The sequence below is a fragment of the Acidovorax sp. LjRoot117 genome (genome assembly GCF_964252695.1).
GTDB lineage: Bacteria > Pseudomonadota > Gammaproteobacteria > Burkholderiales > Burkholderiaceae_C > Acidovorax.
In genome coordinates, this window is sequence record NZ_CAXUPO020000001.1 from 729,454 (window position 1) to 785,981 (window position 56,528).

The window sequence follows — 56,528 nt, forward strand, 5'->3', positions numbered from 1 at the left end:
CCGTGCGCGTGATCGACGCCAGCTCGGCCCACCGCACCGATGCGGACTGGGTCTACGGCTTCCCTGAAATGAGCGCCGCACAGTCCGCCCGAATCGCCACGGCACACCGCGTGACCAACCCCGGCTGCTACCCCACGGGCGCCATCGGGCTGCTGCTGCCGCTGGTGCGGGCAGGCCTGGTGCCTGCGGACCATCCGCTGGCCATCCATGCCGTGTCGGGCTACTCCGGCGGCGGCCGCGCGCGGGTGGACGAGCACGAAGGCGCGGGCGCGTCGCAAGCCCCCGCGTTCCAGGTGTACGGCCTGGGGCTGGCCCACAAGCACACGCCCGAGATCGAGAAACACGCGGGCCTCACGCAGCGGCCTTTCTTCCTGCCCGCCTACGGCTCGTTCCGCCAGGGCATCGTGCTGACCATTCCGTTAATGCTGCGGCAACTGCCTGCAAGCGTGACTGCCGACCGGCTGCACGCCTGCCTGCAGCAGCACTACGACGGCGCGGCGCATGTGGAGGTGGTGTCGCTACAGGATGCGCAGGCAGCGCAGCACCTGGACCCCCAGGTGCTCAACGGCACCAACCAGTTGCGGCTCTCGGTGTTTGCCAACCCGCAGCACGGCCAGGTGCTGCTGAGCGCGGTGTTCGACAACCTGGGCAAGGGCGCGTCGGGCGCTGCCGTGCAGAACCTGGACCTGATGCTGCGGCACGCTGCCTAGCGGCCATCTGCGCCGGGCGCACCAGACCACAGGCCACGCTGCGGCGGTGGTGGCGCGCCCCGCACAGCGCCGCGTGCGCACAGATCCCAGGCGCTGGCAAGCTACGCCGCAGAGGCCCCGCACAGGTGCAAGGGCTTGGCCCCGCAGTGCGGCGGGCGTTCCTAGAATCGGCCGCTTCTTCAGCTTTGCAACGGACCCGCACCATGATCCAGTGGACCGCCACCACCACCAGCTACGCCCTGCTGGGCCTGGCCATCGTGGCCGAAGTGCTGGGCACCAGCGCGCTGAAGGCGTCCGACGGCTTCACACGGCTGGTGCCCAGCGCGGTCACCGCCGTGTGCTACGCAGTGTCCTTCTACTTGCTGTCGCTCACGCTCAAGACCCTGCCCATCGGCATTGCCTACGCCATCTGGTCGGCGGTGGGCATCGTGTTGATCTCGACCGTGGGCTGGCTCTACTACGGCCAGCGGCTGGACGCGCCCGCCATTGCCGGGCTGGGGCTCATCGTGGCCGGCGTGGTGGTGGTGAACCTGTTTTCCAAGACCACGGGGCATTGACGCTCGCTCGTTGCACCGCCCACGCCACTGCCCAGCCACCACTACAGCCCCGTTCCATGAACACAGCATCCACTCCACTCACCGGCACCAGCGGTACGGTCCTCGTGCAAGAGCAACAGATCACCCGCGCCGACCTGCTGGCGATGCTGGCGGACACCCCGGCGCAGCGCCTGCACTTCGAGCACTGCGACTTCGACGGCGCCGACCTCTCGGGCCTGGCATTGCAGGGCGCGCAGTTCACAGGCTGCAGCCTGGCCGAGACCTCGCTGGCACGCGCCCAACTGGGCGACACGCGGTGGCTCGGCTGCAGGGCCCGGCAGGCAAGCTTTCATCTCGCGCACCTGACCGACGCGCGTTTTCACCACTGCGACCTGAACAACACGCTCTGGACCAAGGCCACGCTGGCGTCGGCCTTGTTCGCCGAGGTCAAGCTGACCGGCGCGCAGTTCCATGAAGCGCAGACGCTGGGCCTGAGCTTTCACGACACGCTGCTGGTGGGCGCGGACCTGCGGGGTATTTCGTTTCGCAAGCAGACCATCGAACAACTGGACATGTCCGACGCCGACGTGTCGGGCTGCGACTTCCGCGATGCGGTGTTCGAAGGCGGCAGCCTGCGCGATGCCCACCTCAAGAACGCCCGCTTCGACGGCGCCGACCTGCGGTCGGTGGACCTGGGCGGGCTGCGGCTGGCCCAGCTGGCGCAATCCTTCAAGGGCGCGATCCTCTCCACTGACCAGGCGGCCGCGCTGGTCAGCGAGTTGGGCATCCGCGTGATGTAGTAGCCCAGCCGGCGCCGCGGGCCGCCGGCATGCGCACGCCGTGCTCAGCCGCGCGGCTTGTACGCCGTGACGTCGATCTCCACCTTGGCGTCGATCATGAGCCGCGACTCCACCGTGGAGCGCGCGGGCCGGTGCTCGCCAAAACACTCCATGTACACGCGGTTGAAGCTGCCGAAGTCGCGCGCGTCGGCCAGCCACACGCTGACCTTGGCCACGTCGGCCAGCGTGCAGTCGGCCAGCGCCAGCGCCTGCGTGAGGCGCAGGAACACCTGGCGCGTCTGCGCCTCGATGCCCCCGGTGATGACCTGGCCCTGGTCATCGGTGGGCACCTGGCCCGACACAAAAACGAAGTCCCCGGCGCGCGTGGCGGGGGACAGCGGACGGGCCTGCCGGTCGGAGGCAAGCGGGGACTGACCGAGGGTTTCTACTGGCATTGAAAGTGCTCCTTTGAGTAAATATATTACATACAAAACGCCTATCAAGCACATATCGAGCGGATTTCTGGCATCGAAAGTGCTTATCAATGTAATCCTATTACTTAGAGGTGCACGATGCAAACTTCTGGAACCAATGTGGTGCGACCCTGGCTGACGCTGCGCCACCAGGCCGCGCGGCGCGGGCTGCTGGGTGCGCTGGCAGTGGCCGCGCTGTGGGGAATGGGTACTGGCACCGGCTGGGCCCAGGCGGCCCCTGCACCGGCCAAGGGCGGCGCCGCGAACCTGGCCATGGTGGGCGAGCCCCAGGGCCTGGACCCGATGGTGAGCACCGCCGACCTGGTGGGCACCATCATGCAGCACGTGTACGAGCCGCTCTACACCTTCGACGCCAACTGGAGCATTGCGCCCATGCTCGCCGAGGGCATGCCCACCGTCTCCAAGGATGGCCTCACCTACACCATCGCGCTGCGCAAGGGCGTGAAGTTCCACAACGGCCGCGAGATGACCGCCGAGGACGTGGTGGCCTCGCTGCAGCGCTGGATGGAGCTCTCGCCGCGGGGCAAGGCCGTGGGCAAGGAAGTGGCATCACTGGCCGCCAAGGGCACGCACGGCGTGGAGCTCAAGCTCAAGAACCCCTATGCGCCGCTGCTGGCCCAGCTGGCGCTGCCCAGCGGCATGGCGGCCATCCTGGCCAAGGAAAGCATCGCGCCGCAGCTCAAGGAATTCATCGGTACCGGGCCCTACAAGTTCAAGGAACGCCGGCCGGACCAGTTCACCGTGCTGGTGCGCTTTGACGACTACGCCGCCCGCAAGGAAGCGCCCAGCGGCTACGCGGGCCGCCGCGAGGCGCTGCTCGATGAGCTGCGCTTCGTGCCCGTGCCCAGCGCCAACACGCGGGTCGAAGGCGCTTTGTCCGGCCAGTTCCACTATGCCGACCTGCTGCCGGTGGAAGCCATCGGCCGCGTGGAAAAAGGCGCGCCCGCCGTGGTGCCCATCGTGACCAAGAACTTCGGCTTTCCGTACATCGTGTTCAACACCAAAGAGGGCGTGCTGGCATCGCAGCCCCTGCGCCGCGCGGTGCAGACCGCGGTGGGCACGGGTGAGCTGATGGCCGCAGGCTTTGGCGATAACCGCTTTTTCATGGTGGAGCCCAACTTCTTCCCCAAGGGCACGCCCTACTACTCGGACGCAGGCGCCAAGCTGTACAACGAGCGCAACCCCCAGGCCGCCAAGGAGCAGGCCGCCAAGGCGGGCTACAACAACAGCCAGCCGGTGCGCATCATGGCCAGCCGGCAGTACGAGTTCCACTACAACATGGCGCTGGTGATGTCCGAGCAGCTCAAGAAGGCAGGCTTCAAGACCGACCTGCAGGTGGTGGACTGGGCCACCCTGGTGCAGCGCCGCAACGACGCCAAGCTGTGGGACGTGTACTTCACGCATTCGGGCCTGTTCCCAGAACCCATGCTGTCGCCACCCCAACTGGGCGACGGCGCACCGGGCTGGTGGGAGTCCGACGCCAAGAAATCCACCCTGGCCGCGTTCAACCAAGAGACCGATCCGGCCAAGCGGGGCGCGCTGTGGGGCAAGGTGCAGCAGGTGGTGTACGACGAGGTGCCGTTCATCGAGGTGGGCAAGTTCAACGGCCTGTCGGCGCGATCGGCCAAGCTGTCGGGCTACACGCCGGCGGTCTGGCCGTTCTTCTGGAACACATGGATGAAGTAACCCCCCCGAAGCGCCTGCGGCGCCTCCCCCGAGGGGGCGCCTCCGGTGGCCCGGCAAAGCCGGTTCCACGGTGGCACTGGCTTGGACCGGGGGTGTGGTGCGAGTGGGGACTTTTTAAGAGACAAGCAAGCATGCGATTTCTATTGAAGCGGCTGGGTGGGGCGGCGGTGGTACTGGCGCTGGTGGCGGTGCTGGTGTTCTGCCTCACGCGGCTGGCCTCGGGCGACCCGGTGGCGCTGCTGCTGGGCGACCAGGCCACCGCTGCCGACATTGCCCAGGCGCGCGCCCAGTACGGGCTGGACAAGCCACTGCCCACGCAGTTCGTGCTGTGGGTGGGCGAGCTGCTGCAGGGCAACCTGGGGCAGTCGCTCTTCCTGCAGCGGCCCGTGGCGCAGGCGCTGCTGGAGCGGGCCGAGCCCACGCTGTTCCTCGCGCTGTTCGCCGTGGGCATCGCGGCGCTGGTGGGCATTCCGTGTGGCATGGCGGCCGCCATCTGGCGCGGCAGCGCGGCCGACCAGGCCGTGAGCGGCGTGGCCATGCTGGGCGCGAGCGTGCCCAGCTTCTGGCTGGGCCTGATCCTCATCCAGCTGTTCGCGGTCAAGCTGGGGTGGTTTCCGGCATCGGGCTATGGCGACCCCAGCGCCACGCTGGGCGAGCGGCTGTCGCACCTGCTGCTGCCCGCGCTGGTGCTGGGCCTGCTCAACTCGGCGCTGATCATCCGCTTCACCCGCGCATCCATGCTCGACATCCTGGGCGAGGACTACGTGCGCACCGCACGCGCCAAGGGGCTGGACGAGGGCACCATCATGGTCAAGCACGTGCTGCGCAATGCGCTCGTGCCCATCGTCACCGTGCTGGGCCTGACCATGGCGCTGATGATCGGCGGCACCGTGGTGACCGAGACCGTCTTTAACCTGCCCGGCGTGGGCAACCTGGTGGTGCGGGCGGTGCTGCGGCGCGACTACCCGGTCATCCAGGGCACGCTGCTGGTCATCGCGGCCATCTACGTGTTCATCAACCTCGCCATCGACTTCATCTACACGCTGGTGGACCCGCGCATCCGGCTGGAGGCACCATGAACGGCCACGTCTCTTCGGCATCTTCGCCCTCCTCCCCTTCTTCCTGGCAGCGCTTCGCGGCCGTGCTGCGCCGGCTGTTCGCACGCAAGGTGGTGCTGGCCTCGGCCATCGCGCTGGCGCTGGTGGTGGGCATCGCCGCTGTGTATCCCGCCCTGTCGGACGCCGACCCCAATGCGCTGTCCATCAGCGAGCGGCTGCGCGCGCCGTCGGCCACGCACTGGGCGGGCACCGACGAGCTGGGGCGCGACGTGATGCTGCGCATCGTGCACGGCGCGCGGTACTCGCTGCTCATCGGCTTCGTGACGGCGGCCGGCGCTGTGCTGCTGGGTACGCTGCTGGGCATGTTCGCGGGGTTCTTCCGGCGGCTGGATGCGCCGCTGATGCGGGTGGTGGACGCCATGATGTCCTTCCCCGACATCCTGCTGGGCATCGCGCTGGTATCCATCCTGGGGGTATCGCTGTGGAACGTGATGCTCGCCCTCGTCATCGTCTACACACCGCGCGTGGCCCGCGTGGTGCGCGCCACCACGCTGGTGCTGCGCGAGCTGCTGTTCGTGGACGCAGCGCGCGCCCTGGGCGTACGCACCCCGAAGATCCTGCTCAAGCACATCCTGCCCAACCTGATGTCGCCCATCCTCGTGCAGGTGACCTTCATCTTCGCCTACGCCATCCTGGCCGAGGCCGGGCTGTCCTTCCTGGGCGTGGGCGTGCCACCCGACATCCCCACCTGGGGCACCATGATCGCCGGCAGCCTGGACTATGCGGACAAGGCGTTCTGGACCATCTTCGCGCCCGGCATCGCCATCGTGCTCACCGCGCTGTCGCTGCAGATGCTGGGCGACGGCGTGCGCGACCTGCTCGACCCCAAACTGAAGAAGACCGTATGAGTGCCGCACCTTTGACCGACCCCGCCGCGGCCCGCCTGGAAGTGCAGGGCCTCTCGACCTCGTTCGCCACCGACGGAGGCCGCATCCAGAGCGTGGCCGACGTGTCGTTCACCATCCACCCCGGCGAAACGCTGGCGCTGGTGGGAGAGTCCGGCTCGGGCAAGTCCGTCACCAGCCTGTCGCTGATGGGCCTGCATGCGCGCACCTCGCAGGCCGAGGTCAGCGGCCAGGCGTGGTTCGTGCAGCGCGACGGCCTCCGCGTGGACCTGCTGGCCCTGAAGGAGGCCGACAAGCGCGCCCTGCGCGGCAACGAGCTGGCCATGATCTTCCAGGAGCCCATGACCAGCCTGAACCCGGTGCTCACGGTGGGCGAGCAGATCGCCGAGTCCGCCCGCCTGCACCTGAAGATGGACCGCCGCACCGCGCATGCCCACGCCCGGCGCATGCTGGAGCTGGTGGAGATACCGGCCGCCGCCCAGCGCGTGAACGAGTACCCGCACCAGCTCTCGGGCGGCATGCGCCAGCGCGTGATGATCGCACTGGCCATGGCCTGCAACCCCACGCTGCTGATCGCCGACGAGCCCACCACGGCGCTCGACGTGACCATTCAGGCGCAGATCCTCGCGCTGATGGGCCGGCTGCAGAAGGAGACCGGCATGAGCATGCTGTTCGTCACGCACAACCTGGGCGTGGTGGCGCAGTACGCCGACGCCGTGGCGGTGATGTACGCCGGCCGCATCGTCGAATCGGCCCGCGTGCACGACCTGTTCGCGCGGCCCGAGCACCCCTACACGCGCGGCCTGCTGGCCTGCCTGCCCGGTGTGGCACGGCAGCAGGGCGGCGCAGCCGCCGCGCCCGGGCGCCGCAAGCTGGTGGTCATACCGGGCCAGATGTCGAGCCCGCTGGCCCCGCCCCCGGGCTGTGCCTTTGCACCACGCTGCGCCCGCAAGCTGGCCGCCTGCGACGCGCAGATGCCGCCGCTGGAAGACACCGGCGCGCGCCGCATGGTGCGCTGCATCCACCGCGAGGTGACCGCATGAGCGCCGTGCTGCAACAACCCATGGCATCCCCCACCGGCAGCCTTGCGGAGGCCCCGCTGCTGGAGATCCAGCACCTGCGCAAGTACTTCGGCAGCGGCGCCCACCCGGTGCGCGCGGTGGACGATGTGAGCTTCACCATCCGCCAGGGCGAGACCCTGGGCCTGGTGGGCGAATCGGGCTCGGGCAAGAGCACCATCGGCCGGCTGCTGACGCGCCTGGTGGACCCGACCGGCGGGCAGATGCTGTACCACGGCGCGGGCGCCGCGCAGGACCTGGCGGCGCTCTCGCAGGGGCAGTACCGCCCGCTGCGCTCCAAGATCCAGATCATTTTTCAGGACCCGTACGCCAGCCTCAACCCGCGCATGCGCATCCGCGAGGTGCTGGCCGAAGCGCTGGACACGCACGGCCTGGCCAAGGGCCGCGCACGCCTGCCCCGCATCCACGAGCTGCTGCAGCAGGTGGGCCTGCGGCCCGAGCATGCGGACCGCTTTCCGCACGAGTTTTCCGGCGGCCAGCGCCAGCGCATCGGCATCGCGCGCGCCCTGGCCGTGGAGCCAAAGTTCATCGTGGCGGACGAGCCCCTGTCGGCGCTGGACGTGTCCATCCAGGCCCAGGTGGTGAACCTGCTGGGCGAGCTCAAGGAGCAGTTGGGCCTGACCCTGCTGTTCATCTCGCACGACCTCGACGTGGTGGAATACCTGTGCGACCGCGTGGTGGTGCTGTACCTGGGCCGCGTGATGGAGATCGCCCCCACCGAGGCGCTGTACGCCCACCCCCAGCACCCCTATACGCGCGCGCTGCTGGCGGCCGCGCCCATCCCCGACCCGGCGCAGCGGCGTAGCATCCCGCTGCTGCAGGGCGACCTGCCCAGCCCCGCCCACCCACCCTCGGGCTGCGTGTTCCGCACCCGCTGTCCCCTGGCCGAAGAGCGCTGCGCCAGCACCGATATGCTGCTGCGCGAGGTGCAGCCGGGCCACCTGCATGCCTGCTGGAAAACAGCGCACCACCCCACTTCCCCATGACCGACGACTTCATCCTCGACCACCGCAGCAAGAGCTTTCCGCAAACCGCTGCGCCCTGCCGCGCGTCCGACCTGGCCGCCAGGGGCTGGAACCTGCTGGCGGACGACCTGGCCTACCCGCTGGCCGTCATACGGCGCTCTGCGCTGGCCCACAACCTGGCCTGGATGCAGGACTTCGCGGCGCGCAAGGGCGTGGCACTGGCACCGCATGGCAAGACCACCATGTCGCCCGAGCTGTTTCGCCACCAGCTCGCGGCCGGCGCCTGGGGCCTGACGTTCGCCACCATCTACCAGCTCTCGGTGGGTGTGGAGGCCGGCGCACGCCGCGCCATCATTGCCAACCAGGTGGTGTGCGATGCCGACCTGGACGGACTGCACACGCTGCTGCAGCGGCATCCGGACCTGCGCGTGTGGTTCCTGGTGGACTCGCTGGCGCAGCTGCGGCTGATCGAGGACTGGGCCGTGCGCCGCCAGGCCGCAGGACCAGCGGCCCGCCGCTTCGACACGCTGCTGGAGATCGGCATCCCCGGCCAGCGCACCGGCTGCCGGACGCTGGAAGAAGCGCTGGCGCTGGCCCAGGCCATCGCCCGCTCACCCGCCGCGCAACTGGGCGGCATCGAGTGCTACGAAGGCGGCGTGGCCCGGTGCGACAGCGAGCACGATGCGCGCGAAGTCACTGCCCTGGTACGCCGCGTGACCGAGGTGGCGCGCCAATGCGACGCCCACGGCCTGTTCGCCGACCCCACCGTGCTGCTGACGGCCGGCGGCTCCGCCGTGTTCGACCTGGTGGTGCCGCTGCTGCGCACGCAGGGCCTGTCGCGCCCGGTGGAGGGCGTGCTGCGCTCGGGCTGCTACATCACGCACGACCACGGCAACTACATGCGCTTCTTGCGCCACGTGGAGCAGCGCGAGGGCCTGGACGCATCGCTGCGCCCCGCGCTGGAGGTGTGGGCCATGGTGCAGTCCGTGCCCGAGCCGGGCCTGGCGCTGCTGACCTGCGGGCGGCGCGATGTGTCCTACGACCTGGAGATGCCGGTGCCCGTGCGCTGGGCGCCGCGGGGCCAGCGCACTGCGGGCGATGTGCCGCAGGGCTGGACCGTGAGCGCGCTGAACGACCAGCACGCCTACCTGCGCTTCGACCCCGCGGGCAGCCCGCCCGCCGTGGGCGACCGCGTGGCGCTGGGCATCTCCCACCCCTGCACCACTTTTGACAAATGGCGCTGGCTGCCCCTCGTCGAGGACGACTGGGCAGTGACCGGCGCCATCAGCACCCGTTTCTGAGCATGGCCATCACTCACACATCCCAAAGCTTGCTGCAGCAGTTGCGCGAGCGCCAGCCCGACCTGCCCGAGGCGCAGCGCAGCGTGGTGCGCGTGGTGCTGGAAGACCCCCGCGCCGCCGTAGTCGCCACGGTGGAGCAACTGGCCCAGCAGGCGGGCGTCTCCATGCCCACCATCGTGCGCACCTGCCGCAGCTTCGGGCACGACTCTGTGCGCGAGTTCATGGTGGCGCTGGCGCAGGACCTGGCCGTGTCCGGCTCGCACCTGCACCGCAGCGTGCTGGCCGACGACAGCGCGCACGACGTGGCCAGCAAGATCGTGCACGCGGCCGTGTCGTCCCTGACCGAGCTGGGCCGCAACCTCGATGCCCAGGTGCTCGACCAGGTGGCCGAGCGGCTCGCCGCGGCGCGCCGCATCGACTGCTATTCGGTGGGCGCTGCGTCGACCTTCATGGCCAGCGAGCTGCAAAGCCGGCTGTTCCGCCTGGGCTGTACGGCCAACGCGATCTTCGATGCGCACCAGCAGCTGGTCTCGGCCAGCACGCTCGGGCCCGACGGCGTGGCCTTCGTGATCTCGCACGTGGGCCGCATGCCCTACACGCTGGAGGCCGCGCGCTTCGCCCGCTCGCAGGGCGCCACCGTGGTGGCCCTGACCCAGCCGGGCACCCCGCTGGCCGAGGCGGCCGACTTGGTGCTGGCCGTGTCCGTGCCGCAGGATGCGGTGATGCGCGTGGGCACCGAGGCCTACCTGGCGCACCTGGTGGTCATCGAGATCCTGATGGTGCGCCTGGCCCAGAAGCTCGGCCCCGTGGCCGCGCGGGGGCTGCAGCAGTTCAAGCAACTGCTGCACAAGCACGGCTTCGACAGCGCGGAGTACGCGGGTGCGCTCGAGGGCGGCGCGCACAAGCTGCCGGCGCGGGAGGAGTGACATGGCGCCCGCAACGCTGCTCAAGAATGGCCTGATCGTGGACGGCACCGGCGCGGCCGGCTGGCAGGGTGACCTGCTGCTGCACGGCGACCGCATCCTGGCCATCGCGGCGCCGGGCCAGATCGCACCGGCCGACCTGGCCGCCGCCGGCACGCCCGGAGAAATCGACTGCACCGGCCTGGTGATAGCCCCCGGCTTCATCGATGTGCACACCCACGACGACGCGGCCGTGCTGGACGGCCCGGCCATGCTGCCCAAGCTGTCGCAGGGCATCACGACGGTGATCGTGGGCAACTGCGGCATCTCGCTCGCGCCCGTGGTGACCGAGGCGCCGTCCGCGCCCCTGTCGCTGCTGGGCCGCCTGCAGTTCCGGCATGCGAGCATGGCCAGCTACGCCGATGCCGTGAACGCGGCCCAGCCCGCGGTGAACGTGGCAGCGCTGATGGGCCACACGGCATTGCGCATGCGGCATCTGGCGGACTTGCGCCAGGCGGCCTCGCCGGACGAGCGCGCGGCCATGGCCACCGACATGCAGGAGGCCATGGACGCCGGTGCGCTGGGGCTGTCGTCCGGCATCTTCTACAGCGAGGCCTACGCGGCCGACCAGGACGAACTCGTGGCGGTGGCCAGCGTGGCCGCACGCAATGGCGGTGTCTACGCCACCCATGTGCGCGACGAACTGGCAGGCATCCTGCCGGCGCTGCAGGAGGCCGCGCTGACGGCCCGGCAGTCCGGCCTGCCCCTGGTGATATCGCACCACAAATGCGCGGGCCCGGCCAACTGGGGCCGCACCCGCGAGACACTGCCGCTGCTGGAGGAGCTGGCCCGAGGCCAGGAGATCGGCATGGACGTATACCCCTACACCGCCGGCTCCACGGTGCTGCGCGAGGACCTGGTGGACGGCATCATCGACATCCTCATCACCGGCAGCCAGCCGCACCCGGAGATGGGCGGGCGCTACCTGGCCGACATCGCGCGCGAGTGGGGCGTGTCGCAGCAGGAGGCGGCTGTGCGGCTCAAGCCCGGCGGGGCGTGCTACTTCCAGATGCGCGAGGACGATGTGGAGCGCGTCATCGCGCACCCGCTGTCCATGATCGGCTCCGACGGCCTGCCGCACGACGAGCGGCCGCACCCCAGGCTGTGGGGTGCCTTTCCGCGCGTGCTGGCCTGCTACTGGCGCGAGAAGGGCTTGCTGCAGCTGGAAGAAGCCGTGCACAAGATGACCGGCCTGTCGGCCCGGCGGTTCCGGCTGGGCGCGCGCGGCGTGCTGCAGGCGGGCCACACGGCCGACGTGGTGGTGTTCGACCCGGCACGCGTGAAGGACATCGCCACGTTCGAGCATCCCCAGCAGTTCAGCGAAGGCATCGAGAGCGTGTGGGTCAATGGCGTGTTGAGCTACACCGCGCGGCAGCGCGCCACGGGTGCGCGGGCAGGGCGGTTCGTGCGGCGGGGCAGCGCTGCAGAGCCAGCGCTGACTGACTGACTGCAAGGGGCGCGACGACGCCCCCAAACGCAGCCCAACACACACCCCAAGAGAAGGCCCCACAGGCCAACTGACCGCAAGGCGAGTGGTCCTAGTCCTACCGGAGCGCCCTGCACGGCTTGACTAGGATGAAATTGCCGGTGATCAGGCACCGGTAGATGAAGCGTCTTTGGGCCCGCTCACGCGGGCCCTTTTTTGCGCGCCACAACCCAAGCGGACCCGATGCGACTTCAGGCCGCGCCTGAGGCGCACCCTGCCGAACAATGTGCGCGCCCCTGTCCGCCAGACGACAGCACGGGCCGTTTGCCACACCGAAGCACTCTTGTCCTACAGGTCGTTCCAGGCCCCGATGCTACTTTCGGAGGCTTCATCTTAGGAGCCTCCATGAGCGACGACAAGAACAAGACGGCGCTGGACCGCCAATTCATCAACCTCAGCGAGCCGTATGAAGTCCGCAGCTGGACCCACAGCCTGGGAGTGACGGAGGTGCAATTGCGCGATGCGGTGGCCGCCGTGGGGCGCTCGGCCGACAAGGTCCGCGAGTACCTCGCATCGCACTGAACACTGGGCACGGCGCTTGGCGCCTCTGCCCTCGGATGGAACCAGCAGACGGCGGGCCATGACCATTCCACCATTCCTGACCGGATGCCCCGGGCGAGCCCGCCTGCCGGCGTCCGGTCGCCTGACGCTCGCATCATCCCGGTGAGCGCCCGGCGCTCTCCACGCCACCTCCCAGCACCCGGTACACCGTCGCGAGCGCATTCATCTGCGACAGCCGGTTGTCCTGCACCGCGAGGTCTGCCGCGCGGCGCCGCTCCTGCGCGTCCAGCCAGGTGCGCAGGCCGGTGGAACCCGCCCGGTAACGCACCTCGTACAGGCGCTCGGCCTCGCGCGCGGCGGCCAGTTGCAGGGCCAGCTGTTCGCCCTGGCGCAGCAGCTGGGTGCGGGCCAAGAGGGCGTTTTCCACGTCCGCAAACGCCGTGTACAGGGTCTGGCGGAAGTTGGTGACCGACTCTTCGTACTGCGCCGCTGCCAGTTGGCCCGAGAGCCTCATCTCCTGCGCGCGCAGGAAGGGCAGGCTCAGCCCTGCACCTAGGGTGGCCACGGGGTTGGAGAGCAGGCGCAGCAGCGAGGTGCTCGACGTGCCCAGATCGCCCGTGAGGCTGAGGGCCGGGTAGTAGCTGGCGCGCGTGGCGTCGCCGCTGGCGAGCACATTGCGCAAGCGGGCCTCGGCGGCGCGCAGGTCGGGGCGGCGGGCCAGCAGCTCGGCGGGGGCCCCGGCCGCCACGGCCGGCAAGGCGGTATCGGGCAGACGCTGGGGCTCGACCGGCAGGACCTCGGCCAGGGTGGCGGCACCGGGCGGCGCATTCATCAGCACGGCGATGGCGTTGCGGGTCTCCACACGCTGCTGCTCCAGCTGGGCCAGTGCAGCGCGCTGGCCGGCCACCGTCTGCTCGGCCTCGCGTAGCTCCACCGCCGAGACCGAACCCGCGTCGTACTGCGCGCGCACCAGCTCCTGCGTGCGCAGGGCATAGGCCAGGCTGTCGCCGCCGCTGGCCACGCGCTGGTTCAGTTGGGCCAGTTGCCAGTACAGCCCCGCAGCTGTGCCAGCCAGGGCCTGGGCGGCGGCCTCGCGGTCTTGGGCAGTGGCGCGGGCGGTCCACTCGGCCGCGTCCCGCGTGCTGGCCACGCGGCCCCACAGGTCCACCTCATAGCTGACCGAGAGCGATGCCCCGCTGCTGCGGGACGTGGCGTTGTCGCCCCCGTCCAGCCGGCGCGACGCACCGCTGGACAGGCGCCCCGCGACGGTGGGGCCCAGCCCCGCGGCGGTGATGCCCGCCTGCAGCTGCGCCTGGCGCACGCGCAGCGCGGCGGCAGCCAGGTCGTTGTTGCGCGCCAGTGCGAATTCGACCACCTGGCTCAGCGCCGGGTCGTCGAACTGGCGCCACCACCGGTCGGGCAGTTGCGTCGTGGCGAAGGGGGTGGCCTGCTGCTGCTCCCAAGCGGCAGGCACGTCGACACCAGGCGCCTGGTAGACCGTGCGCGTGCCGGCGCAGCCGGCCAGCAACAAAGCCACCGCCAGGGGAACCAGAGCGAAGGAGGATTTTTCGATGGTCGTCACGTGTAGCCGATCCTTCATGTTCATCATTTATTCAGTTACTCAATGCGCCACACGCTACCCACGACGCCCTAAACTGGCGCGCCCAAAGCCAGCGCCCCCGCGCAAGGGCCGCCAAGCCGCGCATGCGGCGCTTCGCTGGCGTGCACCGGGGGCGTCCCCCTCCCGACTCGCGCAGCGAGTCGAGACAGGGGGAAGGGCGAAGCGACTCAGGGGGAGCCTCACCTAATCCCGCGCCAGCGCATCAATGGGGTTGAGCCGCGCCGCGCTGCGCGCCGGCAGGAAGCCGAAGACCACGCCGATCAGCGTGGAGCAGGCAAACGCCCACACCATCGAGCTCACGGAAAACGCCAGCGGCACCACCGGCGCCACGCTGGTGATCAGCGCGCCCAGGCCCAGCGCGATGGCGATGCCCAGGGCGCCGCCCAGCAGACAGACCAGCACGGCCTCGATGAGGAACTGCTGCTGGATATCGCCCTGGCGCGCGCCCACGGCCATGCGCACGCCGATCTCGCGGGTGCGCTCGGTCACCGACACGAGCATGATGTTCATCACCCCGATGCCGCCCACCATGAGCGAGATGACGGCGATGGATGCGACCAGCAGGGTCAGCGTCTGCGTGGTGGTCTCGATGGTCTGGCGGATGCTGTCGGTGTTGAGCACGTAGAAGTCCTCGCGGCCATGGCGTGTCTTGAGCAGCTGGTTGATGCCCTGCTCCGCCGCGGCCATGGGCGCGGTGTCGGCCACGCGCACGGTGATGCTGCGCAGGTAGTTCTGCCCCACGATGCGGCCCATGGCCGTGGTGTAGGGCACCCAGACGTTGAGCGCCTCGCTGTTGCCGAAGGCGTTGTCGCTCTTGGCGGCCACGCCGATCACGCGCACCGGCACGCTGCCCAGCAGCACCACCTCGCCCACCGGGCTTGCCAGGTTGGGGAACAGCTTGGCGCGGGTGTTGTCGTCGATCACCGCGACCTGCTGGCGCCCTTGCACCGCACTCGCATCGAACACCGTGCCCTGCGCCAGCTTCACGGCCTTGACGCGGAAGTACTGCTCGCCCACGCCGTTGATGGTGCCGGTCAGCTCCACGTTGCGCCAGCGAAACCGCGCCGATGCATTGAGGTTGGGCGTGACGCTGTCCACATAGGGCTGGGCGGCCAGGGCGTCGGCATCGGCCGGTACCAGCGTGCGCACCGCGGCCGAGCGCACGTCGCCGAAGCCCGAGCCCGAGAACACCTCGATGGTGTTGGTGCCGATGGCACTGATGTCGGCCAGCACCTTCTTTTGCGTGCCCGCGCCCAGCGCCACCACCGACACTACCGATGCGATGCCGATCACGATGCCCAGCATGGTCAGGAAGGTGCGCAGCCGGTGCGCGTTCATGGCCAGGAGCGCCATGTGGAAGGCCTCGCGAAAGCGGTCGCCAAAGGCGGACAGGCGCGCGAAGAAGCCCGTGGGTGCACGGCTGGCAGGTCGGCTGGCGCCCGTGCCGGGCGCAGCAGCCCCCTCGCGCCGCGTGTCGCCCACGATGGCGCCGTCGCGGATCTCGATCACGCGCTGCGCGTGGGTGGCCACGCCCATGTCGTGCGTGACGATGATGATGGTGTGGCCTTCGGCATGCAGCTCTGCGAGGATCTTCATCACCTCGGCGCCGGAATGCGTGTCCAGCGCGCCGGTGGGCTCGTCGGCCAGGATCACGCGCCCGCCGTTCATCAGCGCGCGGGCAATCGATACGCGCTGCTGCTGTCCGCCCGAGAGCTTGCCCGGCGTGTGGTGCATGCGGTCGGCCAGGCCCAGGCGCGCCAGCAGCGCGGCCGAGCGCTCGTGCCGCTGCGCGCGCGTGCGCCCGGCGTATACCGCCGGCACCTCCACGTTGCCCTGGGCCGTGAGGTCCGACAGCAGGTGGTAGCGCTGGAAGATGAAGCCGAAGTGCTCGCGCCGCAGCTCGGCCAGTTCGTCGGGCGACAGCTGCCCGGTCTCGCGCCCGTCCACGCGGTAGCTGCCGCGCGTGGGCGTGTCCAGGCAGCCCAGGATGTTCATCAGCGTGGACTTGCCCGAGCCCGACTGCCCGACGATGGCCACCATCTCGCCCGCGTGGATCGTCAGGTGCACGTCCTTGAGCACGGCCAGCACCTGGTCGCCGGCCGGGAACTCGCGCGTCACGCCGCGGATGTCGAGCAGGGGCTGCACTGCCGTGCCTGTCGCCCCGCCCGGGTCGCTGGTATGGCCGTGCAGGGCCTGCGCCGCCCCGCTCACTGCCGTGGCGGGCCGCCGCGCATGCGGCCCGGGTTGGTGGCCGATGGCGCGGTGGCGCCGTCGCCCAGCACCACCTTCTCGCCGGCGGCCAGGCCCTCGGTGACCTGCGCGCTGACGTTGTTGTTCAACCCGATCTTCACCTGGCGAGGCGCGGCGTTGCCCTCGGCGTCGACCACGCGCACGGTGGTGGTGCCGTCGGCATGGCGCTCCCCCAGCGCGGCGGACGGGATGGTGACCACGCCCTTGGCCTCGGCTCGCACGATGTAGACCTGCGCCGTCATGGAGATGCGCAGCTTGCCATCGGGGTTGGGGGCATCGAACAGGCCGTTGTAGTAGATGGCGGTGGCCGCGGCATTGCTGCTGGTGGCCGCGCTGGACTGCGATGACTCGGTGGCGATGGAGTCCGGCGCGGGCTCCACCGCGCGCAGCGTGGCCTGGTAGCGCTGGTCGGGCTCGCCCAGGATGGTGAAGTACACCTTTTGCCCGGGTTTGACGCGGGTCACGTCGGCCTCGGAGATCTGGGCCTTCACCGTCATGGTGTCCACCTTGGCCAGCTTGATGATGGTGGGCGCGGCCTGGTTGGCGTTGACGGTCTGCCCCTCCTGCGTGACCACGGCGACCACCTGGCCGTCGATGGGCGCGACGATGCGGGTGTAGCCCAGGTTGACCTTGGCCGTGTCGGCCGCGATGGCGGCCTGCTGCATCTGCGCCTTGAGCGCGTCGATGTCGGCCAGCGTGGTGCGGTAGGTGGCCTCGGCCGCCTCCAGGTCGGCCTGCGGGCCGGCGTCGGCCGCACGCAGCTGCTGCTGGCGCTTGTAGGCCAGCTCCACCTGCGACAGCGAGGCCTGGCGCGCGCGCAGGTTGGCCTGCGCCGTGGCCAGCGCTGCCTCGGAGTTGCGCACCGTGTTCTGCTGCGTCAGCGAGTCGATCTCTGCGACCAGCTGCCCTGCCTTCACGTTGTCGCCCAGCGCCACCTTCAGCGACTTGATCTGCCCCGACACCTGCGCACCCACGCTCACCTGCTTGAAGGCCTGCAGCGTGCCGCTGGCCAGCACCGTGTCTTCCAGGTCACCCGTGGCGGCGGTGGCGGTGATGAAGTTGTTGGGCACTTTGGCCGGGAAGAACTGCCACTTGACGAAGGCGGCCACGGCCGCGATCAGCACCAGGGCAATGATGCCGATGCGCAGGGGTTTTGGGGGTGGAATGGCCATGGATAGTGGGTGGATGGAGGGCTGCGGTGCGCAGTGCGGTTAGAAGTGGTGGACAGGCAGAGGTCGGCGAAGCGCGGGCTGCGCGGACGTTCAGGGGGTGGTGGAGCGTTGAGCGTTGAGCGTTGAGCGTTGAGCGTTGAGCGTTGAGCGTTGAGCGTTGAGCGTTGGGCGTTGGGCGTTGGGCGTTGAGAGGATCTACTTGGCAGCGCGTCGTCCTCGTGCGGCAGGCTCTGGGCGGGTTACAGGGCCAGGCGCAGGGCCGCCGAACGGCTGGTGCACCACGGGGTCGCAAAACGGCAGGTTGCTCACGGCGCGGATGGCGCGGGACATCTGTGCCACCACCTCTGCGGTGGTGAAGGCCCGCGCATCGCGCACGGCGGCACGGCTGATGGCCTCGTCCACCGTCCGCACCGCGCCCATCACGGCGGCGGCGCACAGGCGCACTTCGAAATCATGGTGCGAGCGGCCCAGCCGGTCGCCGATCAGTGCCGCCACTTCCTCCTCGCCGTCGTGGTACGAGTGCAGCCAGACGGAGCGCAGGTCGGGCTCCTGCGGCAGCGCGGCGATCAGCCGCACCACCAGCACCATGTCGGCGATCTCTTGGGGCGAATGCCTGTCCAGCGCGAACTGGTCGGCCAGATGCACCTCGATCGGCTGGCTGTGGGGCCAGGAGCGCAGCTCGCGCGCAAAACGCTGCCAGGTCTGCGCGAACAGCGGCGAGACGCAGCTCTCCTTGTTGCGAAAGTACCGCCACAAGGTGCGCTCTGAAATGCCGGCGGCCGCCGCAATCTCGCTGCCGCTGGTGGCGCCGAATCCTTGGTCGGCAAACAGGCGGGCAGCGACGCGGGCTACGCCAAGGCGGGAAATTTCTGTGCGGTGAGCCAAAACAGGAGATGTCAGTTTGCGCCATCTTAATGGCATTAACTGACAGACCCTTCACCCCCAAAAGGTCATGCCGACCAACAAAAAGGGCTCCCACACGGGAGCCCAGTTTGCTGTCGCGTCGCAGCGGGTTTAAAACACTCCCCATGGCAGCAGCACCAGCGACATGCCGCCAATGCCACCACCATGGGAAGGCCCGCAACTGCTTCAATTACATCGCGCTGATTTCGCCCGAAGGGATCGTGCCGGTGCGCACGGCTTCAGCAGCCTGGGCACGCACGGCAGCGCGGTCGGCCGTGGACTTGTAGGTCACGACGCGCGAACCAGCAGGCTCGATGCTGCGGGTCTGGGCAACGGTGGAGGCTTCGGCCGCCACTTCAGCGCGGGTGCGGTTCGTTTCGAATTGGGTAGCGAATTGCGAAGCATCGGCTTCGTCAGCGTGGGCACCGAAGGCAGCGAAAGCGGACACAGCGGCGATGGAGAGGAAGCGTGCGGTCTTGTTCATGATGAAAGTCCTTGAAGTTAAAAAGCGTCTCAATAAAGCCGGTACAAAAACCATTCTTGAACCGGGTTCGGTGAGTCGCCTTGCGGGTTCGGCTCATCGATGGGTTCAACTGTACGCCGGTGGTGTCCAGAGAAAAACCGCCCAGTCGCGAACTGACTGTTCCAGTATTGAGAACAATCAACCCCAGCGGTGTGCCTGTCTGCCCAAGGACTGCTGGCCCACGCCAAGCCCGGGTGCACGACCGCACCGCCGCGTCCGACAGGGCTTGGCCCCTCCGGCCTGCGCGGTCCTCCTAACTGGGCAGGCTTGCGGCTGCACGTTTGAGCGCTGCGGCAAACGCGAGTGCGGCCGGCTTGGGCTGCGTGCCGCGCTCGGACACCAGGTACAGGTCCAGGTAGGTCACCGGCTCGCGCAGCATGGCCACCGCGAGGCCCTGGCGCAGGCACTCTTCCAGAGCGAAGGACGGTATGACGGCGTGGCCCCGACCGGCACGCACCATGCCAATGATGGTGCCCATCAGGTTCATGCGCGGGCGCTCATCGTGCACGCGCCCCAGCTGCGAGAGCTGTTTTTCGATCACCACCTGGATGGGGTTGTCCGACGGCAGGCTCACCAAAGGCATGCTTTTGAGACTGCTCCACGGCTGGCTGGCCGCCAGGCCTCCTTGGCCCGCCTCTGGCGGGCTGATGCGCATGAGCCGGAACTTGCACAGCGGCTGGCGCGACAGGCCCACCGCCGGCTTGACGAAGAAACCCAAGCCGATGTCTGCCTCGCCCTCCAGCACGTGCTGGCGCACCGTGCCCACCTCGACGTCGGCCAGATGCACCTGCACCTGGGGATGGGTCTGGGCGAAGCCGCGCACCACGTCGGGCAGCAGGCTGGCCGAGATCATGGGCGTTGCCGCCACCCGCAGGCGCGAGCGCACGGCGGACTCGCTGCCGTCGAGCACGGCACCCAGCGTGCGCAGCTCGCCAACGATGCTTTCGGCCACCGGCTGCAGCCGCCGGCCCGCGTCGGTCAGCGTGAGCGAACGCGTGGTGCGGTTGAACAGGCGGGCGCCGACCTGGTCCTCCAGCTCCTTGATCAGCATGCTCATGCCCGAGGGAGACAGGTGCACCTGCTCGGCCGCCTGGGCAAAGCTCTGCAGGCGCGTGACCTCCAGGAAGGCGTGGAGTTGCCGGCTGCTGACATTCATCAGCTTTGTTGACGAATTCATCAGAATTTTCCGTTTGATTCACATCAAGACTGTCGCTGTAATTGTGGTCCAACTACCCAAGAGACAAATACCATGACCATGGCAACCCCCTTGCAGCCGCCGTCCCTTCAACGCAGACGCCTTGTGCTCGGTGCCCTGGCCACGGCGGCGGCGCCACTGGTCCATGCGCAGGCTGGCAGCGACGCGTCGGTGCGCTTGGTCGTGCCTTTCACGCCCGGCACGGGGATCGACCTGATCGCGCGCCAGATCGCAGGCCCGCTGTCCGAGCGGCTCAAGCGGCCTTTCTTTGTCGACAACAAGGCCGGGGCGTCGGGGATCATCGGTACGCAGGAGGTGGTGCGCGCGCCAGCCGACGGCACGACCCTGCTCGTGAGTGTCAACACGCTGGTGATGAACATGGCGCTGTACCCCAAGCAGGGCTTCAACCCGCTGACCGACCTGCAGCCCGTGAGCCAGACGAGCTGGGGCCAGCTGCTGCTGGTGGCCAGCGAAGGGGCAAGAATCCAGTCGCTCAAGGAACTGGTCGATCGCGCCAAGGCCAAGCCGGGTGCGCTCAACTACGGCTCGCCCGGCGCGGGCACGCCGCACCACCTGGCGATGGAACTGCTCAAGAACCGCGCGAAGATCTCGCTCACGCACATCAGCTACCGGGGCACGGCCCCCGCCGTGACCGACCTGCTGGGCGGGCAGATCGACGCGATGTTCCTGCCCATCCATGTGGCCCTGCAGCATGTGAAGGCGGGCAAGCTCAAGGCGCTGGCCATCAGCTCCAGCACGCCCCACCCCCTGCTGCCGGAAGTCCCCTCGCTGAACAGCCTGAAGCTGGGCGACCTCAACGTGGACATGTGGTACGGCGTGTTCGCACCCGCGGGTACGCCGCGCGCCTTCGTTGAGCGGCTGAACACCGAGTTGCGCGACGTGCTGGCGCAGCCTGCGGTCGCCAGGTCGTTCGAGACACAGGGCATGACACCCGCCCACAGCACCCCCGATGCCTTCGCGAAGCTCGTGGCCGCAGACGCCAAGCGCTGGTCGGACCTGATCAAGGCCCAGGGCATCACCGCCGAATGATGAAAGCAGCAGATCCCATGAACGACATGAACGACATGAACAAGGATCAGGCCCTGCCGGCCCCCCAGGACGCCGAGGTCGTCATCGTCGGCGGTGGCCCGGTGGGCATGGGCCTGGCCATCGAGCTCGGCCAGCGCGGTGTACGCACCATCGTGGTGGAGCGCTATCCGCAGCCCCAGCCCATCCCCAAGGGCCAGAACCTGACCCAGCGGACGATGGAGCACTTCCACTTCTGGGGCGCTGAAAAGGAGTTGCGCGCCGCGCGCACCATCCCGGTGGAATACGGCATTGGCGGCCTGACCGCACACGGCACGCTGCTGGGCCCCCACACCTACGATTGGCTGCAGCGCGACCTGGTCAAGCCCTACTATTTCACCGGCAACGAACGGCTGCCGCAGTACGCGACCGAGGCCGTGTTGCGCGAGCGCGTGGCGCAGTTGCCATCGGTACGCACCATCTATGGCTGGGAAGCCAAGGCCGTGGCGCAGGATGCCGATGGCGTGTCGATCACCATCACGGAGCGTGGCGGCACGGGCGAGCGCACCGAGCGCGTGCTGCGCGCCGCCTACGTGGTCGGATCGGACGGCGCGCGTTCGGTCGTGCGCGAGCAGGCGGGCATCAGCCAGACCCGCACGGACCACGACCGCATGATGGTGCTGCTGGTCTTCCGGTCGCCGGGGCTGCACCAGCTGCTTGAACGCTATCCCGGCAAGTCCTACTACAACGTGCTGCAGCCCGAGCTGCAGGGCTACTGGAAGTTCTTCGGCCGCGTGGACCTGGGCAACACCTGGTTCTTCCACGCGCCCGTTCCGCCGGGCACGACCAGGGACAACTTCGATTTCGCGGGCTATCTGCACGAGGCGGTGGGCGCGCCGTTCGGTGTGGAGTTCGAGCACATCGGCTTTTGGGACCTGCGTTTCATGCTGGCCGACAGCTATCGCCAAGGCCGGGTCTTCGTCGCCGGCGACGCAGCGCACAGCCACCCGCCCTACGGCGGCTATGGTGTGAATTCGGGGCTGGAGGATGCGCGCAACCTGGGCTGGAAACTGGCGGCCCGGTTGCAGGGCTGGGGCGGCGAGCGCCTGCTCGACTCGTACGACGAGGAGCGGCGCCCTGTGTTTGCCTCGACCATGCGTGATTTCATCGCCCGGTCCATCGACACAGACCGCGAGTTCCTGAACACGCACGACCCGCAGCGCGACCGCGCCGCGTTCGAGGCTGCATGGCAGGCACGGGCGCAGGGCGCCGTGGGCGAGGTGCATGCGTTCGAACCCCACTACGAGGGCTCGGGTGTGGTCTGGGGCAGCGCGGGGCGCGTCAGCAGCGCCAAGGGATCGCACCGCTTTGACGCGAGAGCCGGCCACCACCTGGCGCCTGCGGTGCTGCCGTCCGGCAGCAACGTGTTCGAGGCGCTGGGCACCGGCTTTTCGCTGCTGGCCTTCGGGGCCCACGCCGACGCGGTGCAGGCCTTTCGCGCCGCCGCGGAGGACACGGCGCTGGCCCTGACCGTCGTGGAGGCCCACGGCGCAGGCGAGCATGAGCGCTACGGCGCGCAACTGGTGCTGGTGCGTCCGGACCAGTTTGTCGCCTGGAGCGGCAGCGACGCCAGCGTCTCGGCGGACAGGGCCCGCCAGATTCTGCAGACGGCCACTGGCCGACTCGCGCGGGTGGTCGCGGCCTGACGCCAAGTTGCGCTTCGGATAGGGGCGGGCTGGTGCCCCGCGGGCGCCGCAGGCCGCGCCCCCTGCCCGCCTTGCCGTGCCCTGGTCAGCAGGACGACGCGGCTCCGCGAAAGGAACCTAACCTTACTGTCCCCAGAACGCGTCCTCCTGGGCCTGGTCGCTGGAGAAGAGACGAACCTCCACGATCTTTCCACCGTCGATACGGATCAGGTCCACACCCGGCTGCCGGAGCGTGATGCCGTTGGCTTCACCCGCGAATTCGATGGTGATGGCTACCCAGTCGCCGTTGGCCATGTAGTGGTCGGCGCGCGTGATGGCGAAGGTTCCCTGGGAGACTTCCATCATCTTGCCCAGCATCGGACCGACGCTGGCCATGCCCCGGTGCGTGCCAGAGAACTGGTTGCGGCCGGGCTGGTGCCAGACCACTTCGGGCGAGATGAGGCTGCCGAGCGCGGCCTGGTCGCCGGTCTGCACGGCACGGATGTAGGTTTTGGCGATGTCGATGGGGTTCATGGAGCGATCCTGTGAATGGTTTCAGGGGTTCAGTGGCCGTGGTGTCTGGACATGGGCGATGTGTGGGGCACACACCTCCTGCGCGCCAACGGCATCCCCCTGAATCCAGCGCTCGTTCGTTGCACTCCAGCGCGAGGACGATGCGCCCGCCATCTGGCGGGTGCCGCCCTCGTGCCTAGAGTTTTCAAAGAACTTGCTGAAGGTGATTGTTGGACATCGGTCGTCTTTCATCACGGCATTTCAGCGACAATGAATGGTAGTTTTCAGACATTCGATCATTCCAATATCGCCATGGCGCGCCCGCACGACATCGAATGCCTGGAATACCAGCCGCAAGGCGCGTATGCGCTGGATGTGGAGGTCTTCACGATGGCCGAGCTCCGGCAACGGGGCAGCAGGGAGAAGGTGCGTACCACGCACCGCTACGGGTTCCACATGCTGGCGTGCGTCACGCAAGGGGTTTGCAAACAGGTGATCGATTTCAGACCGGTCGTCTGTGCACCAGGCTCCCTGCTGGTGGTACGCCAGGGACAGGCCCACAACTTCGGGCCCCACGAGAACTGGGATGGCTGGATCGTGCTGTTTCGCCCGGAGTTCGTGCTGCCCCCGTCCGTGCCGATGCGCCAGCCTGCATTCGCGGCCGATCTGGTGCGTCTGCCCGAACACATGCCGCTGGACAACGATGCGCTGGACACCGTCACCCGTGCGCTGGCCCAAATGCGCGAGGATTCGCAACTCCAGGGGCCCCTGGCAGAGGTCAAGACGCTGCTGCTTCACCAGCTCCATGCGCTGCTCACACGGCTAGGACTTCTGCACGGCCCTCGCTCCACGCAGGAAGCGCTGCCCTCACCAGCATTGCAGCGCTTTCAGCGCTTCCAGCAACTGGTGGAGGAGCGGTTCACGCGGTGGCACCAGGTCGCCCGCTACGCGCAACACCTTGGCTGCACCGAAAAAAGCCTGGCACGCGCCAGCGCGACCGGCAGCGGCATCACGGCCAAGGCGTTCATCGCAGCGCGGATCGCCCTGGAAGCCAAGCGCTTGCTGGTGCACACGAACCTGACGGTGGCGTCCATCGCCGACAGGCTGGGCTTCGATGAGCCCACCAATTTCGGAAAATTCTTCAGGCGCGAGGCCGGCTGCACCCCCGCGGAGTTCCGCAGGCAGCAGCTGGACGCGACCGTGCTGCCGGGCTGACGCTCCCTGGGGGACACGCTGCGAAGTTGTTACGTTACAAATCACGCAAAAGCACGGGCCGTCTTGAAACCGCCACAATTGCCCGTATCATTAGCACTCACCCCAGACGAGTGCTAACACCGCTCTCTGCCGGGAATTTTGTAGCGTCCGCTCCGCGGGCGTTTTGAGTCCCTCAGCCTTTTTTCACTGACAACAGGAGCATTGCAATGAACCTTCGCCCTCTGCACGATCGCGTGATCGTCAAGCGTATCGAAAGCGAAACCACGACCGCCTCCGGCATCGTGATCCCTGACAACGCCGCTGAAAAGCCCGATCAAGGTGAAGTGCTGGCCGTCGGCCCCGGCAAGAAGAACGACAAGGGCGAAGTGCTCGCCCTGAACGTGAAGGTCGGTGACCGCGTTCTGTTCGGCAAGTACTCGGGCCAGACCGTCAAGGTCAACGGCGACGAGCTGCTGGTCATGAAGGAAGACGATTTGTTTGCAGTGGTCGAGAAGTAATTCTCCCCGCTGATTCACTCATTTTTTCATAGCTGCTGGCGCTTTCCAGACAAGCGCCAGCAGCCAGTTTGAACCCAATCTAGGAGCTCCAAATGGCAGCAAAAGACGTAGTTTTCGGCGGCGAAGCCCGCGCACGCATGGTTGAAGGCGTGAACATCCTGGCCAACGCGGTCAAGGTGACCCTGGGCCCCAAGGGCCGCAATGTGGTGCTGGAGCGCTCGTTCGGCGCCCCTACCGTGACCAAGGACGGTGTGTCCGTGGCCAAGGAAATCGAACTCAAGGACAAGCTGCAGAACATGGGCGCCCAGCTCGTGAAGGAAGTGGCCTCCAAGACCAGCGACAACGCTGGTGACGGCACCACCACCGCCACCGTGCTGGCTCAAGCCATCGTGCGCGAAGGCTTCAAGTACGTGGCCGCTGGCATCAACCCGATGGACCTCAAGCGCGGTATCGACAAGGCCGTGACGGCCCTGGTCGCCGAGCTGAAGAAGGCTTCCAAGCCCACGACCACCTCCAAGGAAATCGCCCAGGTCGGTTCGATCTCTGCCAACTCCGACGAAACCATCGGCAAGCTGATCGCTGACGCCATGGACAAGGTCGGCAAGGAAGGCGTGATCACCGTGGAAGACGGCAAGTCCCTCGAGTCCGAACTGGACGTCGTGGAAGGCATGCAGTTCGACCGCGGCTACCTGTCGCCCTACTTCATCAACAACCCAGAAAAGCAATCCGCGATTCTGGACAACCCCTTCGTGCTGCTGTTCGACAAGAAGATCAGCAACATCCGCGACCTGCTGCCTACGCTGGAGCAAGTCGCCAAGGCCGGCCGTCCCCTGCTGATCATTGCCGAAGAAGTCGACGGCGAAGCCCTGGCTACGCTGGTGGTCAACACGATCCGCGGCATCCTGAAGGTCGTGGCTGTGAAGGCTCCAGGCTTCGGCGACCGCCGCAAGGCCATGCTGGAAGACATCGCCATCCTGACGGGCGGCAAGGTCATCGCTGAAGAAGTGGGCCTGACCCTCGAGAAGGTGACCCTGGCCGACCTGGGCCAGGCCAAGCGCATCGAAGTGGGCAAGGAAAACACCATCATCATCGACGGCGCCGGCGCTGCTGCTGACATCGAAGCCCGCGTCAAGCAAGTGCGCGTGCAGATCGAAGAAGCCACGTCCGACTACGACCGCGAAAAGCTGCAAGAGCGCGTGGCCAAGCTGGCTGGCGGTGTGGCCGTGATCAAGGTCGGCGCTGCCACCGAAGTCGAAATGAAGGAAAAGAAGGCCCGCGTGGAAGACGCACTGCACGCCACGCGCGCAGCTGTGGAAGAAGGCGTTGTGGCTGGTGGCGGCGTGGCCCTGCTGCGTGCCAAGCAAGCTGTCGGTGACTCGGTCAAGGGCGACAACGCCGACCAGGAAGCCGGTATCAAGCTGGTCCTGAAGGCCATCGAAGCGCCTCTGCGCGAAATCGTGAACAACGCCGGCGGCGAAGCCTCGGTGGTGGTGAACGCTGTGTTGGCCGGCAAGGGCAACTACGGTTTCAACGCCTCGAACGACACCTACGGCGACATGCTCGAGCTGGGCATCCTGGACCCCACGAAGGTCACCCGTACGGCCCTGCAGAACGCTGCCTCCGTGGCATCGCTGCTGCTGACGACCGAAGCCATGGTTGCTGAAGCACCCAAGGACGAGGCCGGCGCTGGCGGCGGCATGCCCGACATGGGCGGCATGGGTGGCATGGGCGGCATGGGCATGTAATTGCCCACCGGACCTGCGCGGGGTGGGCCACGATCCTGCCGCGCGCAAGCTTCCAACAAAAACCCCGCAGGCTGCGAAGCCTGCGGGGTTTTTTAATGGGCAGCACCTTCGCGATTGCGCTGCAGGCCGTGCTCGACGTTCACGCCGTTCGGGCGGAGGCCGACGGGTTCTGTCGAAACCTTGCGCGGCGCTTCGACAGGCTCAGCGTGAACGGTTCAGAGGAGTGCCAAAAGACGACGCGCCGACACCCTGATGCGTTGATGCGTTGATGCGTTGATGCATTGATGCGTCGGACAGTTGATACCCTGATACCCCAATGCGCAATGCCAGCGATCAGAACCGGTACGTCGCGCTCAGCACCACGTTGCGCCGGGTGGCCCACCAGCAGTCGCCGCGTGCCAGGCAGGTGCTCATGTACTTCTTGTCGGCCAGGTTGCTGATGTTGAGCGCGTAGCGCCAGTCCTGCGTGTCGTAGGCCAGCAGCGCATCCACCACGCCGGCGGACGGCACCTCGGGCCCGGTGCGGTCGCGGAACGACGACAGCCAACGGTACCCTGCCCCGACCGAGAAGCCGCGCACATTGCCCACGGCAAAGCGGTACACGCCCCACACGGCGGCCTGGTGGCGTGGCAGGCCTTCGAGCACAGGGTCGGCATCGGTGTAGTTGTAGTGGGCGGTCAGGTCGAACGCGGTGGCCACGCGGGCCTTGTATTCCAGCTCCAGGCCCTTGTTGCGGGTCTGGCCCGCCTGCAGCACGTTCTTGGGGTTGGTGGGGTCGGCCACCTGCTGGTTCTTTTCCTTGAGGTCGTACACCGCGGCGGTGAACTGGGTGGCGCTGCCCTCGGGCACGTACTTCACGCCCACCTCGATCTGCTCGCCTTCCAGCGGCTTGAAGCGCTGGCCGTAGGCGTTGGTGCCGCTCACCGGGCTGAACGACTCGGCGTAGCTGATGTAGGGCGTCCAGCCCCCGGCCAGTTGGTACATCACGCCCAGGCGCTTGGTGGTGTCGCTGGTGCGGTCATCGGCCGAGCCGGCCAGGCTGTTCACGGCGCGGTCGTGGCGCAGGCCGGCAATGAAGATCCAGTTGCCCCACTTCATCTGGTCCTGCAGGTACAGGCCGCCCTGGCGCTGCACGTTCTCGGGCTTGGCGGCCATCGCAGGGTTGATGCGGTTGCCGTACACCGGTGCGAACGCGTCGATGGGCGTGTTGTACGAGTCATCGGCTTCGGTCTTGTTCTCGGTCTGCCGGTTCCAGTCCACGCCCAGCAGCAACTGGTGGCGCACCGCGCCGGTGGTGAGGTTGCCTTGCAGGTGCGTATCCACCGCGGCCATGCGGGTGCGCGTGACGTTCTTGCCGTAGAGGCGGCCGACCAGGCGCTGGTTGACGGGGTCTGCGCCGAAGCCGCCAGGCTCGGTGAAAAAGTCGGCGTAGTGATATCCGCCCCGGTTCTCGTTGCGCGCCAGGCGCAGGTTCTGGCGCACGGTCCAGGCGTCGTTGAAGCGGTGCTCGAACAGGTAGCCGATGGATTCGCGGTCGGTGTCGTAGTAGTCACCCGGCTCGCCGATGAAGCGGTTGATGGGCAGCTTGCCATTGGGGTTGGGCAGGAGCGTGCCGGACCACGGCAGGAACTGCGCCGTGCTGCCGGTACGGTCTTGCTGCCAGTGGGCCTGCAGGACGAGCGACGTAGCGCCATTGGGGCGCCAGGTGAGCGATGGTGCGATCAGGCGCCGGTCGTTTTTCACGTAGTCGGTTTGGGTGTCCGCATCGCGCGCCACGGCCACCAGCCGGTACGACCATTCGCCGTCTTTGGTGAGCGGGCCCGTCAGGTCGGCCTGCAACTGCTTGCGGTTCCAGCTGCCGAACTGCACGCCCACTTCGCGCTGCGCCTCTTGCAGGGGGCGCTTGCTGACCATGTTGACCACGCCGGCCACCGTGCCCGCACCGAACAGCATGCCGGACGGGCCGCGCAGCACTTCCAGGCGCTCCAGCGCGTAGGGGTCGGACGCGATGGTGCTGGTGTAGTAGTTGTAACCCTGGCGCAGGCCGTCCAGGTAGGTGTCCGGCGAACTGCCGCGCACCCGCACGCTGTCGGCGCGGCTGTCCAGCCCGTAGGCATCGCTGCGCACCCCGGCGGCGTAGAGCAGTGCCTCCTGAAAGGTCGTGGCGCCCTGGTCCACCAACTGGTCGCGGGTGACCACGGTGACGGACTGCGGGGTTTCCGAAAGCGGCGTGTCGGTCTTGGTGGCAGTGGCTGCATTGCGTGCGCGGTAGCCCACCACGGGCGCGGTGGCGGACTCTTTCTCGGCGTTAGCGTCCACACGCACTTCGGACAGGGTCGCCGGGGCGCTTTGCGCCATCACCGCTGCAGGCACCCCACCGAAGGCCAGGGCGATGCCGATGCAGACCGCAGTCTGCCGATGTTGGAATGTCATGATTTTCAGGAATGTAAATAGGAATGATTTCTATTCTAAAAATCTACGCGACCAACCGGCAGCTTCTGTGGCGCGATGTCGTACAACGACAACACACGGCCTGGCCGTGATCATCCCATTTTGCTTCTCTTTTGATAGCTGCTAGCGCTGACCACACAAGCGGAAGAGCTCCTTTTTACCCGTGCTTCGGGTCTGCAGTACCTTGCACGCACTGCACGCCGACGGGAGCCCCGACCCCGGCCGCCCACCAAAAAGCCCGCTGACCCTGAGGGCAGCGGGCTGCGCGAGCGAGCCCTCAAGCCCGCCGCATGGTGAGATCAGCCTTCGCTCGGCTGCGCCCACCAGACCAGCAGCAGCAAGAAGCCGATGCCTGGCAGCAACAGCAGTTGCCACCAGCCGCTGCGGCCTATGTCGTGCAGGCGGCGCGTACCCACGGCGAGTGCGGGCAGGCAGCAGCAGCGCGATGGACACGATGCGCCCGCACCCCGGCTGGATTCAGCTTGCCTGTCGCAGGCTTTGCGTCTCACGCGCCAACTGCGTGATGCGCGCCCAGTCCCCGGCACGCACGGCATCGGTCGGCGTGAGCCACGAGCCGCCCACGCAGCGCACGTTGGGCAGCGCCAGATAGTGGGGCGCGGTAGCGTTGGTGATGCCGCCGGTGGGGCAAAAGCTCACCGCACCGAACGGGCTGACCCAGGACTTGAGCAGCGGAATGCCACCCACCGCCTCGGCCGGGAACAGCTTCAAAAACGAGAACCCATCGGCCAGCGCCGCCATGATCTCGCCCGAGGTGGCCACGCCCGGCAGCAACGGCAGGTTCAGGCCCTTGCAGGCGCTGCCCACGGCCGAGGTGTAGCCAGGGCTCACGGCAAAGCGCGCGCCCGCCTCGCTCGCGCGGCGCGCGTCGTCGGCGTTGAGCACCGTGCCCACGCCCACCACGGCTTCGGGCAGGTTGCGCGCGATGGTCTCGATGGCCGGCAGGCCGGCGGCGGTGCGCAGCGTCACCTCCAGGACCTTCACGCCACCGGCGAGCAGCGCTTCGGCCAGGGGCAGCGCGTCTTCCACGCGGTCGATCACGATGACGGGGATGACGGGGCCATGGCTGGCGATATCAAGCGGATTCATGAGTGTTTGCTCCTTGGTGTCTCAGGTGTCGGCTGCTGCAGGCGGCCTACAAAACTGGTGCGGTGCCATGTCAAGGTTTCTGTCGAACTGGTTTTGGCAGGGCCCGGGTGCGTCACCCCTGCGGGTGGACGAGCAACGGCATGGCAGGCGATACAGAGGGGCCTTCAATGACCTGCTACCGTTCTGGCTGAGCTTTGTCGAAGCCTCGCGCGGCGCTTCGACAAGCTCAGCGTGATCGGTTGTGTATTTTGGAAGGCCAATGGGGACACCTACAGCCATGTGCAGGCGCCCTGCTCCGCACCGCCCGCATGGCGGCGGAAGTTGGTGAAGAGTTCGCGGCCGAAGCCGACCTGCGAGGCCGCGTTGTACGGTGCCGGCACGCGTGCCGCCCAGGTGGCCTCATCGACCAGCACGTCGAGCGTGCCGGCCACGGCGTCCACCCGCACGATGTCGCCGTCCAGCACCTTGGCCAGCGGGCCGCCGGCCATCGCCTCGGGCGTCACGTGGATGGCGGCGGGCACCTTGCCCGATGCGCCGCTCATGCGGCCGTCCGTCACCAGCGCCACCTTGAAGCCCTGGTTCTGCAGCACGGCCAGCGGGGGCGTGAGCTTGTGCAGTTCGGGCATGCCGTTGGCCTGCGGGCCCTGAAAGCGGACCACGGCCACCATGTCCTGCTGTACCTCGCCCGCGCTGAAGGCGGCGAGCAATGCTTCCTGCGAGTCGAACACGCGCGCGGGCGCTTCGATGATGTGGCGGTCTTCCGGCACGGCCGAGACCTTGATCACCGCACGGCCCAGGCGCCCCTGCAGCAGGCGCAGGCCGCCCGTGGGCGAGAACGGCTCGCTCACCGGCCGCAGCACCGACACATCGCCGGACACCGCCGGTGCGGCCTGCCCGCCTTCGGCGATGCCGCCTGCGTTCACGCTGAGCACGTCGCCGTGCATGAGGCCGTTATCCAGCAGCTCGCGCAGGATCCAGGGCGGGCCGCCCGCGGCCTCGAACTGGTTCACATCGGCATCGCCATTGGGGTACACGCGGGCCAGCAGCGGCACCACGGACGACAGCTCGTCAAAGTCCGTCCAGTCGATCAGGATGCCGGCGCTGCGCGCAATCGCCACCCAGTGGATCAGGTGGTTGGTGGAGCCGCCGGTGGCCAGCAGCGCGGCCATGGCGTTGACGATGCAGCGTTCGTCCACCAGGCGCCCGATGGGCGTGAAGCGCTGGCCGCGCTTGCCGATGTCGAGCACCGTGCGCACCGCCTGGCGGGTGAAGGCCTCGCGCTCGCCCGTGCCGGGTGGCGCAAAGGCTGCGCCGGGCACATGCAGACCCATGGCTTCGAGCAGCATCTGGTTGCTGTTGGCCGTGCCGTAGAAGGTGCAGGTGCCGGGGCTGTGGTACGCGGCCGACTCGGCCTTGAGCAGCTCGTCACGCCCCACCAGACCCTGCGCGTACTGCTCGCGCACCTTGGCCTTCTCCTTGTTCGGCAGGCCCGAGCCCATGGGGCCGGCGGGCACGAACACGCAGGGCAGGTGCCCGTAGTGCAGCGCACCGATCAACAGGCCCGGCACGATCTTGTCGCACACGCCCAGCAGCAGCGCGGCGTCGAACACGTCGTGGGACAGCGCTACCGCCGTGGCCATGGCAATCGCGTCGCGGGAGAACAGCGACAGCTCCATGCCGGGCGTGCCCTGCGTCACGCCGTCGCACATCGCCGGCACGCCGCCGGCCACCTGGGCCGTGGCGCCGTGGCGGGCGGCCTCGTCGCGCAGCAGCGCGGGGTAACTTTGGTACGGCTGGTGGGCCGACAGCATGTCGTTGTAAGCCGTCACGATGCCGATGTTGGGCGCCTTTTCGACCGTGACCTTGAACTTCTCGGCGCCAGGCAGCGCCGCGTACGCGTGGGCCAGGTTGGCGCAGCCCATGCGGTCTTGCGGGGGCTTGCGCTGGATCATGGCGTCGACACCGGCCAGGTAGGCGGCCCGCGTGTCCACGCTGCGCTGGATGATGCGAGCCGTCACGCGCGCTACGACTGAATGCATGGGATGCTCCATCGGTGGGGAAAGGAGGGAAAAGGCCTGTGCACAGGCCCTGTTCTGGGCCCTAGAATGTAACTCGATAACCACCGCACTTCAACCCATGACCCTTGAGCGCCTGCCCCTTCCGCCGTCCGAACTGGGCGAATCCCCTTTCTGGCAACCCGAGGAAAAATCCCTTTACTGGTGTGACATTCAGGGACACACGGTGAATGCCTGGAACCCTGCGAACGGAGAGCACCGCCAGTGGAAGACCCCGAGCGAGCCCGCATGCTGCGCGCCCTCGGCAGGCGGAAACATCGTAATCGGGTTACGGGACGGCTTCTACCAACTCGACACCGCCAGCGGCGACCTCACCCTGCTAGCCCTGTTGCCGCCGGACCAGCACGACACCCGGCACCTGCGCCTGAACGACGGCCGCTGCGATGCGGCAGGCCGCTTCTGGGCAGGCTCGATGATCACCCCCCGCACCGCGCCCGATGCGGCCCTGTGGTGCCTGTCGGCGGCTGCAGATGGCACCGGCTACACCGTGCGGCACATGGCCGGCGACAACTTCACCGCCAACGGCCTGGCCTTCAGCCCCGACAACCGCGTGATGTACTGGTCCAACACGCCCGAGCACCGCATCGACCGCTTTGACTTCGACCTGGCCACCGGTGCGATCACCCACCGCCGGCCCTGGGTGCATTTCGACCGCAAGGTGGACGGCCAGCCCTACGGAGGCCGGCCGGACGGCGCGGCCGTGGATGTGGAGGGCAACTACTGGGTAGCGATGTACGAAGGCGCCTGCGTGCTGCAGCTGTCTCCCAAAGGGGATGTACTGCAGCGCATCGCTGTGCCAGTGCAGTGTCCGACCATGGTGTGTTTTGGCGGGGAGGATCTGAGCACGCTGTACATCACGTCGGCGCGGGCCGGGAGGCCTGCGGAAGAACAGGAGGCTGAGGTGCCGGCGGGGTCGCTGTTCAGCGTGGCAGTTGATACGACTGGACTCGCTGTTCAGAAATTTACTGCTTCGACTTTTTGACTGTTGCCCTGGCGGTCAGTTGATCCAACTCTTTGCTGTGAAATAGATCAATGCATTTCATGGTCTTGAACTCAGAGGGCACTGACCCGCCATATTGGAGCGCAACATACTTGGCAACCAGTGCCCTGATCTGCTCATACACCACCAAATCTTGGTGGCCAAACTCCAGGTAGGCGCCAGCCGTTGACGCGGCGTCCTGCGCAGTGCGTTCATCTTGCGCCACCTGCGCCAGACAAATGCTGAGGGCCCAGTTCTTCAACAGTGTTTTCTGGGAATATTGACTCGTCTGCGCCAAAGGCCGTGCAGATGCCGGCGGCGTTATCCATGCTATCAGCGCAAGCGCAAGAAAAAGTGCTTTCATGACAAGATCCAGAGCAATCCAATATCAGGCACAAACGGACCATTGTCAGGGTCTGCCATCAAATGGCAACTATCAGAACATTTGACCCCATCCCACAGCGTGATATGCCCCACAGCATTGGCCCAGCCCTGCCCTTTGACGACGATGATGCCCTTCAGCCCGTGAAAGTCGGTCGTCTTGGGCGCCCGCACAGACTTGTCAGGTCTGCCAAAAGTCTTTTCCAAATAGGCCATCATCTCTGACACACGGTACAGATACTGCTGACCATCTGCACCGCTGACTGACTTGTATGACTGCCCCTTGGGGATGGGAAAGCCAGTCATATTCAGAACATAACTCATTCTGATGGCACAAGCATTTTGAAAGCCACCGAGCTTTGGATCAAGCTCAGTGTTTTGTAAACCATACCGCCAATCTTGCGCCCGACCTCCTTGACGGGAACACGAACCGTCATGAAAGCGCGCCATGCATGATTAAAACCCGGTCTTCTAGGGCGTGTCATTGCACTTAATCTTTAAGAATGCGCACTCTAGCAAACCACTGGCACAGGAGAAGAGAAAAAATCTTCAGATTTTCAAACTCAGCACTTTCGTCCAACTTCGGCCACAGAATTAATCGAAACCTTCATAATCAGAAGTGTTGAAAAATTAACTTTCACACTCCGGCACGGTTAACCGATCGCCAACAACACGTCATAAACCGCTCCCATGTTGTGATAGTCCACCTTCCCCGCGTTGCTCTTCTCGCGCGTGTGGTTGCGGTTGGCGCCGTCGAGGATGCGGAACCACGCGCCGTGCTCGTGGTCCACGAAGTGCTCCCAGCAGTAGTTCCAGATGCGGTCGTACCAGTCCCAGTACTGCGGCTCGCCGGTGCGCACGGCCAGCACCGCAGCGGCGGCCATGCTTTCGGCCTGAACCCAGTGGTACTTGCCGTCGTCGCAGATGCTGCCGTCCGGCGCCATGCCGTAGACGATGCCGCCATGCACGGCATCCCAGCCCTTGGCCAGGGCGTCGTCGAACAGGAATCGTGCGCAGGGCAGGTGCCAGTCGGCGGGCGCCAGGGCGTCCAGTTGCAGCAGCAGCTTGGCCCATTCGGTCTGGTGGCCGACCTGGTAGCCCCAGGGGCGGAAGATGTTGGTGCGGTCGTGGCGGTTGTACTCCCAGTCCACCGACCAGTCCGCCTGGTAGTGCTCCCACACCCAGCCTTCGGCGGCGGGGGCCGATGCGCGGTCCGACAAGGCCGCTTGCCGCTGGCAGATGCCTTGGGCAAGCTGCTCGGCGCGCTCGATATAGCGTTGCTCGCCCGTGGCGCGAAAGGCCGAGATCATCGCCTCGCAGGCGTGCATGTTGGCGTTCTGGCCGCGGTAACCGGTCAGCGCCCAGTCGGGCGAAGACTCGTCGGCATAGAGGCCTTGCGAGGGCTGCCAGAAGTGGCGCTCGGCCGTGTCGAAGGCCTCGGCCAGCCAGGCGCGCGCCTCGGGCACACCCGCCTCGAACGCGCGCGCGTACGCCAGCATCACGAAGGCCATGCCGTAGCAGTGCCGCGTGGCATCAAGCACGGTGGCGCGGCCATCGTGCCAGTCGATCAGCCATGCGTAGCCGCCCGTGGCAGGGTCCAGAAAAGCGTCGCGCACGAACTGCAGCGCGTGCCGCATGCCGGCCTGGTAGCGCGCCTCGCCCGTGGTGCGGTACAGCATGGCGTGCGTGACCACGAAGCGTGTGGCGCTGACGAGGTGGCGGGTGCGCGTGTCGTACACCGTGCCGTCGTCCAGGAAGAAGTGGTACAGGCCGCCGCTCGGGTCGGTCGCCACCGGGTCGTAGAACGCCATGGTGTCGCGCAGATGCTGGCGCAGAAAGGTGGGCGATCGGAAGTCCGGCAGGGGGGCAGTCATGGTGAAAATCTCCTGGACCGTTCGGGCTGAGCTCGTCGAAGCCTTGGCCCATCGCTTCGACACAGCGCGGCGTGAACGGATGTTTGTTTTGAGGGGTGGGGTTGCGTACTGGATGAAGCGCTGCGCGGGGCTTCGACAGGCTCAGCCTGAACGGGATGGGAATGGTCGGCAAATGGGCGGCCGTGGGAGGCAATGGGCGGCGATGGAACGAAGGCAGGGCGCGTGCGCCCTGCCCTGCCCTGCACTTCGGATCACATGCCGCTGCGCAGGCGGCCCAGCAACCCGGCGGTCGAGCCATCCAGCCCCGTGGTGTCGCCACTGGCCAGGCGCGCCTCCAGGTCCTTGGCCAGCACCTTGCCCAGCTCAACACCCCACTGGTCGAAGCTGTTGATGCCCCACAGGCTGCCGCTCACGAACACGCGGTGCTCCTGCAGCGCGATCAGCGCGCCCAGTGAAGCGGGGGTGAGCGCATCCAGCAGCAAGAAGGTGCTGGGGCGGTTGCCCGGAAAGTGCCGGTGGCCGTCCTCGCCCTCTTTGCCCACCATCAGCGCCTGGGCCTGCGCCAGGGCGTTGGCCAGCAGCTTTTCGTGGTGGCCCTTCAGGGGGTGCGTGGCCTGGCGCACGGCGATCAACTCCAGGGGCAACACGTCCGTGCCCTGGTGCAGCATCTGAAAGAACGCATGCTGGCCGTTGGTGCCCGGCTCGCCCCACAGCACGGGCGATGTGGCATAGGGCAGCGGCGTGCCATCGAGCGCCACGCGCTTGCCGTTGCTCTCCATCTCCAGTTGCTGCAGATAGGCGGGCACGCGGCGCAGCGCCGCATGGTAGGGCGCGATGCAGCGGCTGGTGAAGCCGTGGAAGTTGCGGTACCAGACGTCGAGCAGCCCCAGGCGCACCGGCAGGTTCTGCGCCAGCGGTGCGGTGCGAAAGTGTTCGTCCATGGCGTGCGCACCCGCCAGCAGGTCGCGAAAGCCTGCCGAGCCAATAGCTATGGCAATCGGCAAGCCGATGGCCGACCACAGCGAGTAGCGCCCGCCCACCCAGTCCCAGAAGCCGAACGTGGTGGTGATGCCCAGCGCCCGGGCGGCATCGACATTGGTGGTGAGCGCCGCGAAATGGCGCCCCACATCCTGCCCGCCCTGCGCCGCGAACCACGCCAGCGCCGAGCGGGCGTTGGTCATGGTCTCGGCGGTGGTGAAGGTCTTGGAGGCGATGAGGAACAGCGTGTTCTGCGGACGCAGCGACTGCAGCACGGTGTGCAGCTCGTGGCCGTCCACATTGGAGACGAAGTGCAGCCGCTTGCCCTGGGCGCGGAACTCTTCGAGCGCCAGCACCGCCATGTGCGGCCCCAGGTCCGAGCCGCCGATGCCGATGTTCACGATGTCTGTAATGGTGCTGTCGGCCCGCACCGTATCGGCATACGCCAGCATGGCATCGAGCGTGGCATGCACGTCCGCCAGATGGCCGGCGATGCTGCTGTCGTCCCCGGGCAGTGCCAGGCCCGCAGGGCGGCGCAGCAGCGTGTGCAGCACGGCGCGGCCTTCGGTGCTGTTGATGGGCTGGCCGCTGAACATCGCGTCGCGGTGCTGCGTGAGGCCGGTGGCCCGGGCCATGTCCAGCAACAGGGCTTCGGTGGCGCTGTCCCACAGGTTCTTGGACAGGTCGGCGAACACATGCGGGGCCTGCTGGCTGAAGCGGCCGAACCGCTGCGCATCGTCGGCGAAAGCCTGCCGAAGGTCCAGCTGGTGCCCGTGGGTGGAATAGGCAGCCTGCAACTGAGGCCACTGCGGTGTCTGGTCGCAACGGAGGGACATGGTGGAATTCACGAGAGGTAAAAGAACACGCGGCGAGATAGTAACTTGATTACCTAATTTGTTCGATACCTTTTGGCAGTCGAACTGTCATAAATCGTTCTACGGCCTTTGCACCTACACATTTCGATGTAACGTGATTACAATTTCGAGCCTGCACATGGCCCTCAGCAGGACTGCGTGCACACCACCCACACCACTGATACGGAGACCCCATGAGTTTTGACCTCGTCCTGTTTGGAGGCACCGGCGATCTGGCCTGGCGCAAGCTCATGCCCGCGCTCTTTCAGGCGTTTCGCCACGGGACCTTGCCCGAGGGGGGCCGCATCATTGCGGTGGCGCGCGACGAGCTGAGCGACGAACAATACCGCAGCCTGATCCAGTCCCGCTTTGACAGCGTGGACCTGGCCAAGCGCCCCACCCCGGACGAGTTCGAGCGCTTCGGCGCGCTGCTGCACTACCTGCGCATGGACCTGTCGCAAACGCAGGACTACGCCCGCCTGGCCGGCGTGCTGCAGGAACGCGGCGCCGACACGGTGGTGATGTACGTGGCCACGGCCCCCAGCCTGTTCACCAACGTGTGCGAGCAGATCGCCGCCGTCGGCCTGAACGGCCCCAGCACCCGCGTGGTGCTGGAAAAGCCGCTGGGCCACGACCTGAAATCGAACCGAGCCATCAACGACACGCTGCGCCGCGTGCTTAAGGAAGAGCAGGTCTTTCGCATCGACCACTACCTGGGCAAGCCGTCGGTGCAGAACCTGTTTGCGATGCGCTTTGGCAACGCGCTGTTCGAGCCCCTGTGGCGCCGCGAGCACATCGCCAACATCCAGATCACCATCGCCGAAGAGCTGGGCGTGGAAACGCGCGGCGCCTTCTACGACCAGACCGGCGCATTGCGCGACATGGTGCAGAACCACGCGCTGCAGCTGCTGTGCGCCATCGGCATGGAGCCGCCCATCAACTCCAGCGCCAACGCGATCCGCGACGAGAAGCTCAAGGTGCTGCAGTCGCTCAAGCCCTGGAGCATGGAAACCATCGGCCAGCACGTGATCCGCGGCCAGTACGCCGCAGGCAAGACACACGGGCACAACGTGCCGGGCTACCTGCAGGAAAAGGGCGTGGCCGGCAGCAGCACCACCGAGACCTTCGTCGCGCTGCGCACCGAGATCTCCAACTGGCGCTGGGCGGGCGTGCCGTTCTACATCCGCACCGGCAAGCGGCTGGCGGGGCGCGACGCGCACATCGTCGTCAACTTCCGCCCCGTGCCACACCCCATCTTCAAGATGCCCACCGGCGCGGTGAACCGCCTGGTGATCAACCTGCAGCCCAAGGACGGCCTGGAGCTGCACCTGCTGGCCCAGGGTGCCCCCCAGAACCAGACCGAGCCCGCGCTGTCGCAGGTGGCGCTGAACCTGGACTTCGACCAGCGCTTCGGCACCGAGCGCGTGGGCGCCTACGAGCGCCTGCTGCTCGATGTGATCGCCGGTCGCCTGAACCTCTTCGTGCGCAGCGACGAGCAGGAAGAAGCCTGGCGCTGGGTGGAGCCCATCCTGCAGCACTGGAGGAACGACCCCGCGGGCCCGCGCCCGTACGCGCCAGGCAGTTGGGGCCCCAGCGCTGCCAGCGCGATGATCGCGCGCGATGGGCATTGCTGGAGTGAGGAAATGTGATAACGGTGGGGGCGCCAAAAACCCGGATATTTCATTTTGTCCATTTCTTTATAAAATGGACAAAATTGGAGCGCCACCATGCAGCAAATTTCTGCCACCGACGCCAAGCAGTCTTTCGGCCATCTCCTTGAGGCCGCCGAACGTGGCCCTGTGGCCATCGAAAAGCATGGCAAGGTCAAGGCCATCATGGCTGCGCCGGAATACTTCTCTTCAGTTGACAAACGGCAAGCAGCGGTGTCCGAACGCAAGATGGCACGGCTGGCCCAGACCCTGCGCGAGAACGAGCGCCTGATCAGGCACCAACAGCTGGCCGTCGACCTGGCAACACTGCCCCCCGCGCAGGGCCGGCAACTGGTGAAAAAAGCAATGGCCGTCGTGGAGCAATGGCGCACGCACCAGCTTTGCAGCAGCGACTACATCGACCGGTGGCAGGCCCTGTTGGAGCTGCCCTTGCCAAAGTTGGCCCAGGCCATGGTGTCTGACGCCGATAGCTGGGGGCCCGCGCTGCGCCAGAACTCACCCTGGCCGGGGCTCGCGCCATGAACCTCGACCAGGTGGTCGTGGCCCTGCAGTGCGCCCGAGAGCTCAGCGGACATTCCGACTACGTCGTCATCGGAAGCCTGTCCGTACTCGGGGTGGAAGATGGGGTTCGCATTCCTGAAGCAATGTCGATGTCCATCGACATCGACTGCTACACCAAGGCAGACCCTGGCCGCATCTTCGACCTGGGGCCCATGCTGGGCGAGGAGTCGCCTTTTCGCATGGAGCACGGCTACTACCTGGACCCGGTCTCGCCCACCTTGCCGAGCCTGCCCGACGGTTGGGAGGCACGAATGCTCTGCGTGCACCGTGATGGGCTGCGCATCTGGTTCCTGGACCCCAACGACGCAGCCGTGTCCAAGTACGCCCGCAGCGAGCCCAGGGACCTCCGGTGGGCCCGCGCCGGGATTGCCTGTGGTTTGGTTTCGTTGCCCGTCGTCAGAAGCCGGCTGCGAAGCACCACGTTCCTGGACGAAGAGGAAGAGCGCGTGGTTCGCAAGCAAGTGGAAGAAGACTCGGAATGGTTCGAGAAGACCACTGCTGCAGCGCGGGCCGAGTTGGCTGCGACCTCATCGAAACCGAAGTGACCTGACCATTGATCGCTCGCCGAGCGCAGCGGGCGTGGAGAGGCTCAATCTCCGCGTCCAGCCGGCCCCACCAGTTCGATCGGCAACCCATCCGGGTCCGCAATGAATGTGAAGGGTACGCCCGTGAACGGGTCGGTGCGCACCGGCTCCGCGGCCACACCGTGCAAGGCCAGCACCTTAAGGCTGGCATCGAGGTCCGCTACCCGAAGCGCCAGATGGCGCAAACCGCAGGCCTCCGGGTACGAAGCGCGCGCTGGCGGGTGGTGAAAGGAGAACAGCTCGATCTGCGTGCCATCGGGCAGCTGCAGGTCGAGCTTGTGCGACTGGCGCTCGGCGCGGAACACCTCGTTCACCACCTGCAGGCCGAGCACCTCGGTGTAGAAGCGGCGCGAGCGGGCGTAGTCGCTCGCGATGATCGCCACGTGGTGGATGCCGCCCAGTTGCAGTGCAGGCAGCGCAGCCTGCGAGGGTGGCGCAGGCGGATCACTGCCGCCCACCGTCACCCTTCGGAGCCCGCGATATCGAGTGCGCGCGATGCGCCGTACAGCGCGGGCGTGGCGCTGGGGTCGATGATCCAGCAGGGGATGTCTGCAAGATACGACTTGAAGCGCCCCTTGGCCTCGAAGCGTGCGCGGAACGAGGATTGGTCGAACCACTCGCCCAGGCGCGGCACCATGCCGCCGCCCAGGTACACGCCGCCGCGGGCGCCCAGCGTCAGGGCCAGGTTGCCGGCCACGCTGCCCAGGAAGCCGCAGAACAAGTCCAGCGCCTCCAGCGCCAGGGCATCCTGGGACTGCAGCGCCAGTTCCGTCACCTGCGCGGCGGAGCTCACCTCTTTGCCGCCGCGCTGCGCGAGGCGGCGCACCGCGTGGTACAGGTCCACCAGACCCGCGCCGCACACGGCGCGCTCGGCGGACACGTGGCCGTAGCGCTCCTGCAGGATGGCCAGCACGTCGAATTCGCGCTGCGTCTGCGCGGCCAGCGTGACGTGCCCGCCCTCGCCCGACAGCGGTACGCCCGCGCTGGAGCCTGGCGGGAAGACCAGACCCGACACTCCGAGCCCCGTGCCGGGCCCCACGAGCGCAATGGCACTGCCGGGCACCGCCTGGCCGCCGCCCACCTGGCGCAGCAGGTCGGGCGTGAGCAGCGGCAGCGCCAGCGCCAACGCCGTGAAGTCGTTGATGACCACCAGCCGCTCGAAGCCGAACGCGTCGCGCACCGCGCGCTGCGAGAAGCTCCAGCTGTGGTTGGTCATGCGGATGGCGTCGCCCGTCACCGGGTTGGCAATGCCGAAGGCGGCCTCGCGCGGCGTGGGCACGCCCACTTCCTTCAGGTATGCCGACAGCGCGGCATCGACGGTGGGGAACTGCGCGCAGGGCAGCACGCGGGTGTCGTTGAGCGGGCCGGTGGGCGAGTCCTGCCAGGCCAGGCGGATGTTGGTGCCGCCGATGTCGGCGAGAAGGCGCTGCGGGTGCGTGGAGTGCATGGGCTTGAAGAAAAATGTTCTGCAGCTATGAAAAATATAGCTGCTTGCGCTTGATGGACGAGCGGTACAGGCAGTTTTTACCTGAAATACAAAGCCCCGCAAAGACCTAAGTCTCCGTCCGAAACATCCTGGACGTTTTGATGCGCGCAGCGAGCGCGGTCGTGGACCGGTGCCGCCCGGGCATCGGGTGCGCCCCCTGCCCTCGTCGGAAGCGGTCGCGAGAGCGAGGCTACAGCAGCGCCGCCAATCCCAGGGCGCTGTCGCTACACCTCAGCCCAGCCGCTCTTCGGTCTTCGCGTCGAACCAGTGCGCGTTGGCCGGCGCCACGGTCAGGCCCACATGGTCGCCGGGCTGCACGCGCGTTTGCGCATCGGTGCGCAGCGTGACGTTGCCAGCGGCGGTATCGACCATCACATAGGTGTCCGGCCCGGTGGGCTCGACCACGCTCACCTGGCCACGCCAGGGCGCGTCGTCCTGCATCTGCAGGTGCTCGGGCCGCACGCCCAGCAGCATCTCGGGCACGGACCGGGGCGGTGCCAGGCTCAGCGACGCGCCCTCGATGCCGAACTGCCCGGCCGGCTGCACGCCGCCGCGCAGCAGGTTCATGGTGGGCGAGCCGATGAAGGTCGCCACGTACGTGTTGGCCGGGCGGTTGTAGATCTCGTCGGGGGTGCCCAGCTGCTGCACCACGCCGCCCTTCATCACCGCGATGCGCGAGCCCAGGGTCATGGCCTCGACCTGGTCGTGCGTCACGTACACGCTGGTGATGCCGCTGGCCTGGTGCAGGCGCTTGATCTCGGCGCGCATCTCCACGCGCAGCTTGGCGTCCAGGTTGGACAGCGGCTCGTCGAACAAGAAGAGCTGCGGCTGGCGCGCCAGCGCCCGGCCCATGGCCACGCGCTGGCGCTGGCCGCCCGACAGCTGGCTGGGCCGGCGGTCGAGCAGGTGGGTGATCTGCAGCATGGCGGCGACTTCGTCGATGCGCTTTTGCCGCTCGGGCTTGGGCATCTTGCGCATCTCCAGCGCAAAGCCGATGTTGTCCGCCACGGACAGCGTGGGGTAGAGCGCGTAGCTCTGGAACACCATGGCGATGTCGCGGTCGCGCGGGGGCATGCCCACCACGTTCTTGTCGGCGATGCGGATCTCGCCCTCGGTGGGCTCATCCAGGCCCGCAATGATGTTGAGCAGCGTGGATTTGCCGCAGCCCGAGGGGCCGACCAGGATCAAAAATTCGCCCGGTGCCACGTGGATGTCCACCTTGCGCAGCACCTCCACGCTCTTGTCGCCCTTGCCAAAGCGTTTGTTGATGCCTGCGATGTCGAGTGATGACGCCATTTTCTTGATTACCCTTAACCCTTGACTGCGCCGGCCGTCAGGCCGCGCACGAAGAACTTGCCTGCGAGAACGTAGATCACCATGGTGGGCAGGCCCGCGATGATGGCGGCGGCCATGTCCACGTTGTAGGCCTTCACGCTGGAGCTGGTGTTGGCCAGGTTGTTCAGGCCCACGGTCACCGGCTTGGAGTCGGTGCCCGAGAACACCACGCCGAACAGGAAGTCGTTCCAGATGTTGGTGAACTGCCAGATCAGCGTGACCATCACGATGGGCGTGGACAGCGGCAGCACGATGCGCCAGAAGATCTGGAAGAAGCTGGCGCCATCCATGCGCGCCGCATTCACCAGCTCTTTCGGGATGGCCGCGTAGTAGTTGCGAAAGAACAGCGTGGTGCCCGCCAGGCCCGCCAGGCAGTGCACCATCACCAGGCCGGTGATGGAGCTGGACAGCCCCAGCCAGCCGAGCACCTGGCTCATCGGCAGCAGCACCACCTGGAAGGGCATGAACACGCCGAACAGCAGCAGGCCGAACAGCGTGTCGCTGCCGCGAAACTTCCACAGGCTGAGCACATAACCGTTGAGCGCGCCCCACACGGTCGATATCAGCACCGCCGGCACGGCCATGGCCACCGAGTTCATGAAGAACGGGCGCAGTCCGTTGCAGTCCACACCGGTGCAGGCGCTGGACCACGCCGTGCCCCAGGCCGACCAGTTCAGCGCGGCGGGCAGGGCCAGCAGCGACGTGCTGCGGATCTCCTCCGCATCCTTGAACGAGGTGACGAGCATCGCGTACAGCGGCAGCAGGAAAAAGGCGGTGGCCAGGGCCAGCACCGCGTAGACCAGAAAGCGGCCCACGGACGGGAGCAAAGAGGGCTTAGCGGTCATGGGGCTTGGTCCGCAGTTCGCTGTAGAGATAGGGGATGACCAGGGCCGCCACGGTGGCCAGCATCATGGTCGCGCTGGCTGCGCCCAGGCCGATCTGGCCGCGCGAGAACGACATGGTGTACATGAAGGTCGCAGGCACGTCGGTGGCAAATCCCGGCCCGCCGGCCGTGAGCGCCATCACCAGGTCGAAGCTCTTGATCGCCAGGTGCGACAGCACCATGAGCGTGGAGAAGAACACGGGCCGCAGCGCGGGTAGCACGATGCGCCAGTAGATGCGCGGCAGCGATGCGCCATCGACCTGCGCGGCCTTGATGATGCTGTCGTCGATGCCGCGCAGCCCCGCCAGGAACAGCGCCATCGCAAAGCCCGCGCTCTGCCAGATGCCGGCGATCACCACGCAGTAGATGGCCATGTCGGTGTCGACCAGCCAGCCGAATTCGAAGTTGGGAAAGCCCCAGTCGCGCACCATCTTTTCGATGCCCAGGCCGGGGTTCAGCAGCCACTTCCACGCCGTGCCCGTGACGACGAACGACAGCGCCATGGGGTACAGGTAGATGGTGCGCAGCGCGCCTTCGGCACGGATCTTCTGGTCCAGCAGCACGGCCAGCACCACACCGATGGCGAGCGACCCGCCGACGTAGCCCACGCCGAAGATGCCCAGGTTTTTGAGGGCCACCCACCAGCGGTCCATCTCCCACAGGCGCTCGTACTGCGCCAGGCCCGCCCACTCGTAGTTGGGCAGCATGCGGGACACGGTCAGGCTCAATACGCCGTTCCACACCATCAGGCCGTAGATGAAAGCGAAGCCCAGCACAAAAGCCGGTGTCACGACCAGCTTGGGCAACCAGGTCTCCAACGAATTCTTGGTCATCGCCGGGCCACCCCCGAATGAAAAGCCACGGCCTTGCGATCAGCGGCCCGCGCAGGGGCAAAGGCCAGGACAAGGGCGAAGCGTGGGAGCCATCTTGGACGGCTGCGAAAAATGTGTGGCATGTGCCTGCAATATGAAAAAAGGGGGGGCACGCACAGAGTGCCCCCCAACCGAACAAAGTAACCTCTGACTAACTCGCTAACTCACTTACTCACTTCACCATTCCATGCCCGGGCCGCCGGGCGGCGCTGCCAAGGCGCAAGCCTTGGCAGCACGCCCTGCCGCCCGGTGTGGAATTGCTTACCACCAGACCTCGTACTGCACGCCCACCAGCGTGCGCGAGGTCTTGCCGTTGGCGCCGAACGTGGCGGCATTCGCCACGGCCGCTGCCTGGTTCCAGTTGGCCTTGGTCACATACAGGCGCAGTTCAGGGCGTGACCAGAAGTCTTCCGACAGCGCCAGGGCGCCGGCCAGCGTGACCTTGGACAGGCGCTGGTCAGGGCCCGTGTTGCCCTTGCGGGTCGTGGTCGACAGCTCGGCCAGCATCTTGAAGTTCTGCGTGAAGGCGTACGAACCCCGGCCGCCCAGCGAGAAGTCCTTGGTCTCGACGCCGGTCAGGTCGGCCTTGTTGGTCTGGTAGCCAATGAGGGCCTGGCCGCCGAAGGGGCCGCTTTGCCAGTTGATGGAGTCGGCGATCCGCGTGGAGCGGCGGCCGGCGCGGGTGCCGTCGATGGACTCGAACTCGCCATCGATGCGGGCATGGCCGCGGGACGTCTGCAGGTACAGCGTGTTGCTGATGCTGGGCAGCAGGAATTCCTTTTGCGTGTGCATCAGCGACACGCCCGAGCCCGAGCCGCCGCCGACCTGGTTCTTGCCGCCCACGGCCGTGAGCAGCACGCGCAGCTTGCCGCCAGGGTTGGTGTTGATCTCGGACAGGTCGGCGTTGATGCGGTGCGCCTTCACGTCGTTGGGCAGGTTGCCGTCGAACTTGTCGCCCGAGAACACGCCCACGCCCAGCTTCATGCCGCCGATCGGCACGTCGGTCACGCCCGCGCCGACGTTGTCACCGTAGTTGAGCAGGAAGTAGTCGACGATGTGCACGTCCTGGATACGCAGGCGGCGCTGGCCGGCCCAGAACTTGGCTTCGGGCGAGAACGAGAAGCCGCTCATTTCCACGAAGGCCTGCTCGGTGCTGATGTCGCCGCTGCCCCACTTGGCGGGCATGTAGTTGATCTTCCACTTGATGCCGTTGGTCTCGAAGCCCTTGGCGAAGTTGACTTCGATGCCGTTGTCGCCTTCGTTGCCCAGGCGGTATTTCTGCAGCTCGCCGCCGAGCGTCAGGTTGCCCTTGACGCCGTCGGAGTGGTTGAACACCGGGCCGCCCCGCGAGTAACCGTTGAATTCGAAGCCGGCAACATCCATTGCCATGGCACTACTCATCGCGCATGCGGCGGCCAAAGCCACCGCCGTCAGGCGGTTTCTTTTCATCATGATGGGATCCCTCTGGGGTTTGGTTTACTTCGGACTTACTTGGTCTTCGCGGCGGCCGCGATCTTCTTCACCGCATCGGCAACGCTCACCTTGTCGTCGTTCCAGAACTGGCTGACGACGTCCTTGATGGCACCTTCGGTCGCGGGCGCGATCGCCATGCCGTGCGCCACGCTGGGCAGCAGGCTGCCGCTCTTGGCGGTGTCGATGAAGTCCTTGGCCGAGGCCTTGGCGCAGTCGTCGAACTTGTCCATCTTCTGGCCGGCGCGCACCGGGATGGAACCCTTGTTCAGGTTGAACACTTCCTGGAACTCGGGGCTCATGATGGAGCTGGCCAGGTCGCTCTGCGCCTTCTGGGCGGCGGCGTCCTTGAGCTTGAACAGGATGAAGGAGTCCACGTTGAAGGTGTAGGCCGTGGTGGTGCCCGGTGCGGCGGCGCACAGGAAGTCCTTGCCCGGCACCTTGTTGGCCGCCAGGAACTCGCCCTTGGCCCAGTCACCCATCAGCTGGAAGCCCGCCTTGCCCTGGATCAGCATGGCCGTGGCCAGGTTCCAGTCGCGGCCGGGGGCGCCGGCGTCGGTGTACGACTTGATGCGGCGGAAGGTCTCGAGCGACTTCTTCATCGTGTCGCTGTTGATGGCCTTGTCGTCGAGCTTGACCAGGGCGTCCTGGTAGAACTTGGCGCCACCCACACCCAGCACCACCGATTCGAAGGTGGTGAAGTCCTGCCAGTTCTGGCCGCCGTGGGCCACGGGCACGAGGCCTGCGGCCTTGAGCTTGTCGGCGGCGGCGAAGAACTCGTCCCAGGTCTTGGGCATGGCGGCCACGCCGGCCTTCTTCAGGGCTTCGGAGCTGCCCCACATCCAGTTGACGCGGTGCACGTTGACCGGGGCGGCCACGTAGGCGCCCTTGTACTTCATGACGTCGGCGACCACCTTGGGCAGCAGCTCGTCCCACTTCTCGGCCTTGGCCAGTGCATCCATGTTGGCCAGCACGCCTTCGGACGCCCATTCCTGGATCGCCGGACCCTTGGTCTGCGCGGCAGACGGTGGGTTGCCCGAGATCACGCGGCTCTTGAGCACGGTCATGGCGCTGTCGCCACCGCCACCGGCCACGGCAAAGTCGCGCCACGTGTGGCCCTTGGCCTGCATGATCTTCTTGAGTTCGGCGACCGACTTGGCCTCGCCACCCGAAGTCCAGTAATGCAGAACCTCGACCTCCCCCGCGCTGGCGGACATCGCTGCCGCCAGGCCCACCGCCACTGCGGCGATCTTCGTCATCTTCCACATACCCTTGTCTCCTCGATGTTTGAATCCGTTTACGCGCCACATACCGGTGACGTTCAGCGCAGTCGGTACTTTAATTACAATAATTAATGAACATATCAGGGCTTTCCCGGGTTGTTGGTTACATGCCAGTCTCCTAGCCCGGTTATCGAATTACAACGTCGGCTGGGCTCAGCCATGGGCTGGGTGCAGGCTCTGCATCCACCGCAGGCGGGATGCTTTGCTATGCTCACAGACCATGCCCACCCTACTGATCGTTGAAGACGATGCCCTGCTGCTCGACGCCCTCACCGGGCAGCTCAAACAGCTTGAATACGATGTCTGCACGGCGTGCAGTGTGGCGCAGGCCACCGCGCTTTTGCAGACCCAGGCGGTGGACGGGATCATCCTGGACCTGGGCCTGCCCGGCGCCGACGGCATGGAGCTGCTGACCTGGGTCCGCGGCCACATCGCCGGCCTGCCGGTGCTGATTCTCACCGCCCGCGACGGCATCGACGACCGGGTGGCGGGCCTTAACGCAGGGGCCGACGACTACATCACCAAGCCCTTCAACATGCAGGAGCTGCAGGCCCGCCTGCAGGCCATGCTGCGCCGCGCGCGGCAGCCCGCGTTCACGCAGCCCAGCAGCGCCTCGGGCGGGCCCAGCACCACCATCGGCGCGCTGCTGCTGGACCATGCCAGCCAGGCGGCCACGCTCGACGGCACGCCGCTGGAACTCACGCAGCGCGAGTGGGAACTGCTGGAACTGCTGGTCAACCGCTGCGGCGAAGTCGTCACGCGCGACGACGTGCTGGCCGCCTGGCGCGCAGGCCCGCCGGAGCCCGGCCAGTCGGCACCGCCACTGGCCTCCAACGCGCTGGAGGTGTATGTGCACCGCCTGCGCAAGAAGCTCGACGACACCAGCCTGACCATCCGCAACATCCGCGGCCTGGGCTACATGCTCGAAAAGCCATGACCCCTTCCTTGGGCGGCTGCACCGCCCCCTGCCGAACGGCGGAGCGCTGACATGCGGCCCGTCCACGGCGTTTCGCTGCAGCGCAAGCTGCTGCTGTGGCTGCTGCTGCCGCAGCTGGTGCTGTGGCTGTCGGGCGGCTTTCTGGCCTGGCGCGTGGCGCTGCAAAACGGCGAGAAGGGCATCGACCAGACGCTGACGCAGTCGGTGCGGGCGCTGGCGCGGCAGATCAAGCCCATCGGCGACGGGCTGCTGGTGGACTTCCCGAAGGCGGCGCAGGACATCCTGGAGCAGGACCCGGCCGACCGCATCACCTACATGGTCTCGTCCCCGCCCGGGCGCTTTCTGCTGGGCAACGCGCAGCTGCCCTCGCCGCCGCCCGTGGACGTGCGCGTGGGCGAACCGTACCTGTACCAAGCCCGCGTGGACGACAAGCCCGTGCGCGTGGCCCTGCTCGATGTGGACTACGGCACGCCCCAGACCCGCCAGACCCTGCGCGTGCAGGTGGCGCAGAGCCTGACGGTGCGCGAGCGCATCGCGCAGGAGCTGCTCGAACAAATGCTGCTGCCCATGGGCCTGATGGGCCTGGCGCTGAGCGCCGTGGTCTACGCCGGCGTGCTGCGCGGGCTGCAGCCGTTAAAGCGCCTGGAGGCGCAGATCGAGAAAGCGGGCGCGCGCAAGCACAACACGGCCGACCCGCTGCCGCCCATCGAGCTCACGTCCGCGCCGCAAGAAGTGCACTCCCTGGCCAGCACCATCAACGGCCTGCTGGAGACCGTGGCGCGCGGGCAGCGCAAGGAAAAGCGCTTCTTGAACGACGCCGCGCACCAGCTGCGCACGCCCCTGGCCGGCCTGATCGGCCAGACCGAGCTGGCCCTGCACGAAAGCCACGAGCCCGCCGTGCAGGAGCGGCTGCAGAAGGTGCTGGCCGCCGCCCAGCGCAGCGCCCACCTGGTGCACCAGCTGCTGCAGCTGGCGCGCTCCGAATCGAACGTGGAGATGCAGGCGGTGGACATCGCCGCGCTGGCCCGCGAGGTGGCGCGTGAATGGGCCGCGCGCGCGCTGGCGCAGGGCATGGACCTGGGCTACGAGGGCGACGACTACCTGACCGTACAGGGCCACCCGCTGCTGCTGCGCGAGGCGCTGAACAACCTGATCGACAACGCGCTGCACTACGCCGGCGCGGGCGCCACGGTCACCGTGCGCGTGAATGCAACGCCGGACCGCTGGGCCACGCTGCTGGTGGAAGACGACGGCCCGGGCGTACCGGCGGGCAACCTGCCGGACCTGTTCGCGCGCTTTTGGCGCGGCTCGGACAAGCCCGGCGGCTGCGGCCTGGGGCTGTCCATCGTGGAAGAAATTGCGCTGCGCCACGGCGGCCAGGCCGTGGCCGAGAACGTGGCGCCGCACGGGTTGCGCGTGGGGCTGCGGCTGCGGGCGGGCTGAGCGTTGGCGCGTCGGCGCCTTCGCACGTCAATGGGTGCCCGCGTCGGGGCGCGGCGGATCAGCGGTGCGCAGTCTTCACACGCCACCTGAATTCGCTCAAATCCACATAAAAAAAGCTGCTACCGCTTGATAGACAAGCGCTAGCAGCTATGTTTTTTATAGCAAGCTGCTTGAGCAGCCTCTCACGCAGCCTGAATGAGCTTGTCCAGCTTGACCGCGTCCGCCGCGAACGCGCGGATGCCTTCCGCCAGCTTTTCGGTGGCCATGGCGTCTTCGTTCAACGCAAAGCGAAAGCCCGCTTCGTCGTAGCTCACGGCAGCCAGGTCCAGGGTCTTGGCGGCCTGGGCGTCCAGCGCGGGCTGCAGCGGCGCGTCGCTGGCGGCCAGTTGGGCCAGCAGCTCGGGGGCGATGGTCAGCAGGTCGCAGCCGGCCAGCGCCGTGATCTGGCCCACGTTGCGAAAGCTCGCGCCCATGACCTCGGTGGCAATGCCAAAGCGCTTGTAGTGGTTGTAGATCTGCGTGACGGACTGCACGCCCGGGTCGTTGGCACCGGCGCGTGCGGCTTCGTCCCACTGGGCGCCGGCCTGCTTCTTGTACCAGTCGTAGATGCGGCCGACGAAGGGCGAGATCAACTGCACCTTGGCCTCGCCGCAGGCCACGGCCTGCGCGAACGAGAACAGCAGCGTGAGGTTGGTGTAGATGCCCTTGCGCTCCAGCTGCTCGGCGGCCTTGATGCCTTCCCACGTGGCGGCGATCTTGATGAGCACGCGGTCGATGTGGATGCCTTCGGCCTGGTACAGCTCGATGATGCGCTCGGCACGGGCGACGGTGGCGCTGGTGTCGAAGCTCAGGCGGGCATCCACTTCGGTGGACACGCGCCCGGGGATGCTCGCGAGGATCTCGCGGCCAAAGCGCACCAGCAGGCGGTCGATGATCTCGTCCATGGCGCGGCCGCGGAACTGGGCCACGGTGTCCTGCAGCAGCGGCGCGTACTCGGGCTTTTGCACGGCCTTGAGGATCAGCGACGGGTTGGTGGTGGCATCCTGGGGCTGGAACTGCGCCAGTTGCTTGAAGTCGCCGGTGTCGGCAACCACGGTGGTGAACTGTTTGAGGGCGTCGAGTTGGTTCATGGCGTCATTATTGAACATCAGCGTCCGCTCAGTCGGTACTACCAACCACCGATACCCCGTGCACGCCCAGGCCGAGACGCACGTCCTCGCCCGGCGTGAGCACGTCGCTCAGGTCCGACGACACGACGAAGATGGGCCCCAGCTCTGTGGCAAAGGTGTATTCGTGCACCGCGCCCAGGTACGCGGCCTTCTCCAGCCGCGCGGGCATCAGCCCCTCGCCCTGGCGCTCGATGCGCCATGCCTCGGGCCGCACCGCGACCTTGACCGCGCCCTGCTGCTGGCAGGCCCGCGGGCGGATCGTGAGCGGCCCCACGGTCACCGTGCCGTCGGCGCGGGCCGTGGCGGGGAACAGCATGGCCTCGCCCATGAAGCCGGCGACGAATTCGCTGCCGGGGGTTTCGTACAGCGCGCGGGGCGATCCCTGCTGGGCGAGCAGGCCCTGGTTCATCACGATGATCTGGTCGCTGACCGCCATGGCCTCGCTCTGGTCGTGCGTGACGTAGGCCACGGTGAGCGACAGGCGCTGCTGCAGCGCGCGGATCTCCTCGCGCATCTCGCGGCGCAGGCGGGCGTCGAGGTTGGACAGCGGCTCGTCGAACAGCAGCACCTCGGGCTCCAGCACCAGCGCGCGGGCCAGCGCCACGCGCTGCTGCTGCCCGCCAGACAGCTCGCTGGGCAGGCGATCGTCATAGCCCACCAGGCCCACGCCGCGCAGTGCCTCGACCGCCTTGACGCGCGCCACCTCGTCACGCTGGCCGGACATGCGCAGGCCGTACATCACGTTCTCTGCCACGTTCATGTGCGGGAACAGCGCATAGCTCTGGAACATCATGCTCACGTTGCGCTGCGCCGGGCCGAGTGTGGTCACGTTCTTGCCGCCGATGAAGATCTCGCCGGAGGTGGGCGACTCCAGCCCCGCGATCATGCGCAAGGTGGTCGTCTTTCCGCAGCCCGACGGGCCCAGGATGGTGGCCAGCGTGCCGCGCGGCACCTCGAAGCTGATGCCCTTGACGGCCAGGCCCGACGAGGCGTCGCGGCCATAGCGCTTGGTGATGTTGCGGAACACGATGCCCGCATCTTCGATGTTGTTCATGGTTGTATTTTCAATGGACGATGACGCGAATTGACGGGCGTGGCGCATGCGCGGGACGCCGAGCAAGGGCCGCCCCGCAGCGAGGGCGTCGTCCCCCTCGAGGGGGAAGGCGCCGAAGGCGACTCAGGGGGTGCTTCCTCGTCGGCCCAGCTTGCGCTCACCCACCAGCAGCTGGATCAGGCCGATGGAGGCCGACATCAGCACGATGAGCACCGTGCAGTACGCCAGCGCCACGCCGTAGTCGCCGTTGCCCACGCGGCCGATGATGTAGGTGGTGGCCAGCTCGTTCTCGGCGGTGACGAGGAAGATCACCGCGCTCACCGTGGTGATGGCCCGCACGAAGCTGTAGACCAGCGCGGCCACCAGCGCCGGCTTGAGCAGCGGCAGCACCACGTGGCGCAGCGTCTGCACGCTGCCGGCCCGCAGCATGACCGAGGCCTCGTCCAGCGACCGGTCGAGCTGCTTGAACGCCGCCGTGCCTGCGCGCACCCCCACCGGCAGATTGCGGAACATGAAGCACAGCACGATGATGAGCGCGGTGCCCGTTAGCTCGAACGGCGGCACGTTGAACGCCAGGATGTAGCTCACGCCCAGCACGGTGCCGGGGATGGCAAAGGCCAGCAGGGCAGCGAACTCGAAGGCGCCCTGCCCCCGGAATTCGGTGCGCGCCAGCAGCCACGCGATGCCGATGCCCAGCGTGGCCGTGAGTGGCGCCGAGATGGCCGCGAGCTTGAGCGTGGTGAACAGCGAGCTCCAGGCGGTGCCGGCCCACACGACGCCGAACTCGCCCCACTCCATGCTGAACGCGGTGCGAAAGTGCGCCAGCGTGATGGTGTAGTCGCGGCCCCAGGTCTGCACGAAGCCGCCGGCCAGCGCAAACAGGTACACGATGAGCGTGAATGCCATCCACGGCAGCGCGATGGAATGCACCACGCGGCGCACGCCGGTGGGCAGCGGCATGGCGATGCCCGCGTCGCCCTTGCCCGACACCGTGGTGAAGTTCTGCTTGCCCAGCAGCCCGCGCTGGATGGCGAACACCGTGAGCGCAAAGAACGTGAGGATCCACGCCAGCGACGCGGCGCGCCCCTGGTCGTACTGCGCACCCACGATGGCGAAAAAGATCTCGGTGGACAGCACCGAGAACTGCCCGCCCACCACGATGGGGTTGCCGAAGTCGGCCATGCTCTCGATGAAACCCACCAGGAACGCGTTGGCCAGGCCCGGCTTGAGCAGCGGCAGCGTCACGCTCATGAAGGTCTTGTGGGGGCTGGCGCGCAGCGTCTGCGCGGCTTCCTCCAGGCTGGGCGCCACGCCCTGCACCACGCCGCGCATGATCATGAAGGCGATGGGCGTGAACGCAAATGTCTGCGCCACCCACACGCCGAACCAGCCGTAGAACCAGCGCGAGGGCGTGATGCCGAACGCGTATTCCAGGAACTGGTTGAACACGCCCGCACGGCCGAACAGCAGGATCAGGCCCAGGCCCACCACGAAAGGCGGCGTGATGATGGGCAGCAGCGCCACGATGTTCAGCGGGCGTGCATAGCGGCGCGAGGCGCGCTCGGCCATCAGCGCCATGAAGGTGCCCAGCAGCGTGGTGCTGGTGGCGGTCATCAGCCCGAGGAACAGCGTGTTCCATGCCACGCCGCAACGCTGGCCGCCGCTGACACACGACAGGCCGAAGTTGCGCTCGTGCGCAATGCGCTCCCACAGAACGCCCAGCGAGAACGGGCCGTCTTCCAGGAAGAACGCCGCCGACAGCGCCTTGAGCACCGGGAACACGATGAACAGTGCCAGCAGGCTGCCGCACGCCAGCACGGCGGCTGCGACGAACAGATCGCCCTTGAAGAAACCGCGCCGCGCCACGCCGAAGGCCGTCAGCACCAGCAGCGCCGAGAGCACCACGAACCCGCCCCAGCCGATGCCCGGCTGCCGCGCGCCCAACTCGCCCAGCATCTGGTTCAACCAGTCGAAGGCCCAGCCCCGCCCGCCGATGGCAAAGCCGCTGAGCAGCAGCGCCAGCAGGCCCACCGCCCCGCCGACTGCCAGCACCGCGCCCTGCCGGCGGCCTGCAGGCAGGACGGCGCCTGCGGCCGCGATGGCCAGCCCCACCAGGCCCAGCCACAGCCAGGGGCGCCCCAGCAGCGCGGCCTGCATGAGCCCGTTGCCCGCCTGCTCGCTGCTGAAGACCTGGCCGATGGCCAGAAGGCCGTTGGAGTCCTGCTGGGCATACCAGGGGAAGGCCAGGTAGCCCAGCACGCCGATGGCCAGCCACACCCACAGGGGGCGGTTGACCGAGGCGCGGGTTGCAGGAGATCGTGAAATTGCGCTGTTCGCCGCCGCGGTCACCGACACCACCAGTCCTTAGCGCGCAGCGTTCTGCACGTCCTTTTCCCAGCGCGCGATCAGGCGGCGGCGCTCGGTGCTGGCGCCGTACTTGGCGTAGTCGTAGTTGATGAGCTTCATCTTGGCCGGGTCCGTCATGCGCGGGTCCTTGGGCACCTGGGTGTTGCTGGGCAGCTGGAACTGCTTGGCCGCCAGGCCGAACTGCTGGCCGCCGGGCGTGAGCGCCCATTCGTAGAACTTCTTGGCCGCCTCGGCGTTGGGGCTGTTCTTGACGATGCTCATGGAGCCGACTTCGGCACCGGTGCCTTCGGATGGCGTGATCGACGCCACGGGGAAGCCGTTGACGGCCTCGGTGGTCACGTCGTGCACGAAGCTCACGGAGATGGTGGTCTCGCCGCGCGCCGCCGCCTTGACCGGGGCCGTGCCCGAGCGCGTGTAGGTGCTGACGTTGGGGTGCAGCGCCTTCAGGTATTCGAACGCCTTTTCCTCGCCCATGATCTGCACCAGCGTGGCGATCATGGTGTAGGCCGTGCCGCTCGACGCGGGGTTGGCCATCTGCACCTCGCCCTTGAACTCGGGCTTGAGCAGGTCGGCCCACGACTGCGGCGGGTTGAGCTTGCGCTTGGCCAGCAGCTCCTTGTTGTAGCCGAAGCCCAGCGGGCCCAGGTAAACGCCCACGGTGCGGTACTTGGAGTCGGCGGCCTGCTTTTGCGCCCAGGGGTACAGCTGCGCGAGCTGCGGCGACTTGTATTCGAGCGTGAGGCCCTGCTCCGCGGCCTGCAGGTGCGGGTCGCCCGTGCCGCCGAACCAGATGTCGGTCTTGGGGTTGGCCTTCTCGGCGTTGAGCTGGGCCAGCGCTTCGCCCGAGCCCTTGGCCGTCATGTTGACCTTGGTGCCGGTGGTCTTGGCGTACACGGTGGACATCAGGTTGCACCACTCGGCCTGCACGGAACAGATGATGTTGACCTGGCCCTGGGCCCAGCTGCCGCAGGCGGCGGTCGTCAGAGCCGCACCGGCCAGTAGTTTCAGCAGAGGTTTGCGCATGGAAGGCTCCTTGGTATCGGAATTACAGAATGAAAGGATGCTATCGCCCGTCCCCCACAGGGGCCAGGGGGGAAGCCCGCAACCCCGCTGCAAGCATGATGAAAGGGAGGAATCACCCGGGTCCGGAATGTTGGGAACCAAGTTACATTAGGCGAACAACGCCCCCGCGCCGCCCGCCAGCGCGGCGCACACCGAGCCCCCATGACAGCCCTGCCCCGCCCATCGTCGATGCACCGTGAGCCGCCCGGCGCCGGCCTGGGCTGACACACACCTACCGACATGCTCGAACGCATCACCGCATCCCTCCCCTCGTTGGCGCCCGCCGAACAGCGCGTGGGCCGGCTGGTGCTGACCGACCCCCGCACGTTTGCGCGGCTGCCGGTGCGCGAGCTGGCCGAGCGGGCCCACGTGAGCAAGCCCACCGTGGTGCGGTTTTGCCGCAGCATGGGCTATGACGGGCTGGCGGATTTCAAGCTCAAGCTCGCAGGCAGCGTGAGCGAGGGCGTGCCCTTCATCCACCGCAGCGTGGATGCGGACGACAAGACCGGCGACGTGCTGGTGAAGGTAGTGGACAACGCCGTGGCCGCCTTTTTGCAGTACCGCAATGCGGCCAGCACCGTGGCCCTGGAGCGCGCTGCCGAAGCCATTGCCGCGACCTGGAAGACCGGCAAGCGCATCGAGTTCTACGGCGTGGGCAACTCCGGCATCGTGGCGCAGGACGCGCAGCACAAGTTCTTTCGCCTGGGCGTGACGTCGATTGCCACGAGCGACGGCCACATGCAGGTGATGAGCGCCACCCTGCTCGGGCCCGGCGACTGCGCAGTGATCATCTCCAACTCGGGCCGTACGCGCGACCTGATGGACGCGGCCGATATCGCGCGCCGC

General features: G+C 67.2%; 50 protein-coding genes and 1 pseudogene (2 of these 51 only partly in view). 24 read left to right on the plus strand and 27 right to left on the minus strand.

Annotated elements, in window-relative coordinates; all coding sequences use genetic code 11:
* The 3 genes from argC to ACSQ3D_RS03500 all read left to right on the plus strand — a co-directional run.
* Positions 1-710, plus strand: partial view of an N-acetyl-gamma-glutamyl-phosphate reductase gene (gene argC / locus ACSQ3D_RS03490; RefSeq protein WP_436125936.1) — the 3' portion only. Its footprint begins 223 nt before the window's first position; the window shows 710 of its 933 coding nt (coding positions 224-933); its start codon lies off the left edge, out of view; the stop codon is at positions 708-710.
* A gap of 203 nt (positions 711-913) precedes the next feature.
* Positions 914-1,267 (plus strand): SMR family transporter, encoded by a 354-nt coding sequence (locus tag ACSQ3D_RS03495; RefSeq protein WP_396503473.1) that lies wholly within the window; start codon positions 914-916, stop codon positions 1,265-1,267.
* Positions 1,268-1,323: 56 nt separating this feature from the next.
* Positions 1,324-2,046: a pentapeptide repeat-containing protein gene (locus tag ACSQ3D_RS03500; RefSeq protein ID WP_436125937.1), complete on the plus strand. Its 723-nt coding sequence runs from the start codon at positions 1,324-1,326 to the stop codon at positions 2,044-2,046.
* 44 nt (positions 2,047-2,090) lie between these two features.
* Here ACSQ3D_RS03500 and ACSQ3D_RS03505 read toward each other — a convergent pair whose 3' ends face one another.
* Positions 2,091-2,480: a RidA family protein gene (locus ACSQ3D_RS03505; RefSeq protein ID WP_056173325.1), complete on the minus strand. Its 390-nt coding sequence runs from the start codon at positions 2,478-2,480 to the stop codon at positions 2,091-2,093.
* Between the two features lie 117 nt (positions 2,481-2,597).
* On the opposite strand from ACSQ3D_RS03505, the gene ACSQ3D_RS03510 reads away from it, so the two are divergent.
* From ACSQ3D_RS03510 to ACSQ3D_RS03550, 9 genes are all read left to right on the plus strand, one after another.
* A complete protein-coding gene (locus tag ACSQ3D_RS03510; protein WP_436125938.1) occupies positions 2,598-4,205 on the plus strand; it encodes an ABC transporter substrate-binding protein in 1,608 nt (535 codons plus the stop codon).
* Positions 4,206-4,336: 131 nt separating this feature from the next.
* Positions 4,337-5,284, plus strand: coding sequence for an ABC transporter permease (locus ACSQ3D_RS03515; RefSeq protein WP_056415237.1), 948 nt, complete (start codon positions 4,337-4,339; stop codon positions 5,282-5,284).
* Positions 5,281-6,171, plus strand: a complete 891-nt coding sequence (locus ACSQ3D_RS03520) for an ABC transporter permease (protein WP_156372212.1) — start codon at positions 5,281-5,283, stop codon at positions 6,169-6,171. The genes ACSQ3D_RS03515 and ACSQ3D_RS03520 overlap by 4 nt, the downstream gene beginning before the upstream one ends.
* Entirely contained in the window at positions 6,168-7,211 is a 1,044-nt protein-coding gene (locus ACSQ3D_RS03525; RefSeq protein WP_436125939.1) for an ABC transporter ATP-binding protein, read from the plus strand. The genes ACSQ3D_RS03520 and ACSQ3D_RS03525 overlap by 4 nt, the downstream gene beginning before the upstream one ends.
* A complete protein-coding gene (locus ACSQ3D_RS03530) occupies positions 7,208-8,233 on the plus strand; it encodes an ABC transporter ATP-binding protein (protein ID WP_436125940.1) in 1,026 nt (341 codons plus the stop codon). Before ACSQ3D_RS03525 ends, ACSQ3D_RS03530 begins: the two co-directional genes overlap by 4 nt.
* Complete coding sequence (locus ACSQ3D_RS03535) at positions 8,230-9,513, plus strand: amino acid deaminase (protein WP_436125941.1); 1,284 nt, start codon at positions 8,230-8,232, stop codon at positions 9,511-9,513. The genes ACSQ3D_RS03530 and ACSQ3D_RS03535 overlap by 4 nt, the downstream gene beginning before the upstream one ends.
* Positions 9,514-9,515: 2 nt before the next feature.
* Positions 9,516-10,439 (plus strand): MurR/RpiR family transcriptional regulator, encoded by a 924-nt coding sequence (locus tag ACSQ3D_RS03540; protein WP_056173310.1) that lies wholly within the window; start codon positions 9,516-9,518, stop codon positions 10,437-10,439.
* Position 10,440: 1 nt separating this feature from the next.
* Positions 10,441-11,922: an N-acyl-D-amino-acid deacylase family protein gene (locus ACSQ3D_RS03545; protein ID WP_436125942.1), complete on the plus strand. Its 1,482-nt coding sequence runs from the start codon at positions 10,441-10,443 to the stop codon at positions 11,920-11,922.
* Positions 11,923-12,306: 384 nt separating this feature from the next.
* Entirely contained in the window at positions 12,307-12,483 is a 177-nt protein-coding gene (locus tag ACSQ3D_RS03550) for a DUF3606 domain-containing protein (protein WP_082485896.1), read from the plus strand.
* 133 nt (positions 12,484-12,616) lie between these two features.
* On the opposite strand, the gene ACSQ3D_RS03555 is transcribed toward ACSQ3D_RS03550, so the two are convergent.
* From ACSQ3D_RS03555 to ACSQ3D_RS03580, 6 genes are all read right to left on the minus strand, one after another.
* Entirely contained in the window at positions 12,617-14,062 is a 1,446-nt protein-coding gene (locus ACSQ3D_RS03555; RefSeq protein ID WP_436125943.1) for an efflux transporter outer membrane subunit, read from the minus strand.
* Between the two features lie 204 nt (positions 14,063-14,266).
* Entirely contained in the window at positions 14,267-16,228 is a 1,962-nt protein-coding gene (locus ACSQ3D_RS03560; RefSeq protein ID WP_436125944.1) for a MacB family efflux pump subunit, read from the minus strand.
* 62 nt (positions 16,229-16,290) lie between these two features.
* Complete coding sequence (locus ACSQ3D_RS03565; RefSeq protein ID WP_396503463.1) at positions 16,291-17,505, minus strand: efflux RND transporter periplasmic adaptor subunit; 1,215 nt, start codon at positions 17,503-17,505, stop codon at positions 16,291-16,293.
* A 195-nt stretch (positions 17,506-17,700) separates the two neighbouring features.
* The gene (locus tag ACSQ3D_RS03570; protein WP_436125945.1) at positions 17,701-18,390 is read right to left on the minus strand and encodes a TetR/AcrR family transcriptional regulator; all 690 of its coding nucleotides are present in this window, start codon (positions 18,388-18,390) and stop codon (positions 17,701-17,703) included.
* A gap of 208 nt (positions 18,391-18,598) precedes the next feature.
* Positions 18,599-18,892, minus strand: coding sequence for a DUF4148 domain-containing protein (locus ACSQ3D_RS03575; RefSeq protein ID WP_436125946.1), 294 nt, complete (start codon positions 18,890-18,892; stop codon positions 18,599-18,601).
* Between the two features lie 292 nt (positions 18,893-19,184).
* On the minus strand, positions 19,185-20,108 hold the full coding sequence (locus ACSQ3D_RS03580; protein WP_436125947.1) for a LysR family transcriptional regulator: 924 nt from the start codon (positions 20,106-20,108) through the stop codon (positions 19,185-19,187).
* A gap of 72 nt (positions 20,109-20,180) precedes the next feature.
* Between ACSQ3D_RS03580 and ACSQ3D_RS03585 the strand changes: the two genes are divergently transcribed.
* Positions 20,181-21,176, plus strand: coding sequence for a Bug family tripartite tricarboxylate transporter substrate binding protein (locus ACSQ3D_RS03585; RefSeq protein ID WP_436125948.1), 996 nt, complete (start codon positions 20,181-20,183; stop codon positions 21,174-21,176).
* A gap of 26 nt (positions 21,177-21,202) precedes the next feature.
* The gene (locus tag ACSQ3D_RS03590) at positions 21,203-22,858 is read left to right on the plus strand and encodes an FAD-dependent monooxygenase (protein WP_436126176.1); all 1,656 of its coding nucleotides are present in this window, start codon (positions 21,203-21,205) and stop codon (positions 22,856-22,858) included.
* A 123-nt stretch (positions 22,859-22,981) separates the two neighbouring features.
* Here the strand turns inward: ACSQ3D_RS03590 and ACSQ3D_RS03595 are convergent, their stop codons facing one another.
* Positions 22,982-23,371: a nuclear transport factor 2 family protein gene (locus ACSQ3D_RS03595; protein ID WP_396503458.1), complete on the minus strand. Its 390-nt coding sequence runs from the start codon at positions 23,369-23,371 to the stop codon at positions 22,982-22,984.
* A 171-nt stretch (positions 23,372-23,542) separates the two neighbouring features.
* Between ACSQ3D_RS03595 and ACSQ3D_RS03600 the strand changes: the two genes are divergently transcribed.
* The 3 genes from ACSQ3D_RS03600 to groL all read left to right on the plus strand — a co-directional run bounded on the left by ACSQ3D_RS03600 (position 23,543) and on the right by groL (position 26,807).
* Positions 23,543-24,565 carry an AraC family transcriptional regulator gene (locus tag ACSQ3D_RS03600; RefSeq protein WP_436125949.1) on the plus strand — a complete coding sequence of 341 codons (1,023 nt, stop codon included), beginning with the start codon at positions 23,543-23,545 and terminating at the stop codon, positions 24,563-24,565.
* A gap of 206 nt (positions 24,566-24,771) precedes the next feature.
* On the plus strand, positions 24,772-25,062 hold the full coding sequence (locus ACSQ3D_RS03605; RefSeq protein WP_056173280.1) for a co-chaperone GroES: 291 nt from the start codon (positions 24,772-24,774) through the stop codon (positions 25,060-25,062).
* A gap of 92 nt (positions 25,063-25,154) precedes the next feature.
* On the plus strand, positions 25,155-26,807 hold the full coding sequence (gene groL / locus ACSQ3D_RS03610) for a chaperonin GroEL (protein WP_056415207.1): 1,653 nt from the start codon (positions 25,155-25,157) through the stop codon (positions 26,805-26,807).
* A gap of 333 nt (positions 26,808-27,140) precedes the next feature.
* Here groL and ACSQ3D_RS03615 read toward each other — a convergent pair whose 3' ends face one another.
* The 4 genes and pseudogenes from ACSQ3D_RS03615 to edd form a co-directional block, all read right to left on the minus strand.
* Complete coding sequence (locus ACSQ3D_RS03615; RefSeq protein WP_436125950.1) at positions 27,141-29,240, minus strand: TonB-dependent siderophore receptor; 2,100 nt, start codon at positions 29,238-29,240, stop codon at positions 27,141-27,143.
* A 317-nt stretch (positions 29,241-29,557) separates the two neighbouring features.
* Positions 29,558-29,689: pseudogene (locus ACSQ3D_RS03620) on the minus strand (DUF805 domain-containing protein); the annotation flags it as partial.
* Positions 29,690-29,735: 46 nt separating this feature from the next.
* Complete coding sequence (eda, locus tag ACSQ3D_RS03625) at positions 29,736-30,365, minus strand: bifunctional 4-hydroxy-2-oxoglutarate aldolase/2-dehydro-3-deoxy-phosphogluconate aldolase (RefSeq protein ID WP_056415201.1); 630 nt, start codon at positions 30,363-30,365, stop codon at positions 29,736-29,738.
* A gap of 269 nt (positions 30,366-30,634) precedes the next feature.
* Positions 30,635-32,404, minus strand: a complete 1,770-nt coding sequence (edd, locus tag ACSQ3D_RS03630; protein WP_436125951.1) for a phosphogluconate dehydratase — start codon at positions 32,402-32,404, stop codon at positions 30,635-30,637.
* A gap of 97 nt (positions 32,405-32,501) precedes the next feature.
* Here edd and ACSQ3D_RS03635 point away from each other — a divergent pair, with 97 nt between their 5' ends.
* Positions 32,502-33,422, plus strand: a complete 921-nt coding sequence (locus tag ACSQ3D_RS03635; protein WP_436125952.1) for an SMP-30/gluconolactonase/LRE family protein — start codon at positions 32,502-32,504, stop codon at positions 33,420-33,422.
* Here the strand turns inward: ACSQ3D_RS03635 and ACSQ3D_RS03640 are convergent.
* From ACSQ3D_RS03640 to pgi, 4 genes are all read right to left on the minus strand, one after another.
* Positions 33,403-33,783, minus strand: coding sequence for a T6SS amidase immunity protein Tai4 family protein (locus tag ACSQ3D_RS03640; RefSeq protein WP_156372211.1), 381 nt, complete (start codon positions 33,781-33,783; stop codon positions 33,403-33,405). The two genes, ACSQ3D_RS03635 and ACSQ3D_RS03640, sit on opposite strands and share 20 nt — an antisense overlap.
* Positions 33,780-34,250: a type VI secretion system amidase effector protein Tae4 gene (locus ACSQ3D_RS03645; protein ID WP_436125953.1), complete on the minus strand. Its 471-nt coding sequence runs from the start codon at positions 34,248-34,250 to the stop codon at positions 33,780-33,782. Before ACSQ3D_RS03645 ends, ACSQ3D_RS03640 begins: the two co-directional genes overlap by 4 nt.
* 203 nt (positions 34,251-34,453) lie before the next feature.
* Positions 34,454-35,674 carry an AGE family epimerase/isomerase gene (locus tag ACSQ3D_RS03650; RefSeq protein ID WP_436125954.1) on the minus strand — a complete coding sequence of 407 codons (1,221 nt, stop codon included), beginning with the start codon at positions 35,672-35,674 and terminating at the stop codon, positions 34,454-34,456.
* Positions 35,675-35,925: 251 nt separating this feature from the next.
* Positions 35,926-37,488, minus strand: a complete 1,563-nt coding sequence (pgi, locus tag ACSQ3D_RS03655; RefSeq protein WP_056415189.1) for a glucose-6-phosphate isomerase — start codon at positions 37,486-37,488, stop codon at positions 35,926-35,928.
* 212 nt (positions 37,489-37,700) lie between these two features.
* On the opposite strand from pgi, the gene zwf reads away from it, so the two are divergent.
* The 3 genes from zwf to ACSQ3D_RS03670 all read left to right on the plus strand — a co-directional run bounded on the left by zwf (position 37,701) and on the right by ACSQ3D_RS03670 (position 40,282).
* On the plus strand, positions 37,701-39,155 hold the full coding sequence (gene zwf / locus ACSQ3D_RS03660; protein WP_436125955.1) for a glucose-6-phosphate dehydrogenase: 1,455 nt from the start codon (positions 37,701-37,703) through the stop codon (positions 39,153-39,155).
* Between the two features lie 78 nt (positions 39,156-39,233).
* Complete coding sequence (locus ACSQ3D_RS03665) at positions 39,234-39,698, plus strand: type II toxin-antitoxin system Phd/YefM family antitoxin (protein ID WP_436125956.1); 465 nt, start codon at positions 39,234-39,236, stop codon at positions 39,696-39,698.
* Entirely contained in the window at positions 39,695-40,282 is a 588-nt protein-coding gene (locus ACSQ3D_RS03670; protein WP_436125957.1) for a DUF6036 family nucleotidyltransferase, read from the plus strand. Before ACSQ3D_RS03665 ends, ACSQ3D_RS03670 begins: the two co-directional genes overlap by 4 nt.
* 44 nt (positions 40,283-40,326) lie before the next feature.
* Here the strand turns inward: ACSQ3D_RS03670 and gloA2 are convergent, their stop codons facing one another.
* The 7 genes from gloA2 to ACSQ3D_RS03705 all read right to left on the minus strand — a co-directional run bounded on the left by gloA2 (position 40,327) and on the right by ACSQ3D_RS03705 (position 47,635).
* Complete coding sequence (gloA2, locus tag ACSQ3D_RS03675) at positions 40,327-40,779, minus strand: SMU1112c/YaeR family gloxylase I-like metalloprotein (protein WP_436125958.1); 453 nt, start codon at positions 40,777-40,779, stop codon at positions 40,327-40,329.
* Between the two features lie 2 nt (positions 40,780-40,781).
* A complete protein-coding gene (gene glk, locus ACSQ3D_RS03680; protein ID WP_436125959.1) occupies positions 40,782-41,768 on the minus strand; it encodes a glucokinase in 987 nt (328 codons plus the stop codon).
* 270 nt (positions 41,769-42,038) lie between these two features.
* Positions 42,039-43,103, minus strand: coding sequence for an ABC transporter ATP-binding protein (locus tag ACSQ3D_RS03685; RefSeq protein ID WP_056173242.1), 1,065 nt, complete (start codon positions 43,101-43,103; stop codon positions 42,039-42,041).
* Between the two features lie 14 nt (positions 43,104-43,117).
* Positions 43,118-43,987 carry a carbohydrate ABC transporter permease gene (locus ACSQ3D_RS03690; protein WP_056173240.1) on the minus strand — a complete coding sequence of 290 codons (870 nt, stop codon included), beginning with the start codon at positions 43,985-43,987 and terminating at the stop codon, positions 43,118-43,120.
* Positions 43,977-44,858, minus strand: a complete 882-nt coding sequence (locus tag ACSQ3D_RS03695; protein WP_396503446.1) for a carbohydrate ABC transporter permease — start codon at positions 44,856-44,858, stop codon at positions 43,977-43,979. The genes ACSQ3D_RS03690 and ACSQ3D_RS03695 overlap by 11 nt, the downstream gene beginning before the upstream one ends.
* Positions 44,859-45,158: 300 nt before the next feature.
* The gene (locus ACSQ3D_RS03700; RefSeq protein WP_056173234.1) at positions 45,159-46,280 is read right to left on the minus strand and encodes a carbohydrate porin; all 1,122 of its coding nucleotides are present in this window, start codon (positions 46,278-46,280) and stop codon (positions 45,159-45,161) included.
* A 104-nt stretch (positions 46,281-46,384) separates the two neighbouring features.
* On the minus strand, positions 46,385-47,635 hold the full coding sequence (locus tag ACSQ3D_RS03705; protein ID WP_056415173.1) for an ABC transporter substrate-binding protein: 1,251 nt from the start codon (positions 47,633-47,635) through the stop codon (positions 46,385-46,387).
* 235 nt (positions 47,636-47,870) lie between these two features.
* On the opposite strand from ACSQ3D_RS03705, the gene ACSQ3D_RS03710 reads away from it, so the two are divergent.
* Positions 47,871-48,587: a response regulator transcription factor gene (locus ACSQ3D_RS03710; protein ID WP_056415168.1), complete on the plus strand. Its 717-nt coding sequence runs from the start codon at positions 47,871-47,873 to the stop codon at positions 48,585-48,587.
* A gap of 51 nt (positions 48,588-48,638) precedes the next feature.
* Positions 48,639-50,030, plus strand: a complete 1,392-nt coding sequence (locus ACSQ3D_RS03715; RefSeq protein ID WP_436125960.1) for a sensor histidine kinase — start codon at positions 48,639-48,641, stop codon at positions 50,028-50,030.
* A gap of 182 nt (positions 50,031-50,212) precedes the next feature.
* On the opposite strand, the gene tal is transcribed toward ACSQ3D_RS03715, so the two are convergent.
* From tal to ACSQ3D_RS03735, 4 genes are all read right to left on the minus strand, one after another.
* The gene (gene tal / locus ACSQ3D_RS03720; RefSeq protein WP_436125961.1) at positions 50,213-51,160 is read right to left on the minus strand and encodes a transaldolase; all 948 of its coding nucleotides are present in this window, start codon (positions 51,158-51,160) and stop codon (positions 50,213-50,215) included.
* 28 nt (positions 51,161-51,188) lie between these two features.
* Positions 51,189-52,253, minus strand: coding sequence for an ABC transporter ATP-binding protein (locus ACSQ3D_RS03725; protein ID WP_436125962.1), 1,065 nt, complete (start codon positions 52,251-52,253; stop codon positions 51,189-51,191).
* Positions 52,254-52,376: 123 nt separating this feature from the next.
* Positions 52,377-54,602 (minus strand): ABC transporter permease, encoded by a 2,226-nt coding sequence (locus tag ACSQ3D_RS03730; RefSeq protein ID WP_436126177.1) that lies wholly within the window; start codon positions 54,600-54,602, stop codon positions 52,377-52,379.
* Between the two features lie 15 nt (positions 54,603-54,617).
* Positions 54,618-55,643, minus strand: a complete 1,026-nt coding sequence (locus tag ACSQ3D_RS03735) for an ABC transporter substrate-binding protein (RefSeq protein WP_200912414.1) — start codon at positions 55,641-55,643, stop codon at positions 54,618-54,620.
* 279 nt (positions 55,644-55,922) lie between these two features.
* Between ACSQ3D_RS03735 and ACSQ3D_RS03740 the strand changes: the two genes are divergently transcribed.
* Positions 55,923-56,528, plus strand: partial view of a MurR/RpiR family transcriptional regulator gene (locus ACSQ3D_RS03740; RefSeq protein ID WP_056415159.1) — the 5' portion only. The gene runs 240 nt beyond the window's last position; 606 of the gene's 846 nt are visible here — the first part of the coding sequence; the start codon lies at positions 55,923-55,925; its stop codon lies beyond the right edge, outside the window.

Coding starts and splice junctions, on each gene's coding strand:
- ACSQ3D_RS03495 (WP_396503473.1), top strand. CDS start 914: ATGATCCAGTGGACCGCCACCACCACCAGCTACGCCCTGCTGGGCCTG.
- ACSQ3D_RS03500 (WP_436125937.1), top strand. CDS start 1,324: ATGAACACAGCATCCACTCCACTCACCGGCACCAGCGGTACGGTCCTC.
- ACSQ3D_RS03505 (WP_056173325.1), bottom strand. CDS start 2,480: ATGCCAGTAGAAACCCTCGGTCAGTCCCCGCTTGCCTCCGACCGGCAG.
- ACSQ3D_RS03510 (WP_436125938.1), top strand. CDS start 2,598: ATGCAAACTTCTGGAACCAATGTGGTGCGACCCTGGCTGACGCTGCGC.
- ACSQ3D_RS03515 (WP_056415237.1), top strand. CDS start 4,337: ATGCGATTTCTATTGAAGCGGCTGGGTGGGGCGGCGGTGGTACTGGCG.
- ACSQ3D_RS03520 (WP_156372212.1), top strand. CDS start 5,281: ATGAACGGCCACGTCTCTTCGGCATCTTCGCCCTCCTCCCCTTCTTCC.
- ACSQ3D_RS03525 (WP_436125939.1), top strand. CDS start 6,168: ATGAGTGCCGCACCTTTGACCGACCCCGCCGCGGCCCGCCTGGAAGTG.
- ACSQ3D_RS03530 (WP_436125940.1), top strand. CDS start 7,208: ATGAGCGCCGTGCTGCAACAACCCATGGCATCCCCCACCGGCAGCCTT.
- ACSQ3D_RS03535 (WP_436125941.1), top strand. CDS start 8,230: ATGACCGACGACTTCATCCTCGACCACCGCAGCAAGAGCTTTCCGCAA.
- ACSQ3D_RS03540 (WP_056173310.1), top strand. CDS start 9,516: ATGGCCATCACTCACACATCCCAAAGCTTGCTGCAGCAGTTGCGCGAG.
- ACSQ3D_RS03545 (WP_436125942.1), top strand. CDS start 10,441: ATGGCGCCCGCAACGCTGCTCAAGAATGGCCTGATCGTGGACGGCACC.
- ACSQ3D_RS03550 (WP_082485896.1), top strand. CDS start 12,307: ATGAGCGACGACAAGAACAAGACGGCGCTGGACCGCCAATTCATCAAC.
- ACSQ3D_RS03555 (WP_436125943.1), bottom strand. CDS start 14,062: ATGAAGGATCGGCTACACGTGACGACCATCGAAAAATCCTCCTTCGCT.
- ACSQ3D_RS03565 (WP_396503463.1), bottom strand. CDS start 17,505: ATGGCCATTCCACCCCCAAAACCCCTGCGCATCGGCATCATTGCCCTG.
- ACSQ3D_RS03575 (WP_436125946.1), bottom strand. CDS start 18,892: ATGAACAAGACCGCACGCTTCCTCTCCATCGCCGCTGTGTCCGCTTTC.
- ACSQ3D_RS03580 (WP_436125947.1), bottom strand. CDS start 20,108: ATGAATTCGTCAACAAAGCTGATGAATGTCAGCAGCCGGCAACTCCAC.
- ACSQ3D_RS03585 (WP_436125948.1), top strand. CDS start 20,181: ATGACCATGGCAACCCCCTTGCAGCCGCCGTCCCTTCAACGCAGACGC.
- ACSQ3D_RS03590 (WP_436126176.1), top strand. CDS start 21,203: ATGAACGACATGAACAAGGATCAGGCCCTGCCGGCCCCCCAGGACGCC.
- ACSQ3D_RS03595 (WP_396503458.1), bottom strand. CDS start 23,371: ATGAACCCCATCGACATCGCCAAAACCTACATCCGTGCCGTGCAGACC.
- ACSQ3D_RS03605 (WP_056173280.1), top strand. CDS start 24,772: ATGAACCTTCGCCCTCTGCACGATCGCGTGATCGTCAAGCGTATCGAA.
- groL (WP_056415207.1), top strand. CDS start 25,155: ATGGCAGCAAAAGACGTAGTTTTCGGCGGCGAAGCCCGCGCACGCATG.
- ACSQ3D_RS03615 (WP_436125950.1), bottom strand. CDS start 29,240: ATGACATTCCAACATCGGCAGACTGCGGTCTGCATCGGCATCGCCCTG.
- eda (WP_056415201.1), bottom strand. CDS start 30,365: ATGAATCCGCTTGATATCGCCAGCCATGGCCCCGTCATCCCCGTCATC.
- edd (WP_436125951.1), bottom strand. CDS start 32,404: ATGCATTCAGTCGTAGCGCGCGTGACGGCTCGCATCATCCAGCGCAGC.
- ACSQ3D_RS03635 (WP_436125952.1), top strand. CDS start 32,502: ATGACCCTTGAGCGCCTGCCCCTTCCGCCGTCCGAACTGGGCGAATCC.
- ACSQ3D_RS03640 (WP_156372211.1), bottom strand. CDS start 33,783: ATGAAAGCACTTTTTCTTGCGCTTGCGCTGATAGCATGGATAACGCCG.
- ACSQ3D_RS03645 (WP_436125953.1), bottom strand. CDS start 34,250: ATGGCGCGCTTTCATGACGGTTCGTGTTCCCGTCAAGGAGGTCGGGCG.
- ACSQ3D_RS03650 (WP_436125954.1), bottom strand. CDS start 35,674: ATGACTGCCCCCCTGCCGGACTTCCGATCGCCCACCTTTCTGCGCCAG.
- pgi (WP_056415189.1), bottom strand. CDS start 37,488: ATGTCCCTCCGTTGCGACCAGACACCGCAGTGGCCTCAGTTGCAGGCT.
- zwf (WP_436125955.1), top strand. CDS start 37,701: ATGAGTTTTGACCTCGTCCTGTTTGGAGGCACCGGCGATCTGGCCTGG.
- ACSQ3D_RS03665 (WP_436125956.1), top strand. CDS start 39,234: ATGCAGCAAATTTCTGCCACCGACGCCAAGCAGTCTTTCGGCCATCTC.
- ACSQ3D_RS03670 (WP_436125957.1), top strand. CDS start 39,695: ATGAACCTCGACCAGGTGGTCGTGGCCCTGCAGTGCGCCCGAGAGCTC.
- glk (WP_436125959.1), bottom strand. CDS start 41,768: ATGCACTCCACGCACCCGCAGCGCCTTCTCGCCGACATCGGCGGCACC.
- ACSQ3D_RS03685 (WP_056173242.1), bottom strand. CDS start 43,103: ATGGCGTCATCACTCGACATCGCAGGCATCAACAAACGCTTTGGCAAG.
- ACSQ3D_RS03690 (WP_056173240.1), bottom strand. CDS start 43,987: ATGACCGCTAAGCCCTCTTTGCTCCCGTCCGTGGGCCGCTTTCTGGTC.
- ACSQ3D_RS03695 (WP_396503446.1), bottom strand. CDS start 44,858: ATGACCAAGAATTCGTTGGAGACCTGGTTGCCCAAGCTGGTCGTGACA.
- ACSQ3D_RS03700 (WP_056173234.1), bottom strand. CDS start 46,280: ATGGATGTTGCCGGCTTCGAATTCAACGGTTACTCGCGGGGCGGCCCG.
- ACSQ3D_RS03705 (WP_056415173.1), bottom strand. CDS start 47,635: ATGTGGAAGATGACGAAGATCGCCGCAGTGGCGGTGGGCCTGGCGGCA.
- ACSQ3D_RS03710 (WP_056415168.1), top strand. CDS start 47,871: ATGCCCACCCTACTGATCGTTGAAGACGATGCCCTGCTGCTCGACGCC.
- ACSQ3D_RS03715 (WP_436125960.1), top strand. CDS start 48,639: ATGCGGCCCGTCCACGGCGTTTCGCTGCAGCGCAAGCTGCTGCTGTGG.
- tal (WP_436125961.1), bottom strand. CDS start 51,160: ATGAACCAACTCGACGCCCTCAAACAGTTCACCACCGTGGTTGCCGAC.
- ACSQ3D_RS03725 (WP_436125962.1), bottom strand. CDS start 52,253: ATGAACAACATCGAAGATGCGGGCATCGTGTTCCGCAACATCACCAAG.
- ACSQ3D_RS03735 (WP_200912414.1), bottom strand. CDS start 55,643: ATGCGCAAACCTCTGCTGAAACTACTGGCCGGTGCGGCTCTGACGACC.